Consider the following 45,533-nt stretch of genomic DNA (forward strand, 5'->3'; position numbering starts at 1 on the left):
GGGGAGGACCCTCCGGGTGCGGAAGGTCGGCGCGCTTGCCGGGAAGGGCGAGCAGGCGTTTCGGCTGCGGAAAAGGGGCGATGGGCTGCTGCTTGAGGCGGCCACGTCTGGGGGTGCGGCCAACGGGCTCTATGCGGTTGCTGATCGGATTCGGTCGGGGGCTGAGGTGCTGCCGGACGGCCAGGATGGGCGGGTTGTCGCGCCGGCCCTGCCGTTGCGGTTGACCGATCACGGGTCGGTGGGGTTGACGGCTGATAAGGCGGCGTTCGCGGCGGGGGACGATTACGGGCTCAACACTGATGTTGTCGGGCCTGCGTTGGTGCCACGTGCGCCGTGGGTTGATGCGGCGAAGGCCAAGGCCATTGGGGAGCAGCTCCGGCAGTTTGTCGATCGTGCCTTGGCGGACGGGTACAACGGTGTCGTTCTGCCTGGGTTTCTTGAGTACGTCACGTTCAGTGGGGTCGGGGACGGACATGCTGTTTATCGCGAAGGCGATCCGCATGTGGCGCGTGCTCTTGCTATGCGTCGAGCGTTCGGGCCCAGTTGGAAGTACGCCCACGAGATGGGGATGAAGGTCTACTTTCAGACCGACATGCTGGCGCTCTCGCCACCGCTGAAGAAGTATCTCGGCGATCTCGATACTTCTAGCTCCCGGCTCTGGTCGGTCTACCGGGCCGGTCTGCATGAGCTGTTCATGACGATGCCGTATGTGGACGGCCTGGTGGTGCGCATCGGGGAGGGCGGTGAGGACTACAAGCTCGCCGGGTGGGACTACCACTCCGAGATCAAGGTCACGACGGTTGAGCAGGTGCGGGCCATGCTCACCGCGTTCCTGCGGCAGGCCGATGCCGATGACCGGGACATCGTCTTCCGCACCTGGAGCGTCGGGGTCGGGGCGGTCGGCGACATGCACACGAATCCCGCGTCCTATCACAAGGTCCTGGACGGCATCGACAGCGAGCATCTGATCGTGTCGACCAAGTACACGCTCGGTGACTTCTACAGCCATTTGCCGCTCAACACGACGCTGCTGACCGGGCGGCAGAAACGCATTGTCGAGTTCCAGTCGCGAAGGGAATTCGAGGGGTTCGGGGCGCTGCCCAACGATCTCGGTGTGTTGCATCAGCAGGCGCTGCAAACATTCCTCGCCAAGAACCCGAACATCGTCGGCCTCTGGAACTGGACCCAGGACGGCGGGCCGCTGCGGGCCGGGCCGATGACCCTGTATCTGCGCACCGGCTTCTGGCAGATGTGGGACGTCAACGTCTACCTGACCGCGCGATTGGCCTGGGATCCGAGCCTGGACGTCGCCGCCGCCACCAACGACTGGATCCGGCAGGCGTTCTCCGACGACCCCGCGACCGTCTCCGCGATCGCGCAGGTCATGGCCTTGTCCCGGAGCGCTGTCGGTAAGGGGCTCTACATCGGCCCCTACGCAGACACCAGGGTGAAGGCGCTCGGGCTGGAACCGCCGCCGATGATGTGGATCTTCGAGTGGGACATCGTCACGGGCGACAGCGCCGCGCTGGACACCATCTACCGGGTGGCCAGGCCCAGACTCGACGAGGCGATCGCCGAGGGCGAGGACGCGGTGATGCTGGCTCGCAGGATGCAGACGCTCGTCAACGGCACGTCGCCCTCGTCCTGGCGCGACCCGGCGCTGCGGCAGCGGTTCGCGGACACGTTGGCCTACCAGGTCGACCTGTTCAGCACGCTCGCCGCCTACCGGACGATGGTCCTGCGGCACGCGCAGTGGCTCGACACCGGTTCGAGCACCGCCAGGGCGTCCTGGCGGGCGGCCGAAAAGCGCTTCCGGGCGGCCGCCGCCGCGCATGAGGCGAAGTACGGAAACAACACCGCCCTTCCGGCCTACAACTTCACCGCCGCCGAGATCGGCATGCAGCGCGCCGACCGGGACGAGGCGATGGCCTGGCTCGCGCGTGTCCTGCTCGCACTCCTCTTGATCGGCTTCGCGCTGGGCGGTTCGTTCGGGCAGCGGCTGCTGCGGGGCGCTCCCGGTTCGGCCGCGCTGCGAGGGCTCTGGCTCGGCATGACACGACCGTGGCGCGTCACAGCGGTCGAGCCGAACGGGCGCACGGACAGAATGCTCGTGTGGTTCCTGCCTGGGGCGATGCTCGTGGCCAGCCGGGCCGTCTTCACATGGTTCGCGGCGCCGGCGCATCTCGTGGTGGTGCTCGGTGCGTGGCTGATCTTCGCCGTCACCCTCCGGTGGCTCACGCGGGGACGCGACCGGTTCGCGCTGAGCGCGGCGATCGGCGGGGTCGCGCTGATGCGCACCGTGATCCTTCTCGTCGCGCTGGCGGGACGCGGTCCGGGCCGGTACTGGTACGACTTCTGGACGGAGCCCGGCCTCCGTTCCTTCTACATCACGGTCGCGTTCGCCGCCTTCTGCTGGACGTTCGTCGTCGCCGGCTTCGTCCTCCGAAACAGCTACGGGCTGACCCGGCGGGCGGCATCGGGCTCGACGCTGATCGGGGCGGGCGTCCCGCCGGCGATGATCGGCGGGCTGATCGCCGCCATCGGCCTGGAACGTGCCCTCACGGTCTGGAACGACCAGATGGCTCTGCTGCCCTGGGGGCTGTCCCGCATCCTGGGCATCACGACCTACCTCGGCATCCCGTCCGCCATCCCGGTGATCGCCGCCGGGACCGGGCTGGCCCTCGCGGTGGCCGGAGCACTCCTGGCCGGCCGGCCCGGCAAACGGGCGCTGTCTCCACATAGGGCGGCGTTCTCCGGGGAGGAGTAGCCGTGTGACATCCGTTAAGGGCGGATCCCGTGGTCGCGTAGCGGGCCCACGGCGAGGCCGGTGGCGCGACAGGTCTCCACCACGTCCGGGAGGGCGGCCAGCGACGATCTCCAGGCACCGGGTGCCGAGGTGACGTCGCTGTCGTGCAGGAGGACCGTCGCGCCGCCGTCAAGGTCGGGCATGAGGGTCGCCAGCACGGACGCGGGGGTGGCGGACGCCGTCCAATCCCTGCCCCACGCCGTCCACAGGACGGGGTGAAGGCCGCTCGACCGGGCCGCCAGCAGCCCCTCGGCGCTGAGGGCGCCGTAGGGAGGCCGGTACCAGGCGGGGGTCACACCGCAGACGTCCTCGATGAGGCGGACGGTACGCCGCATTTCAGCCATAACCCGTCCCGGACGTGTGGTCAGCGCGTTGTCGTGAGTCCAGCCGTGGACGGCGATCTCGTGGCCCTCGGCAGCGATCCGCCGCCCCACCGACGGATGGCGCCCAAGCATCGAGCCGAGCACGAAGAACGTCGCGTGGCAGCCGGCCCGGGCCAAGGCGTCCAGGAAAAGGGGCGTGGACGAGCCGTCCGGCCCGTCGTCCAGGGTGAGCGCGACATGCCCCGGCGAGCCTTTACCGGCGAGGCGGGGTGTCAGGCGGCGGACGGGGGACAGCCAGGTCGCGGCCGGCAGGGCATGCGCCAGGAGGGCGGCGGCGAGGCCCGTGGCTAGGCGCGGCATGGAACCAGTTTCACAGGGGGAACTCATCGCATGGGCAAACGACTCTTAATTCTCACAGCGGGCATGGGCGCCGGGCATGACGCGGTCGCGGGGGAGCTGGCCCGCCGCCTGACGCCGCGGGACGTCGAGGTGTCGGTCCTGGACGTCCTCGACCTCGTCCCGCTGCGGCTCGGCCACGGGCTCCGGCACACCTACGAACTCTCGATCCGGACGGCGCCCTGGCTGTACGAGGCGACCTACCGGGCGTTCTTCGTGTCGCCCCGCCCGCCGCCCGCGTCGCCGCTGACGGCGCTGATCGCCGACCGGCTGGAGAGGCGCGTCAGGGAGCTGCCTCCGGACGCCGTCGTGTCCACGTTCCACCTCGCCGCCCAGGCGGCCGGGCGGCTGCGGCAGCAGCACCGATTGGACGCGCCCTCGATCGTGCTCGTCACCGACTTCGCCGTCCACCGCATGTGGCTCCACCCGGGCAACGACCGCTACCTGTGCCCGGACGAGCGCGTCGCCCGCGCCGTGGCCGAGCGCATGGGGCGTCCGGCGACGGGCCACGCGCCCGTCGTCCGGCCCGAGTTCCTGAGGACGGACGACGGCGGACGGCTCCGGGCCGCGATCGGCGCGAGACCCGGCGAGCGGGTCGTGCTGATCTCGGCGGGCGCGTGGGGCGTCGGCCGGGTGATCGAGACGGCCGAGGGGCTCGCGGCGTCCGGCCGGTACCTGCCCGTCGTGATGTGCGGGCGGAACCAGCGGCTGCGCGCCCGCGTCCTGCGGGAGGGGATCGGGCACGCGCTCGGCTGGCGCGACGACATGGCCGACCTGATGGCGGGCGCCTACGCGCTGATCGACAACGCGGCCGGGATGACCTGCCGGGAGGCGTTCGCGTGCGGCCTCCCGGTGGTCTCCTACCGGCCGATCCCCGGGCACGGGCGCGACGGGGCGCAGGCCATGGCGCGGGACGGCCTGAGCTCTTTCGCCGGGTCGCCCGCCGAGCTGGTCGAGGCCCTTGACCGGCTGCAGGACGAGACGACGCGGCGGGCCCGGAAGATCCGGCGGCTGTTCGACGCCGTCCCCGCCGAGAAGGTCATCGGCGCGGCGCTGGGGTGACGGCGTGCTCCCCGTGCAGCAGCGGGGACCGGGCGATCCCGATGCTGCCGAGCAGGATCAGCGCGACGCCGGCGGCCTCGGCGGCCAGCCACGGGCCGGTCCGGACGTGCTCCCCGAACAGGCCGACGCCGAGGGCGATGCTGGCGACCGGATCGGCGACGGTCAGCGCGGGCTGGACGGCGACCAGGCTGCCGCTGTGCAGCGCGTTCTGCAGCAGGAAGAGGCTGGCCAGCCCCGCGAGCGCCATCGCGTAGAGCTGCCAGGACGCCAGGACGGCGGCGAACCCGCCGGAGAATCTCCGCGTGACCGCGTTCATGAACGCGGCGGTCAGCGCGAACCCGAGGGACGTCGTCACGCCGAGCAGCACGGCCCGCGCCGGGCCGCGCACGAACCACGCCGCCGCCACCAGCCCGCCGGCGCAGCCGGCCGTGGCGGCCGTCGCGACGATCCACGCGACCGGGCCCGGCGTGCGGTGGCCCTCGCCCGGTGACGCGGCGACGAGCAACCCCGCCAGCCCGGCGGTGAGCAGGACGACGCCGGTCCACGGCACCTGCCGCAGGCCGCGCGGCGGCAGCCAGGCGATGAGGATCATGGTGAACGGCAGCTCGGCGGCCAGCAGCGGCTGGACCAGCGACAGGCCCGCCAGCGACAGCGCCGCCGCCTGCAGCAGGAACGCGGCGATGAGCGCGCCGATGCCGCCGAGCCACATGGGGCTGCGCAGCACGTCCAGGATGAGGGACGGCTTGAACGCGTCCGCGTCCGGCGCCGTCTTGGCGACCCGCCGCTGCAGCACCGACGCGAGAGCGTTCGCGGCGGCGGCGAACAGGCCGAGGACGACGGCGATCACCGGGACTCCGCCCCGCCGGGCGCGGCGGCCCGCTCGCCCGGCTTGCCGAGGTAGGGCGACCGCCCGAGGACGACGATGCCGGAGACCATCGCCGCCAGGCCCAGCGACTCCAGGGCCAGGGCGCCGGCGGACAGCCGGACCCGCTCGCCGAAGATCACGATGCTGAGCGCGATCCCGGTGAGCGGCTCCGCCGCCGTGGTGGCGGGCAGCGAGATCCGCAGCGGCGCCGCGTCGAAGGCGCTCTGCGCGAACAGCAGCCCGAGCGCCCCGATGAACACCAGGCCGTAGGGCTGCCAGTGCAGCAGCGCCTGCGCGACCCCGTCGTCGAAGATCAGCAGGACGCCGCGGGTGAGGGTGTCCTGCAGCCCGTAGAGCAGGCCCGCGCCGGACGCCAGCAGCATCGCGCGGATCCGCAGGTCGCGGTGCAGGCTGCCCACCGCCAGCAGGACGGCGAGGCCGAGCACGACGGCGCCGCCCAGCCAGCGGGCCGACAGGGCGTCGGGCGGCTCGCCGCCGTGCGGCAGCCCGATGCCGAGGAACAGCGCGACGCCGCCGGTCAGCAGCAGCGACCCCCACCACTCGGTGGGCCCGAGCCGCTCCCGGTAGAGCACGTGCGCGGCGACCAGCGCGAAGATCAGATTGACGGTGAGCACCGGGGCGACCTGGGCGACGTCGGCGATGTTCAGCGCGAACGCGAAGATGAGCTGGCCGACGATCATCGAGCCGATGCCGGCCAGCCACAGCCGGCTGCGCAGCAGGTCCAGCAGCAGCCGCGGGTGCAGGATCTCCTCCAGCGGCTCGCGGAAGGCCGCGTGCTGCTGCGCCACGAAGCCGAGGCCGATGAGGCACGCCGCCGCCACGGCGACGGCCATGCCGAGAACGCTCATCCGAATCCCCGGTTCCCCCTGTGCCGGTTCCCCCTGTGCCGGTTCAGCCTGTGCCGGTTCAGCCCGTGCCCGCCCGTCCGGAGGCGCATCTACCCGGGGGTGCCGGGCCGAACCGGATGCCGTCCCCGGATGCGCGGCGCGCCCGACCACGGGTCCTCACCGCGGGCCTCACCACGGGCCCCGACCGCGAGGCCGGATCCGGTCTCGGCCATTCCACAAACCGACTGGCCGGTATGTAATGCGGAGGTCTGCCAGAGGAGCACCATGCGCATCCGAGCCCTCATCGCCCTCGCCGCCACCGTCCTCGCCTCCGTCCTCCCGATCGGGGCGGCCCAGGCCGACCGCGTCCCCGATGACCGGCCGCTCCCCGGATACACGATCGACAATCCGCCGCTCGCGCCCGTCCAGGTGCATGGGAAGCCGTCACGGGTGCTGCAAGGCGTCCACCATCACGCGGCCTACGACATCGAGGTGCCGCCGCATTGGAACGGCAAACTCGCGCTCTGGGCGCACGGATATGCGGGGCAGGGCTTCGTGCTGACGGTCGGGCCGCCGCCGTTCGGGCTGCGGCAACGGCTGCTCGACCAGGGATACGCGTGGGCGGCGTCGTCCTATTACGACAACGGCTATGACGTCCGGGCCGGGGTGCTGAGCACGCGCGACGTCTCCGAACTCTTCGCAGGCAAGGTGGGACGGCCCGAGCAGCGCATCATCGTCGGCGCGTCCATGGGCGGGCACATCATCGGACGCTCGCTCGAACAGTTCCCGCATTACTACGACGGCGCGCTGCCCATGTGCGGTGTCCTCGGCGACGACGAGCTGTTCGACTTCTTCCTCGACTACAACATCGTCGCGCAGGACCTTTCCGGCGTCCGCGAATACCCGGTCACGGACCAGTACGCGACGGTGACCGTCCCGAAGATCGAGGCAGGGCTCGGGCTGACCGAATTGCGGCCCGGCGGACCCGACACCACGAACGACCGCGGCAAGCAGTTCCGCTCGATCGTCCAGAACCGGACGGGCGGGACGCGTCCCGGCGGCGTCCAGTCGTTCGCGTATTGGAAGGACTTCCCGTTCACGCTGGCCACTCCGGAGCCCCCGAACGCGACCCTGGCCGAATATCCGGGACAGCTGGCGACCAACCTGTTCACCCGCTACGAGCCGAACAAGCCGGTCGACGTGAACAGGACGGTCCAGCGGGTTCCGGTCGCGAACCTTCGCGCGCGGCTGTCGAACCGGCTGTCGCAGGTGCCGCGCATCAACGGACGTCCGCAGGTCCCGGTGCTGAGCCTGCACGGGCTCGGCGACATGTTCGTCCCGTTCTCCATGGAGCAGATCTACGCGAAGGAGGTCGCGCGGCAGCACCGGTCGCGGCTGCTCGTCCAGCGCGCGATCCGCACGACGGAGCACTGCGAGTTCTCCGCCGTCGAGGCCGGGACGGCCTGGGACGACCTGGTCCGCTGGATCGACCACGGCAGGCGCCCCGCGGGTGATGTGACCACGAAGCCGTCGGTGGTGGCGCGTCCCGGCTACGGCTGCCGGTTCAGCGATCCCGCCGCCTACGCGGCCGGGACGGGCACGCGCCGGCTGTTCCCCGCCTGCCCCTGACGCCCGCCCGACGGGAGTGTCCGGCCACACGCGCCCGTGGCCGGATGCTCTCAGGGCGCCGTCACAGGTCGGTGGCGATGATCTTCTCGATGTTGCGTTCCGCGAGTGCGGTGATGGTGACGAACGGGTTCACGCTCGTGTTGCCCGGGATGAGCGAGCCGTCGATGGCGTAGAGGCCGGAGTAGCCGCGCAGCCGGCCGTAGTTGTCGGTGGCCTTGTTCAGGACGGCCCCGCCCAGCGGGTGGTAGGTGAGGTGGTCGCCCCAGATCTTGTAGGTGCCGAACAGGTCGGTCCGGTAGATCGTGCCCTCCTTCCGGTTGATCTTGTCGAAGATCGACTTGGCCATGTCGATGCTGGTCTGCTTCCAGGCGGTCTGCCAGTTCAGGTCGACCCGCCCGGCCGCCGCGTTCCAGGAGAACTGGGCGCGGTGCGGGGTGTTGGTGATCGACAGGTAGAACGACGCCCACGTCTCGATCCCGGTGGGTATCGGGGCGACCTCGGCGAACGCGCCGCCCGCTGCCCAGTTGTCGATGCCCGCCGTCGGGATGGACGACTGGAGGCTGCCGGTCGGGTCCCACAGGTGGTTGGCGCGTCCGCACATGACGTTGCCGTTGTCGCCCCAGCCCTTGCCGACCTCGCCGTTCAGGGCGGGCAGCGCGCCCGTCGACTTCAGCTTCACCAGCAGCTTGCTGGTGCCGACGCTGCCCGCCGCGAAGAACACGCGGGCGGCGGTCACCGTCTTCGTGGCCGTGACCGCCCCGGTCGTGTCGAGCTGCTCGATGACGACCGTGTACCCGCCGCCGGACGCGGGCGACACCGACGTCACCCGGTGCAGCGGTGAGATCGCGACCTTGCCCGTCGCCTTGGCCTGCGCCAGGTAGGTCTTCTGCAGCGACTTCTTGCCGTGGTTGTTGCCGTAGAGGATCTCCGCCGCCAGCGCCGACCGCGGCACCGTGCCCGCCGCCTCCTGCTCCATGTAGCCGAAGTCGTACACGTTCGGGACGTAGACGAACTCGAAGCCCGACCGCTCGGCGTGCTTACGTCCGACCCGCGCGTACTGGTAGCAGTCGGTCGAGTCGAACCAGGCCCGGTCGACCGCGTTGACGCCGAGCCCGGCGTTGGCGCGCGGATAGTAGACGCCGTACATCTCGTCGGCGTCCACCGTGGGGAGGACGCCGCCGAACCGCGACCGCTCCGGCGTGACCGCCATGCCGCCGTTGACGAGCGAGCCGCCGCCGACGCCGCGCCCCTGGTAGACGGTGATGCCCGCGAAGTCCTCGGCGTCGAGGATGCCGGTGTAGCGGGGGACGTCCTTGTCGAGGGGGAAGCCGAGGAAGTTGCTGATCGGCTGCTTGGTGCGGGTCCGCAGCCAGTAGGACCGGTAGTCGGGGGTGCGGGTGTTGGCGAAGATGTTGCCGTCCGAGCCGGGGGTGTCCCAGGCCTGGCCCATCTCGACCATGTGGACGTCGACGCCCGCCTGGGCGAGCCGCAGCGCCGCGACGGAGCCGCCGTAGCCGGTGCCGATGACCAGGGCGGGGACGCGGGCGCCGTTGCCGATCGGTCCCGGCGCCGGGGCGGCCGCCGCGCCGGTCCGGCCCAGCACCCCGAGCCCGAGGATAGAACCGGTTCCAACGAGGAACCCGCGTCTGGATACGCCATGAGGCGTGGTCGAGTCACTCATGTGACCTCCCTCACTATGAGACTGAAACGGGTTCTATATCGATTTGGGAGGCGCGTCACCGGGTTACTTTGAAGTAGGCCCTGGCCACAAGTGGCTACCAAGTGCTTGCTTGGCATCTGATAGCTTCCGGCGCATGATCTCCGCGATCGTCTGGGGCACCGGCAACGTGGGACGGCTGGCCCTGCGGGCCGTCGAGGCGGAGCCGTCGCTGCGGCTCACCGGCGTGATCGTCCACGATCCGGGCAAGGCCGGACGGGACGCGGGCGACCTCGCCGGCCTCGGCCGGGACCTCGGCGTCGCCGCGACCGCCGACATCGACGCCGTCCTCGCGACCCGCCCCGAGGCCGTCGTGTACGCGGCGTCGGGAGACATCCGGCCGGACGACGCGCTCGCCGACATCCTCAAGGCGGTCCGCGCCGGCGCCGTGGTCGTCACCCCGGCCCTGTACGCGCTCTACGACCAGCGCAACGCGCCGCCCGCGCTGCGGGACGAGGTGCTGGACGCGATCACCGAGGGCGGCGGGTCCCTGTTCGTCTCCGGGGTCGACCCCGGGTGGGGCAACGACGTCCTGCCGCTGCTGGTCAGCGGCCTCGGCGGCACCATCGACGTCGTCCGCTGCCAGGAGATCTTCGACTACTCCACCTACGACCAGCCGGACTCCGTCCGGTACCTCGTCGGGATGGGGCAGCCGATGGACTACGAGCCGCCGATGCTCGCCGCGACCGTCCCGACCATGGTGTGGGGCGGGCAGGTCAGGCTGATGGCCCGCGCCCTCGGCGTCGAGCTGGACGAGGTCCGCGAGACCCTCGACCGCCGCCCGCTCGACGCGACCGTGACGACCGCGTCCATGGGCGACTTCGAGAAGGGCACCCAGGGTGCGGTGCGGTTCGAGGTGCAGGGGATCGTCGGCGGCGAGCCGCGCATCGTCGTCGAGCACGTCACCCGCATCCACCCGTCCTGCGCGCCCGACTGGCCCGTGCCGCCGGACGGCGACGGCGCGCACCGCGTGGTCATCGAGGGGGACCCGCGCATCGAGGTCACGGTCGAGGCCACCGACGGGGCCGGGAACCGCGCCGCGGGCGGCAACGCGACCGCCGTCGGACGCCTGGTGAACGCGATCGGGTGGCTCGTGGACGCCGAACCCGGGCTCTACGATGCCCTTGACGTCCCGATACGTCCCGCCGTGGGCAAGCTCGGAAGGATCTCCCAGTGAACATCGACGTCCCCGACGGCAAGGACCCGATCCAGTACGTGTGGGGCGAGATGGTGCCCGGCATCGGCCCCGCCGCCTCGAAGATGTCCCTCGCCGTCTACGCGCACACCACCCTCGGGCTCCGCGAGTTCGAGGCCGCCCGGCTGCGCATCGCGCAGATCAACGGCTGCCTGTTCTGCCTCGACTGGCGGACCGACCGCGACGGCGAGAAGGTCGAGGACGGGTTCGCCGACGCGGTCGCCGGCTGGCGCACGACCGGCGCCTTCGACGACCGCACCCGACTGGCGGCCGAGTACGCCGAACGCTACGCACTCGACCACCACGGCCTCGACGAGGAGTTCTGGGAGCGGATGTCCGCGCACTACACCCAGGCCGAGGTCGTCGAGCTGAGCATGTGCATCGGCTCCTGGCTGGCCTTCGGCCGCCTCAACCACGTCCTCGGCCTCGACGCGATGTGCATGCTCCCCGAGAGGTAGGCGGGCCCGGCGCCACCCCGCACCGGGCCCGGGTCAGCGGGCGGGTCAGGCCGCTTCGGCGGCGGGGGTGTAGTGGGAGGCGTCGTCGCCCTCCACCCGGTAGCTGGCCTTGCCGTCCACACCGGCCGGGACGTCGCCGGCAACGGTGACGCGGTGCAGGAGGCGCGGGAGGTTGCCGTAGTCGTCCAGCGCGTAGTGCTGGGTGATCCGGTTGTCGAACACGACGAGGTCGCCCGGCTGCCACACCCAGCGCAGGATGTTCTCCGGCCGGGTGACGTAGGACTGGAGCAGGTCCAGGATCGTCCGTCCCTCGCGTCCGGGCAGCCCGACGATGCTCTGCGCGAACCCGCCGATGAACAGGTTGCGCTCGCCCGACTCCGGGTGCACCCGCACGACCGGGTGCGCGGTCTTCCACGTCTGGGAGACGAACGCCTTGCGGTGCTCGGCCGCCTTCTCGGGGTCGGAGCCGCTGCTCTCCGGCCGCACGTAGTCGTAGTCGTTGGTGTGGACGGCCCAGAGCCGGTCGGCGAACTCGCGCAGTTCGTCCGGCAGGTCCTGGTAGGCGGCGGCCGTGTGGGCGATCAGGGTGTTGCCGCCGTAGGGCGGGATGACGAGGCCGCGCAGCGTGCTGATCTTCGGCGGGGACTGGACGAAGGTGACGTCGGTGTGCCAGTGGTTGGCGCGCCCGGACTCGCTGTCCACCGGCAGGATCTCGCGCCGCCCCTCGACGGCGGGCACGGTCGGGTGCGCGCCGGTGAGCGCGCCGAACCGGGAGGCGAACGCGAGCTGGTCGTCGTCGGTCAGGTCCAGGCCCCGGAAGCCCAGGACCTTGTGCTCCAGCAGCGCGGCATGGATCTCGCCGAAGAGCTGGTCGGACAGGTCGCGGACGTCGGCGCCGACGACCTCGGCGCCGATGCGGCCGCCGATCTTGCGGATGTCGAACTCGGACATTGCCTACCTCTTCTCCGGGGACGTTCCCGTTGGACGGACGCGGGGGAGCTCCACAAGCCGTAGCGAATCACGGCCTGGCATCCTAGTCAACTATTCCGATTGACTTAGTAGGAAATAGGCGCGATAGTCGCGGCGTGGGCATCACGAGATCGACGACAAGACGACGGTTCCTCTCCACCCTCGCGGTGTCGGCGGCGGCGCTGCCGGCCGCGGCGTCCTGCGGCCGCGCGCTCGGCGGCGGCCCGAAACGCACCAGCACCCTGCGCTACCAGGGCTGGACGGGCCAGGTCCTGCTCCCCGAACTCGCCCAGGACCTCGGCTACCTCGGCGAGGTCGAGCTGAAATGGATCGGCAACACGATCAGCGGGCCGCAGGACGTCCAGACCACCGCCACCGGCCAGATCGAGTTCGGCGGCGCCTTCAACGGCGCGTCGGTCAAGCTGCAGGAGTCCGGCGCGCCGCTGACGTCCGTCATCGGCTACTACGGCACCGACCTCAAGAACTACAACGGCTTCTTCGTCCCGGCGGACAGCCCGATCAGGGGCCCCCGGGACCTCATCGGCAAGAAGATCGGGATGAACACGCTCGGCGGCCACGCCCAGGCCGTCCTCGACCTCTACCTGCGGCGCAACGGGCTGAGCCGGGACGACGTGCGCAAGGTCGAGGCGCTCGCGGTGCCGCCGGTCTCCCTGGAGCAGTCGCTGCGCCAGGGGCAGATCGACGTCGCCGCGCTCAGCGGGATCTTCCAGGACAAGGCGATCGCCGCGGGCGGGATCCGCCGGGTGTTCCGCGACTACGACTTCCTCGGCGCCTTCACAGCCGGCTCCTACGTCTTCCGCGACGACTTCATCGAGCGGAACCCGGGCACCGTTCGGGCCTTCACCGCCGGGGTCGCCAAAGCGATCGAGTGGTCGCGGGCAACGCCGCGCGAGGAGGTCATCGCCCGGCAGGCGAAGATCCTCACGGCGCGGGGCCGCAACGAGAACGCCGACGCGCTCCGGTACTGGAAGTCGTGGGGCGTCGCCGGCAAGGGCGGGCTGATGACCGACCGGGAGTTCACCACCTGGAGCCGCTGGCTGGAGGACGTCGGCCAGATCCACGAGGTCAAGGTCGAGCCCAAGGAGCTGTACAGCAACGAGTTCAACCCGTACGCGAACGGAGGGAGCCCGAGATGACCCCCAAGATCAGCCTCACCGGTGTCGGCAAGACCTTCCCGGTCCGGGGCGGCGGCGAGTTCACCGCGCTCAGCGGCATCGACCTGGACGTGGCCGAGGGCGAGTTTCTCGTCGTGGTCGGGCCGTCCGGCTGCGGCAAGTCCACCCTGCTCGACCTGATCGGCGGGCTGACCAGGCCCACCACCGGCCGCATCGCGATCGACGGCGCCGAGGTGACGGGCCCGGCCCTGGACCGGGCCGTCGTCTTCCAGCAGTACGCGCTGTTCCCGTGGCGGACGGCGCTGCGCAACGTCGAGTTCGGGCTGGAGGCCAAGGGGCTCCGGCGCCGCGAGCGCGCCGAGATCGCCCGCGACCACCTGGACCTCGTCGGCCTGTCCGGGTTCGAGGACCGCTACCCGCACGAGCTGTCAGGCGGCATGAAGCAGCGGGTCGCGATCGCCCGCAGCCTCGCCTACGACCCCGGCGTGCTGCTGATGGACGAGCCGTTCGCCGCGCTCGACGCCCAGACCCGCGACTCCCTCCAGGACGAGCTGCTCGGCATCTGGGCGAAGACCGGCAAGACCGTCGTGTTCATCACGCACGGCATCGACGAGGCCGTCTACCTGGGCGGACGCGTGGCCGTGCTGACCTCGCGGCCCGGCCGGGTGAAGGAGGTCGCCGACATCGACCTGGGCTCGCGCGACGCCCGCGAGGACGTCCGGTCGAGCCCGGAGTTCGCGGCGCACCGGCACCGGGTCTGGTCGCTGCTGAAGGACGAGGTACAGACGGCGCAGCGGCTGACCGTCCCCGCGCCGCGCAAGGAGGCGATCCACCTTGGCTAGCACCGTAGAGGCCCCCGCGCTGATCGAGCCCGAAGCCCCGGAGTCCCCGCCGCGCCGGGCGGGGCGCCGGGCCGCGGGCCTGGCGGCCGTCGCCTTCCGGCGGACGATCGCGGTCGTCGCGTTCCTCGCCGTCTGGGAACTGGCGCCCCGCGCGCAGCTCGTCGACCCGATCTTCCTGCCGCCGGTGTCGGAGGTCGTCCCGGCGCTGTGGGATCTGGCCAAGAGCGGCCAGCTCTGGTCCAACACCGAGGCCAGCCTGGTCCGGGCGCTGTCGGGCTTCGGGCTCTCGATCGTCCTGGCGGTGCCGCTGGGCCTGCTGATCGGCTGGTACCGGCCGGTCGCGGAGCTGCTCAACCCGCTGCTGGAGCTGTTCCGCAACACCGCCGCGATCGCGCTGCTGCCGGTCTTCATCCTGGTCCTCGGCATCGGCGAGACGTCCAAGATCGCGATCGTGCTGTACGCGTGCACGTGGCCGATCCTGCTCAACACGATCAGCGCGGTCCGCACCGTGGACGCCACGCTGGTCAAGTCGGCGCGCTCGCTCGGGCTGCCCGCCGTGCGCATCTTCCAGAAGGTGATCCTGCCCGCCGCGGTGCCGTCCATCTTCACCGGCATCCGGCTGGCCGGCGGGATCTCGGTGCTGGTGATGATCGTCGCGGAGATGGTCGGCGCCAAGGAGGGCCTCGGCTTCCTGATCGGCTCCGCCCAGCAGAACTTCGCGATCAAGGACATGTACGCGGGCATCCTGACGATCTCGGCGCTGGGCCTGGCGTTCAACCAGGTGCTGGTCCTGCTGGAACGCCGCTTCACCCGCTGGCGCACCGACCCCGGGCGCTGAGGGCGGTGTCACGTTCCGGACATGGCTTGACTAGTGCGCTGACCTGTAACATTCTAACTCGATCGAACATATAGGGAAAGTCTGGAGAGACGATGCGCGCACGTAGGACAGGGGTCGTGCTGGGGCTGGCCGCCGTCACCCTGGGGGCGGCCGCCTGCGGCTCGGGCGGCTCGGGCGGCAAGGTCCGGCTCTCGCTGGTCGCCTACTCCACGCCCCAGGCCGCCTACGAGGCGATCATCAAGGAGTACCAGAAGACGTCCGAGGGCAAGAAGGTCGTCTTCAGCAAGTCGTTCGGGGCGTCCGGCGAGCAGAGCCGAGCGGTGGCGTCCGGCAAGAAGGCCGACATCGTCGGGTTCTCCCTTGAGTCGGACATGACGCGGCTGGTGGACAAGGGCCTGGTCGACGCCAAGTGGAACTCCGGACCCCAGAAGGGGATGGTCACCGACTCGGTGGTCGTCCTGGCGACCCGCAAGGGCAACCCCAAGAACATCAAGACCTGGGACGACCTGACCAAGCCCGGCGTCCAGGTCATCACCCCGAACCCGTTCACCTCCGGCGGCGCGCAGTGGAACATCCTCGCCGGATACGGGGCCAAGGCGAACAAGGGCACCGACAAGGCGGCCGGGACCGCCTACCTGCACGCGCTGTTCAAGAACGTCCCCGTGCAGGACTCCAGCGCGCGCAAGTCGCTGCAGACCTTCGCGGGCGGGAAGGGCGACGTGATGCTCTCCTACGAGAACGAGGCCATCTTCGCCAAGCAGAACAACCAGCCGCTCGACTACACCGTGCCGGACTCCACCATCCTGATCGAGAACCCGGTCGCGGTGACCAAGAAGAGCGAGCACCCGGCGGAGGCCGAGGCGTTCCTGAAGTTCCTGCACGGCAAGAAGGCGCAGGAGGTCTTCGTCAAGAACGGGTACCGGCCCGTGGTGGACGGCGTCCCCGGCGCCGAGGACTTCCCGAAGCCGGCCGGGCTCTTCACGATCGCCGACCTCGGCGGCTGGCCGAAGGTGAAGAAGGAGTTCTTCGACCCGAAGGGCAGCGTCATGGCCGACGTCGAGAAGGGCATCGGCGTCTCGGTGGAGGGTTGAGTTCCTTGACGACGATCGAGAAACCGGCGGACGCGCCGGCCCTCGCGTCCGGCCGCCGTACCGGCCCGCCCGCGTGGGCCGGTACGGCGCTCGGGGTGGGCACGGCGACGATCTTCCTGAGCGCGGTGGTGCTGATCCCGCTCGGCGCGGTGCTGTGGAAGGGGACCGCGCAGGGCCCCGCCGCCTTCTGGGACGCGATCACCACCCCGGACGCGTGGGCCGCGCTGAAGCTGACGGTCATCGCCTCGCTGCTGGTGGCGCTGATCAACCTGGTCATGGGCACGCTGATCGCCTGGGTGCTCGTCCGCGACTCCTTCCCCGGTAAGGGCCTGATCGATCTGCTGATCGACCTGCCGTTCGCGCTGCCGACCATCGTGGCGGGCCTGGTCCTGCTGGCCCTGTACGGAGCCGACAGCCCGCTCGGCGTCTCGCTCGCCTACACCAGGGCCGGGGTCGTCGTGGCGCTGCTGTTCGTGACGCTGCCGTTCGTGGTCCGGACCGTCCAGCCGGTGCTGCTGGAGCTGGACCGGGAGATGGAGGCGGCCGCCGCCTCGCTCGGCGCCGGCCCCTGGACGATCTTCCGGCGGATCATCCTGCCGAACCTGGTCCCGGCGATGCTGGCCGGGACGGCGCTGGCCTTCACCCGCGCCATCGCCGAGTTCGGCTCGACCGTGCTGATCTCCGGGAACGTCCCGTTCAAGACGCAGGTCGCGGCCGTGCACATCTTCGGCCAGATCGAGAGCGACAACACCGAGGCCGCCGCGGCGACCTCGACCGCCCTGCTGGTGCTGTCGCTGGTGTTCCTGCTGGCGATCGACCTCGTCCGCCGCTGGGGGTCCCGCCATGGCTAAGTACGCGCTGCGCCTGATCGTGCTGGCCTATCTCGCGGTCCTGCTGATCGTGCCGGTCGGGCTGATCGGCTGGCGGACGTTCGAGGACGGCTTCGGCGCGTTCGCCGACGCGCTCACCACCCACTCGGCCCTGCACGCCTTCAAGGTCACCCTCATCGTCGCGGGCTGGGCGGTCGTCCTCAACACGCTGTTCGGCGTGCTTGCCGCGCTGCTGCTCGTCCGCCACCGGTTCCCGGGCAAGCGGCTGCTCAGCGCGCTGATCGACCTGCCGCTGGCGGTCTCCCCGGTCGTGGTCGGGCTCGCGCTGATCCTGGTGTACGGGACCTTCACCCCGGTGGGGGGCTGGCTGGAGGGCCGCGGCATCCAGATCATCTTCTCCACCCCGGGGATGGTCCTCGCCACGGTGTTCGTCTGCCTGCCGCTGGTGGTGCGGGCGATCGTCCCGGTCCTGGAGGAACTGGGGGACGAGCAGGAGCAGGCCGCGCGGACCCTCGGCGCGGGCGGCTGGCAGACGTTCCGGCGCATCACGCTGCCCGGCATCCGCGCCGCCCTCGGCTACGGCATCGTCCTCTCGCTGGCCCGCGCGCTGGGGGAGTACGGCGCGGTCGCCGTGGTCTCCGGCCGGACGGTCGACCAGACCCAGACCCTGACCCTCTTCGTCGAGGAGCGCTTCGAGAACTTCGACGTGCACGCCTCGTACGCCGCCGCGCTCGCGCTGGCGGCGATCGCGGTCGTCAGCCTGCTGGCGACCCGGCTCCTGCGACCCAAGGACGGCACCTGATGGCGATCGATATCCGCGGTGTGAACAAGTCGTTCGGCGAGGCGCCGGTGCTGCGCGACGTGTCGGTCGACATCGCGTCCGGTTCGCTGACGGCGCTGCTCGGGCCGAGCGGCGGCGGCAAGTCGACCCTGCTCCGGGTGATCGCGGGCCTGGAGCGGCCCGACTCGGGCCAGGTGCTGATCGCCGGCAAGGACGCGACGCTGACACCGCCGCAGCGCCGCGGCGTCGGGTTCGTCTTCCAGCACTACGCCGCGTTCAAGCACCTGACGGTCTTCGAGAACGTCGCCTTCGGCCTGAAGATCCGCAAACGGCCCAAGGAGGAGATCCGGCGGCGGGTCGCGGAACTGCTGGAACTCGTCCACCTCGACCAGTTCGCCAAGCGGTACCCGGCGCAGCTGTCGGGCGGGCAGCGCCAGCGGATGGCCCTGGCCAGGGCGCTCGCCGTCGACCCCGAGGTGCTGCTGCTGGACGAGCCGTTCGGCGCGCTCGACGCCCAGGTGCGCAAGGAGCTGCGGGCCTGGCTGCGCCGCCTGCACGACGAGGTGCACGTCACCACCGTCTTCGTCACCCACGACCAGGAGGAGGCGATCGAGGTCGCCGACTCGATCGTGGTGCTGGCCGACGGCGCCGTCCAGCAGGTCGGGGCGCCGGGCGACATCTACGACAACCCCGCGACCCCGTTCGTGATGCGCTTCCTCGGGCCGGTGACCGAGATCGGCGGGCGGCTGCTGCGGCCCCACGACGTGGAGGTGTCGGCCGAGTCCGGACCGGGGACGGCCCCTGCGGTGGTCACCCGCGTGGTGCGGCTGGGCTTCGAGGTGCGGGTCGAGTTCAGGGTGCGCGGGGACGAGGACGACGCCTGGGCGCAGCTGACCAGGGGAGCCGCCGAGCAGCTGGAGGTCGAGCCGGGCGCCGAGATCCACGTTCGGCCCGCCGTTCAGGCCGCCACGGTTCTCGCGACCTGAAGGCTCAGCCGTCCTCCTCGATGTGTGTGAGCTTGTCGGGGTTGGTGACGGCGTACACGCCGCGGACGCGGTCGCCGTCCGGGGCCAGGTCGAGGACCATGACGGCGAACGGGGCGTCCTCGTCGAACAGCACCGCGGACGGGTCGCCGTTGACCGTGCGGTAGCGGATGTCCAGCGCCTCCGGACGGTGGCGGGCGGTCGTGCCCGTGATGACGCGGGCCACCCTGTCCCGGCCGTGGATGGGGCGCAGGGCCGCCGTGCCCCGGGCCTTGCCGCCGCCGTCCGTCCACAGCGTCACGTCCGGCGCGAGGATGTCCAGCAGCGACTCCATGTCGCCGCCGAGGGCCGCCTGGAGGAAGCGTTCCGTCGCCTGCCGCTGCACCTTCGGGTCGGCCTGGTAGCGCGGGCGGCGGGCGTGCACGTGCTCGCGGGCGCGGTGCGCGAGCTGCCTGACCGCGGACGGGCTGCGGTCCAGGATCGGCGCGATCTCGGTGTGCGCGTAGCCGAACACCTCGTGCAGGACGAACACGGCCCGTTCCAGCGGCGTGAGCGTCTCCAGGACGACGAGGAGCGCCATCGACACGGCCTCCGTCCGCTCGGCGGCGTCGCCCGCGCCTTCCTCGGTCACCAACGGCTCGGGCAGCCACGGCCCCACGTACGTCTCGCGGCGGCGGCTGATCGCGGCCTGCCGTGACAGCGCCGTGTTGACGGCGATCCGGACGAGGTAGGCGCGCGGGTTCTCGATCCCGCCGGCGCCGCTGCGGGCCGCCCACGCGAGCCATGTGTCCTGGAGGACGTCCTCGGTGTCAGCGACGCTTCCCAGCATGTTGTAGACGACCGAGAACAGCAGTTCCCGGTGCCCGGCGAAAACCCGCGTCGCGGTGTCCTCGGTGGTGCCTTCGGACATGGCTCGACCCTCCTGTGCGCTCCCCTCTTCGAGTGCGTCCCGCCCCTCAAGTGTGACATCGGCGCGGCAAATGTGATGTGGGCCTCATCAGCGGCTCCGCACGTCACATTTCCGGCCCCCGATCCGCTCATTGGTCGCGGAAATGCTCCGGCAAGGGGGATGGAAATGAGTGACGGAAAGCCCGATCGCGTCGACGTGACGTTCATGTACGCCGTCCACGACGCGTTCCAGCGCGACCTCGACCGGCTCACCGCGATGGCGGCGGCCGGCGACGTGGCCGGCCCGGCCGTCCAGGCGGGCTGGGACCGGTTCAAGCGGTTCCTGCACATCCACCACACCGCCGAGGACACGCACCTGTGGCCCGTCCTGCGGGCCAAGGCCGCGGACCCGGCGGTCCTCGACCAGATGGAAGGCGAGCACGAGCGGCTGGACGGCCTGCTCGCCGCCGTCGACGCGGCCGTCCGGGCGGGCGAGGCCACCCGGCTCGCCGCCGGCGCGGGACGGCTCGCCGACGCGCTGACCGCGCACTGCGAGCACGAGGAGGAGCTGGCGCTGCCACTCGTCGGCGACCTGCTCACCCAGCAGGAATGGGACGCGTTCGGCAACGAGCAGCGCCGCAGGCTCGGCGTCAGCGGGGCCGCGTCGTTCTTCCCCTGGCTGCTGGACGGCGCCGGGGAGGACACCCGCCGCAAGGTCCTCGGCATCGTCCCGCCGCCCGTCCGGCTGCTCTACCGCGCGGTGTGGCGGCCCCGCTACCTGCGCGCACCCCGCTGGCAGTCGCCGGCGCGGGCCCACTGAACGGAGATCCGCCATGACGAAATCGTCCTTTCTCGGGACCGGGCGCGGCAAGGTCACCCTGACGCTGCTGTGCGCCATCGCGTTCCTGGACTTCATCGACGCGTCGATCGTCAACGTGGCGCTGCCCGCGATCCGCGCGGACCTGGACTTCTCCGTCCAGGACCTCACGTGGGTGCCGTCCGGCTACCTGCTCACCTACGGCGGGTTCATGCTGCTCGGCGGCCGGCTCGCCGACCTGCTCGGCCGCCGCCGCGTGGTGGTGGCCGGGACCGTCCTGTTCTCGCTGTCGTCGGTCGCGGGCGGGCTCGCCACCACGTCCGGGCTGCTCATCGGCGCGCGGCTCGCGCAGGGCGCGGGGGCCGCGCTGATGCTGCCCGGCACGCTGTCGATCCTGACGACGATGTTCAAGGAGGGCGGCGACCGGGGCAAGGCGCTCGGCGTGTGGGGCGGCGTCGCGGGCGGCGCGTCCGCGGCCGGGGTGCTGCTCGGCGGGCTGCTGACCGACGGGCCCGGCTGGCGCTGGGTGATGCTGGTGAACGTCCCGGTCTGCGTGCTGGTGATCGCCGGCCTGTTCCTGCTCGTCGAGGGCGACCGGCGCAGCGCCCGGCTCGCGAACTTCGACATCCTCGGCACCGTCCTAGTCACCGGCGGGATGATGCTCCTCGTGTTCACCCTGGTCAAGGCGCCGGAGGCCGGCTGGGACGCGGGACGGACGATCGGCGGCCTCGTCGGCTCGCTGGTCCTGCTGATCGCGTTCCTGGTCAACGAGCAGCGCGGCCGCAACCCGCTGCTGCCGCTGTCGATCTTCCGGATCCGGGGGCTGGCGGCGGCGGACGTCACCCAGCTCGTCGCCGTGGCGGGCATCGGCTCGATGTTCTTCTTCCTCAGCCTCTACATGGAGAACGTCCTGCACTACTCGCCGATGAAGACCGGCTCGGCCTACCTGCCGCTCTGCTTCGGCGTCGCCATCGCCGCCGGGGTCTCGTCCCAGCTGATCACCCGGGTCGGGACGCGCCCCGTCATGGTCGTGGGGCTGCTGATGTCGGGCGGCGGCGTGTACTGGCTGTCGCGCATCCCGGTGGACGGCTCGTACCTGACCGACCTGCTGCCCGGCCTGATGATCGCCTCGCTGGGGCTCGGGGCGGCCTTCGTGTCCGTCACCACCGCCGCCAACGCCAACGTCCCGCCGGAGCAGGCGGGCCTGGCCGCGGCGCTGCTCAACGCGTCGCAGCAGCTCGGCGGCGCGCTCGGGCTCGCGATCTTCTCCGCGGTCGCCACGTCCCGCACGAACCACCTGGTCACGGGCCGGACGCCGGTACCGGAGGCGCTCACCTCCGGCTTCTCCCGGGCGCTGCTGGCGTGCAGCATCTTCCTGGCCGGCGCCGCGGTCGTCGCCCTGCGGGCCGCCAACAGCCGCGGCGAGTCGGGCCCGGCCGAGATCGAGGAGAGGACCGAACCGGTGCCGGTCACGTAGGGGACATCTTCGCGGCGCCCGGGGCACGGATCAGGAACGTCCCCAGCAGGACGACCAGACCGGACGCCGCCAGCACGAACTGGCCCGGGGCCATGCCGAGCGGGGACGCGCCGGCCTCCTTCAGGAGGTCGGCCGCGCCGCCCGACAGCAGCGCCGCCAGCGCCAGCCCGAACCGCAGGACGGCGTGGAACGCGGTGAGCGCCAGGTTCCGCTCCACGCCGTTCAGCGCCTCCTGAAGGAAGGTGATCGCGCCCACCAGCGCACTGGTCGCGGACGCCCCGAACACCACCGCCCCGACGAACGACCACGTCGGCGAGCCCAGCCCGCCCATCAGGGCGATCACGATGCCCTGCGCGGCCGTCCCGACCCGGATCTGCGTCATCAGGCTCCCGGCCTTGCGGTGGATGAGCAGCAGGCCCGCGAGCGCGCCGACCCCGAACAGCACCACCAGCGCCCCGAACCCGACCGCGCCCGCGTCCAGGACGTTCTTCACGAACACCACGCCCAGCGAGAACAGCGCGCCCAGCCCCAGCGCCACCACCGCGACTCCCGGCAGCACGCCCCGCACCACCGGCAGCCGAAGCGCCGAGACGAACCCGCCCTGGTCCTCCTCCTCGGTGCGTTCCATCTCCCGTTTCTCGACGGGACCGGGACCGAGGTCGGGGATCGACCGGATGGCGAAGTAGGAGACGACATACGTCAGGGCGTTCAGCCAGAACACGACGACGTACCGCCAGTACCCCTCCCAGCCCGCCTGCTGCGACCCCCAGAGGATCAGCCCGAACGCCCCCGCGCCCACCGGGATCATCCCGTAGGACGTCGCCATGGTGATGCCGTTGGCGACCTCCAGCGTGCCGGTGTCGTGCTCGTTCTCGTCTTCCTCGATGAGGAAGGGAATGGCCGCGTCCCGCGCCGGCAGGAACATCAGCCCCACGACCTCGATCAGGAACGCCCAGAAGTACACCCACCACAGCCACGGCACGATCGGCAGCGCCAAGGCCATGCCCACCCGGATCATGTCGGACCACAGCATCACGCTGCGCCGCCGCCACCGCGTCACCACCCGCGCCGCGACCGGCGCACCCAGCGCGGACGGCAGCAGCCGCAGCACCAGCACCCCGCCGACCGCCGTCGTGGAGCCGCTCAGCTCCAGGACGAAGTACATCAGCGCCAGCGTGCCCATCCAGTCCCCGAACGAGGACACGGTCTGGCCGACGATGAGCCGCCGGAAGTCGGGCCGGCTCAGCTGCTCCTTGAGTCCCATGCGGGCTCCATCCCCGGGGAGTCGTGCTGCGGCGCGTCGAGGGCGGAGTCGTTCAGGAGAGCGGCGAGCCGGGCCGCGGCGGCGTCCCAGCTCCAGTGCGCGCAGGTCCAGCGCCGCCCGGCGGCGCCCAGCGCGGCGGCGCGGACGGGGGCGGCCAGCAGTCCGTGGAGGGTGAGCGCGAGTTCGTCCGGGCCGGTGGCGTCCACCAGGACGCCCGTCCGCCCGTCGAGGAGGGATGCGGGGCTGCCGCCGGACCGTCCCACCACCACTGGCAGCCCGGTCGCGGACGCCTCCAGCACGGACAGGCCCAGCCCCTCCGTCTGGAGCCCGTGCCGGTCGTCGCGGCACGGCAGCGCGAACACGGCGGCGGCGGCGTAGTAGCGCGGCAGGTCGGCGGCGGACACGTGCCCGGTCAGCGTCACCGTCCCGGGCGCGACCCGGTCCGCCAGCTCCGTCAGCCGGTGCCGCATCGGGCCGTCCCCGACGATGACCAGCCGGGCATCGGGCCGCCGCCGCACCACGTCCCCCCAAGCCCGGATCAGCATGTCGTGGCCCTTGCGCCGCACAAGCCGCGCGACGCTCAGCACCACCGGCCCTTCACCGAGCCCATGCCGCCGCCGCACCGCGTATCCGTCCAGACCGGGCCGGAACCGGACCGTGTCCACCGCCCCGGCCAGCCGGACCAGCCGCGTCCGGTCACCAACGGCATCCGCCAACTCCGGCCGCGTCGCCTCGCACAGGTGCGTGAGAACGTCCAGCGACCGGGCCGCCGCCCGCAGCGCGGCCCGCGTCGGCGGCGCCCGGAACCACCCAAGCTCCTGCCCGTGCGTCGACCCGACCAGCCGCCGCACCCCCGCGGCCCGCACCAGCGGCGCATACATCCCGAACGGCGCCACCGCCGTGATCCACCCCGCCTCCAGCCGATGCCGGACGACGAGCCGCCGCAACCCCCGGAACAGCAGATACCCGCGCCGCCGCACAACGGGGAACCCGACCCCCGCGTCGAACTCCGCGGCCCCGTCCCGCGCCGGCGCCACGACCACCACCCGCTCAGCGGGCAACCGCCGCACCAGCTCCCAAGTGAACGTCTGCACACCGCCGGGCTCAGGCGGGAAATGCCCCGTCATCACCAGAGTCCGCGGTATCTCCATGCGACCACGACTTCCCGCCCAGCCGCACACCAACCCTCCTCCAAGCCCCTCCAGGGTCCATGCGGCGGGAAGTGCCGGGTGGGAGCCAACGGCGAGCGAAACGAGAGTCAAGCGCCGACGCGACGCGGCACGGAGCGGACCTCGACGCAGCAGCGAAACGGGAGTTGCGGCTTGCTAGTCAACGAAACGTGCAGATCCCGAGCATTCCCGCTTTCATAGACGGGCGGTGGTCGGACGCCGGCCCGTGCGTCGCCGGGAACGCGGCCCGCGAGAACGGGAGAGGGGGAGGCATGGGCGTGGAGCGACCCACCAGGACCGACGCCAAGGTGGAGAACGCGGATCGGCGCAGCCCGTCTGACAAGCCGTCCTCGCCCCCGCCCGACAACCCCGGTGCTCCCGGGCAGCCGTCCCGAATAGAGAGCCGCGCGCGCTCCCGCGAACTCGCTCAGCAGGAAAAGCAGGTCGAGGCCAAGGACCCCGGCGCCCCACCGGCCGAAGACCGTGACCACGAGCCCGCCTCAACGGAGCCCAAGAGCGAAGGGCAGGACGCGGGCAAGTCCGAGACCGGCCAGGCGGCACCGCAAGACGAGCGTGAAGAGGAAGCGCCTACGGGAACGGACACCCCGGTCACTCCGGGCGAGGAGCCGGACCATCCACAGGCCGTCGAAACCCCGAACGACTTCGACAGGAGGATCCGGGGCGACGGACCGCCCGATGACGACGGGCGCATGGCCGAGGTCGACGAGGATGAACGCGAACGCGGCATCTCGGATCGGTTGAAGCAGATGGCCGCCAAGCTGGACTTCAGCGATAGACGCAAAGAGTTGGCAGGCGCGGTCGACCGCCCGGACTTTCAGGATCCCGAGGGGGACCCGTCTCTGGTTCCCGACCGCTACGGCACGCCGCTGGATCGTGCCGATGGTAGCCGTGTGCCACTCTTCAATGGAGAGCCCGCGCGTGAACAGACGCAGCAAGGGACACTCGGTGACTGTGGCGTCATGTCCACCTTGGGGGCCGTCGCCGGACACAACCCCCAAGCTATTCACGACTGCGTCCGAGAAACCGATGCCGGCAACTACGAGGTGCGCCTGCACGAGGCGAAGTACTCGCCTCCGAATCAGCGCTACGAGCCGACTGGACGCCCGATCGCGTTGACGGTCACCCCCGAACTCCCGATCAAAGATCAGAAGCCGGATTCGCCTGTATTCGCTGAGACGACTTCGGCGAACGTGGCTTGGTCGCCCGTGCTGGAGAAGGCGATCGCGGGGGTGGACCAGACCTGGAACGGTCGGCGCAGGGATAGGGCGACCGAACTCTGGAACCTCTGGGGAAAAGCTGGGGGCGCGCCGACCGGCTATGTGCGATTGAACCAGGGCACCAACCCTGGCGAGCGTGCCGAACTGCTAACGCAACTCACAGGACAACCTGCCAAGACGGTACAATTTCCGACCGGAAATGATAAGCAAGGCCGCAGTGCGGACCGCCAACTGAAGGAGGAGATCGCCGGACAACTCTCCCAGAGCAAGCCGATACTCGTCGGAACTAGAAAGCTGCTCGACGGTGAATCGGATCTGCCGAGGAATCTCGTCGCCAGTCATGCTTACGAGGTCACTAAGGTCGATGAGCAGGGAAAGTTCCATCTGCGTAATCCGTGGAATTATGAACATCCTGAACCGCTGACATTCCAAGAATTTAAAGCCCATATTCGACCTCGATATACTACCTTGGACTAACGATGGCAATCGAAGAAATCGGCCTCCAGCAGGGCACCCAGACCGGGGTCGGCGCAGATGCCAATATGGGGCTGGTCCGTGTCCGTGAGGGGCGGAACGGAAATCTGTCAGAAGTTGTCGTTGCCGTCCGGGACAGTGGAGCGGAGGGAAGATTCACTCTGCATCCCGGCGAAACGTTCCCGATCGGCGATCAGACTTGGCGATTCGACCGCGTTGTGGAGGCAGGGGCGGGCAGGCTGGGGGCCGTGTTCGCGCGAGTCGAGTAGGGAACCCCGTACCGAGCCTTCCGGCTACGGGCCAGCGGCTCGGTCACCTTGGTGGCGCGCGGGCCGTGGGCCCCGCAGACCTCGCAGGGGTGGCTACAGGACGCCTGGGGTTGAAGCCGGCGGTGAAGTTCTGCGCGTCGTCCCGCTCGTGGAGGGCGCCACCGACCGCAGTTTGATCCCGGTCCGGGACGTCCTAAGCGCGGTCCTCTCGGTCGGCGGAGCCGCGTTCGGCATCGAGCACAACCACCCCAGCGGACGCCTCGAGCCCAGCCCGGCCACGCGTGGCGTAATCGTGCGCCGACCTCACACGCGAGTTTGAACTGCGTTTCCAGTACGCAATCCGTGGGCTACGACCACCCGGACCCGATGGACGCGAAGACGAGCAGCTACGTCGATGATCAAGGGCGCTTGGCGGTCCGCCTTGCCATCAAGGACGGGTAAGCAGCGGTGCTATCGAGGCCGTCTTGTCCCGTGTGCCATGGCTGTCTCCGCGAACGGAGTGAGGTGCACGACAAGAAGCTCGGGGGAAGCGGCCTCGATCAGGCGGTCTGGACGGCCCGGCATGTAGGCCCACCAGGACTTGGTGTAGATGCCGTACCAGACCTGTAGGCCGGGGATCCACTGCTTCAGGCCGATGGGCGGAGTCACTGGCTCAACTGTCCGCTGCATGGCTGGGCGGCCAGGGCCGCGCGCAGATCGGCCTCGGAGTCGGCGATGACGGTCGGGGCGAGTTTCGACTTCGGGTCGCGGCGGACCGCGCCCCAGTAGGTGCCCTGGCCGGACATCCACACCATCCAGGCGGGGAAGTCTCGTTCGATCCCGGCCGTTCTCGCGTTCTTCATCGGTTGACCTGCCCCTTCGTCGTTGGTTCACGGGACAGACTGCTGTTATTTGATTACTGTCGGCTACGAAGCTGCCTTAACTGGACGTCCACCCCCTGACGCCCCCCGTCAACCGAGTGCCGGAGGCCCCCGCCATGGCCAGTGACCAGCACGACCCCGACGCCCTCCGCGTCCACTTCGGTGAAGAGCTGCGCCGGACGCGCATGCGGAAGAAGCTGTCCCAGAACCAGCTCGCGAGCGCCCTCGGCTGCACCCCGCAGTGGATCTGCCAGCTGGAGAAGGCGGACAAGACCGTCTCCGAGCAGACCGCCCTCGACCTGGACACCTACTTCAAGACGGATGGCTGGGACCAGGAGGACGGCCACTTCCACCGCATCTACACGACCATTCGGCGCGTCGGCCGCAGCCGTGTTCTGCGTCCGGGCTTCGACACCTACCGTTTGCAGGAGGCGCAGGCCATCGGTGTCCGAGCCGTCGCTGCTCAGCTAGTGCCTGGACTGCTGCAGACCGAGGGCTACGCACGCGGGATCATGGATCAGAGTGAGCCGGAGGCCACCCTCGATGCTCGGGTCGCCGTGCGGATGGAGCGGCAGGAGATCCTCGACCGTCCGAACCCGCCCGAAGCGATGTTCGTCTTGGACGAGTCCGCACTGCGCCGCCCGGTTGGTGGCTCCAAGACCATGGCCGATCAAATCGACCACCTCGTAGAGATGGCTCGCCGTCCCAACGTGCGAATACTCGTCATGCCCTTCGAGAGGGTCACGCCCCTCGCGCTGGGAGGCGGGTTCATCCTTCTCAGCTTCGCGCGAGAGCCGGACCTCATGTACGTCGAGACGGGGCATGTCAGCCAGCTCATCGAGAACAAGGACGTGCTCTTCAGGGCCGGGGTACATTTTACCCTGGTGATGGGTGAGGCTCTCGGTCAAGCGGAGTCCATCGCGTTCATGCTTCGAGCGCGTGAGGAGTATTTGTGACCCCCTTCCTCGTCTGGAGAAAGAGCAGCCACAGCGATGGCACGGGCGGTGAATGCGTTGAGATTGCCGCAGGTCCGGGGATGCTGCTGATCCGAGACTCCAAGGACCCGGATGGTCCTCGACTTGGGCTCACCGTGAATGCAATGCAGGACTTGATCAATCGGCTGCAAAAGGATTAGCGGACGATTATTGCGTCCTTGGGGGCGTCTTTGTCTTCGATCCAGCCGTCGTGGCCGGCTTCGGCGGTCCAGTGTTTGCCGGCGTAGCGGATTTCGGTTAGGCCGTAGGGCTGGGCGTGGGTCATGGCCCAGGTGGCGACGGCCCAGCCGGCGCGGGGGTTGGTGGCCTTCACCGCGTTCCAGGAGTCCGGGTCGGACGGCGAGCCCGCCTTGAGGGGGCCCGGGCCGCCGACCTTCAGGCGGCTGCCGAAGGCGCGGCGCATCTCGCGGAGCGCCTCCGGGCGGCGGGACGTGGTCTTCTCGTCCGGCGGGTACCAGCAGCGGGCCGTGGCCGGCTCGCGGCCCGTGAACGCCGTCGCGAGGAGCTTGCCGTCCGGCTCGTGCTGGGCGTAGGCGTCGCCGTCCGCGCTGCGCTGCACCTCCTGCGCCGCGTCGTGCAGGTCGCGGTCGACGTAGCCCTTCACGTGGACCAGGGCGTCGAAGAACTTGCTGGTGGCCTGGACGGGGTCGCGCAGCTTGTCGGGGGTGCCCCAGCCCTGCGACGGGCGCTGCTGGAACATGCCCACCGAGTCGCGGTCGCCGCCCGGCAGGTTGTGAATGTGTGACTCCTGCATGGCGGTCGCATAGGCGATAACAGCGGCGCGCTCGGGCAGCTTCTTGCGGAACGCGACCGCGGCGATGGTCGCGGCGTTCGCGCCCTGTTCCAGGTCGAGCGGCATCGTGCCCTGGGTCGTCCGGACCTCGCAGCCGGAGCCGTGCAGATACGGGCGGGCACGATCGTAGGCCACGTAGGCGCCGCCGCCCGCCAGGAGCGCGACGACGCAGACGCCGATCGCCCAGCGGCGGCCGCGACGACGCTTGCCGCCGCTGGTCCCCGCCTCGGGACGCGCCTTCAACCTCGACCAAACAGCCACGCGAAGAAGGTACCGGGAGATGGGCCCTACTAAGCTCAGGAGGCATGACCGAAACGTTCACCAGCCCGATCTCCGGCGGCATCGACGAGCTGTGGGAGCGGCGCGCCGACCTGACCCCGGAGGACGCCGGCGCGCGCGCCGCCATCGTGGCCGCCGTCGACCAGATCGACACGGGTGAGGCCCGCGTCGCCCGCATCGACCCGGAGACCGACGACGTCGTCGTCGACGAGCGGGCCAAGCGGGCGATCCTGCTGAGCTTCAAGGTCCTCGGGATGGCGCGCTCCCAGGTGGGCGACTTCCGGTACCACGACCGCATCCCGCTGAAGACGCGGCTGGACGGTGTCCGCGTCGTCCCCGGCGCCATCGCCCGCTGGGGTTCCTACCTCGCGCCCGGAGTGGTCCTGATGCCGTCGTTCACCAACATCGGCGCCTACGTCGACTCCGGCACGATGGTCGACACGTGGGCGACGGTGGGGTCGTGCGCGCAGGTCGGCAAGAACGTCCACCTGTCCGGCGGTGTCGGCATCGGCGGCGTGCTGGAGCCCCCGAACGCCAAGCCGGTGGTCATCGAGGACGAGGCGATGATCGGCAGCCGCTCGATGATCGTCGAGGGCGCCCGGGTCGGGCGCGGCGCCGTCGTCGGCTCCGGGACGAACCTGTCCGCGTCCATGCCGGTCATCGACGTGGAGACGGGCGAGGAGATCAGCCGCGGCCGCATCCCCGACTGGTGCGTCGCCGTCGGCGGCACCCGCTACAAGGAGTTCAAGGGCGGCACGTTCGGCCTCCCGGCGGTGCTCATCCTGAAGCGGCTGGAGGAGGGGCAGCGGCACGACAAGGCGTCCCTCAACGACATCCTCCGCGACCACGGCATCAATACCTGACCCCGCTCTCGGTGATCTTCAGGGGGCGGTCGGTGAGGACGGCGGCGGACGCCGCGTAGCCGGGGCCCGGGGTCAGGTCGGCGAGGCGGACGGGGGCGACGGCCGCCTTGCCGTTCCAGGCGATCACCTCGGCGGGGGAGTCGGGGGCGGAGACGTGGATGTCGGTCATCGGGGCGGCCAGGCCGTGGCCCGTGGCCTTCAGGAGGGCCTCCTTGCGGCTCCAGTAGGCGTGGAAGCCGCGTTTCCGGTCGGCCATGGCGGCGAGGTCCTCGCGTTCGGCGGCGGTCAGCACCATCTCGGCGAGCCGGTCGATGTCGCGGTCGCTCTCCTGCTCCACGTCCACGCCGACCTCGGCGCCCTCGACGAGGACGAGGACGACGCGGTCCGCCGAGTGGGAGAGCGAGAAGTCCAGGTCGCCGCCGGGGAGGCGGGGCTTGCCGTGCGTGCCGCCGCAGTGCGGGCAGTCCGTGGTGAAGCGGAGTTCGCGCGGGGGGCGGCCGGTGGCCTCGGACAGGACGGTTCGGGTCAGGAAGCGGCCGGTCACGAAGCGGGCCCTGTCCTCGGGTCGCAGGAAGCGGTCGTAGCGGGCGCGTTCCGCTTCGTCCAGGTATCCGCGCATTTCGGGGTCGTCGGCGGGACGCGCCCAATGGACGGCGCACTCCAGTACGGGCATCTCCACGATCGCGATGATAGATAACCTTCCGCCATGGGGCTTGATCTCTTTTCGGACGTGGCGGACCTGACGGCGGCGATCGTCGACATCGAGTCGGTGAGCGGGGCGGAGGAGCCGCTCGCGGACGCCGTCGAGGAGGCGTTGCGCGGGCTTCCGCACCTGACGGTGGAGCGGTACGCCAACAATGTCGTCGCCCGGACGGAGCTGGGCCGGGACGAGCGGGTCGTGCTGGCCGGGCATCTCGACACCGTCCCGCTGAACGGCAACCTCCCGTCCCGGGTGGAGGGCGACCGGCTCTACGGGTGCGGCACCACGGACATGAAGAGCGGCGTCGCGGTCGCGCTGCGGCTCGCCGCCACCGTCACCGAGCCGACCCGGGACGTCACCTACGTCTTCTACGAGTGCGAGGAGATCGAGGCCGGGCGCAACGGGCTGCGCAAGCTCGCGGTGGCGCGTCCCGAGCTGCTCGCGGGCGACTTCGCGGTGCTGATGGAGCCGACGGACGCGCAGATCGAGGGCGGCTGCCAGGGCACGCTGCGCGCCGAGGTGACGGCGGCGGGGGAGCGGGCGCACAGTGCGCGCGCCTGGATGGGATCCAATGCCATCCACACCGCCGGACGGATCCTGGACGTGCTGCGCGCCTACGAGCCGACCCGTCCGGTCGTGGACGGCCTGGAGTACCACGAGGGCCTGAACGCCGTGTTCATCTCGGGCGGCGTCGCCGGGAACGTCATCCCGGACGAGTGCGTCGTGACGGTGAACTACCGGTTCGCGCCCGACAAGTCGCTGGACGACGCGGAGGCGCACGTCCGGGAAATCTTCGCGGGCTTCCAGGTGACGATCACCGACGGCGCGTCCGCCGCGCGGCCTGGGCTGACGCACCCGGCCGCCGCCGCGTTCACCGCCGAGAGCGGGGCCGAGATCCGCGCGAAGCTGGGCTGGACGGACGTCGCCCGCTTCGCCGAGCTCGGCGTCCCGGCCGTCAACTACGGGCCCGGCGACCCCACGCTCGCGCACACCAAGGGCGAGTACGTCGAGCTCCCGCTGATCGCCGAGTGCGAAGAACGTATGCGCACGTGGCTGGCCGGTCCTACTACCGTGTCCCCATGACTTTGGATGCGAATGCCCCCTCGCGGCGCCAGGGACCGGCCATGCTGCGCGGACGGGCCGTCCCGCAGACCACCACCGACCAGCGGCTCCTGGACGGCCGCGGTCCGGTCGACTGGGTGCACGCCGACCCGTGGCGGGTGCTGCGGATCCAGGCGGAGTTCGTGGAGGGGTTCGGCCTGCTCGCCGAGCTGCCGAAGGCGGTCAGCGTGTTCGGCAGCGCCCGGACCAAGCCGGACTCCCCGGAGTACAAGCTCGCCGTCGACATCGGCGGCCGGCTGCACGAGGCCGGCTACGCCGTGATCACCGGCGGCGGTCCGGGGATCATGGAGGCGGCCAACAAGGGCTGCGACGAGAGCGGCGGCCTGTCGGTCGGCCTCGGCATCGAGCTGCCGTTCGAGCAGCGGCTCAACGATTACCTCGACATCGGCCTGGAGTTCCGGTACTTCTTCGTCCGCAAGACGATGTTCGTGAAGTACTCGCAGGCGTTCGTCGTCCTGCCCGGCGGGTTCGGGACGCTGGACGAGCTGTTCGAGGCGATCACCCTCGTCCAGACCAAGAAGATCACCCGCTTCCCGATCGTGCTGGTGGGGACGGAGTTCTGGGGCGGGCTGCTCGACTGGGTCCGCAAGACGATGCTGCCGTCCGGCAAGATCTCCCCCCAGGACCTGGACCTGATCCACCTCACCGACGACCCGGAGGAGGTCGTCAAGGTCGTGGTGGAGGCCCACATCGCGGCCGAGAGGCGCCTCCAGGAGGAGCAGGCCGCCGTCGACGCCGTCGCGGACGCCGCCGGGGAGTGACCCCGCGGGCTACGCGGGCCGGACGGACGGCGGGTTCGGCCGGCGGGCGCTGATCGCGAGGTAGAGCAGGACCATCCCGACGATCTGCGCGAGGTGGTAAACCGAGGTCGGGTCCAGCGCGACGCGGCGGGTGACACTGGGGTCGATGGCCTTGGCCGCCGCCGCGGCGCCGCTGGCGGCCAGCGCGATGATCACCGGGCCGGCCATCGGATGGCGCCGCCAGGCCGCCCACCCCCACAGCGCCAGGATGCTGACCATCGTGAGGCTCTCGCAGGTCAGCAGCGCGCCGACCCCCGCGTGCCCGGTGACGGCGAGGACGACGTAGGCGGCGATCCCGACCGAGCGCAGCACCCAGAACGTCCGGGCGTGGCGGGGGCCGAGCACCTCGGCGACGGTGGCCGCCAGCAGGTAGGACACCGTGACGACCACCATGCCGCTGATGACGGCCCAGCTGGGCCCGGACCACTGGTCCGAGTACTTGATCACGCCGTGGTGGACGAAGCCGGCCAATGCCGCGATCCCCGCCCACCAGAACGACGTGCGCCAGTACCGGTGCACCGCCGGCGCGCGTCCGAGCCGGACGGCGAGGGCCACCACGACCAGCCCGAGCGCGAGGTCGCTCAGTGCGGCGGCGGGTTCGGCGAGCACACCTGCACGTTACCCGGCCCGCCGCCGCCGGATCGCGCGCGGGAGATCACGCGGCGAAGGCGTCGACGCCGGTGAGGTCGGCCGAGAGGCGCCACAGCCGGGCGGCCTCCTGCGGGTCGGTCGCCCATGCGTTGACCCCGGGGCCGAGGACGGTGCCGGGGGCGGCGGGCTCGGCGATGTCGCAGTCCTCGCAGTACAGGCCGCCCATGCCGTCCAGCTGCGGGGAGGTCGCGGCCCAGACCTGGGTCGCCGCGCCCTGCTCGGGGGTCTTCCAGTTGCTCCCGGACGCGCCCTCGTCGATCCTCGTGCTCAGCCCGGCGAGTTCGTCGTCCGACATGTGGCGGCCGAGCGCGGTCCTGATGGTCCCCGGGTGGAGCGAGAAGGCCCGTACCCCGGTGCCCTGGGCGAGAGCGTCCAGGTGGAGGGCGAACAGGACGTTGGCCGTTTTCGCCTGGCCGTACGCCTGCCATTTGTCGTAGCCGCGCTCGAAGTGGACGTCGTCCCAGCGGATGCCGGACAGCTGGTGTCCCCGGGAGGAGACCGACACGACCCGTCCGCGTCCTTCCTTGATCGCCGGCCAGAGCCGGTTCACCAGCGCGTAGTGCCCGAGGTGGTTGACGGCGAACTGGCCTTCCCAGCCGGGACCGACGCGCATCTCCGGCGCCGCCATGATCCCGGCGTTGTCGATCATCAGATGGACGGGCCGTCCGGCCGCGAGGAAACGGTCGGCGAACGCCGCCACGGACCGCTGGTCGGCGAGGTCGAGCTCGTCCACCTCGACGCCGCCGATCCCGGCCACCGCCTCGTCGGCGACCTCGCGCCGCCGCGCGGGCACGACGACCTGAGCCCCGGCCGCGGCGAGCGCCCGGGTGGTCTCCAGGCCCAGCCCGGAGTAGCCGCCGGTGACGACCGCGAGCCGCCCCGACAGGTCGATGCCCGCGAGCACCTCCGCGGCCGTGCTCTGCGCGCCGAACCCTGAGCCGATTTTGTGTTGTTGATTGGCCATGGCACCGAACGTATGACCTGGAGCGCACTCCAGGTCAACGACCGAGGTCGCGGCGGACGAAACGCCAGGTGCCGGCGGCGATGAGGACGGCCGAGGCGGCGGCCAGGACGGCGGCGTCCGCGACCTGGACGCCGTTCTTGAGGGGCTCGCCGCCGATGTAGTAGTGGAACGGCGTCAGGTACCGGAGCCCGCCGGCGCCGATCTGCGGGGCGAAGCCGTTGAGCGCGAACACGGCGACGCCGAGGCCGGCGGTGACGCCGAAGACGGTCGCGCGAGTGAGGCCGGTGGCGGCGCCGAGGCCGGTGGCCAGCGCGCCGAACAGCAGGGCGAGCAGCGTCAGGTTGAGCGTCTGCGCCGCGAACCCGCCGGCGCCCACGCTGCCGAGGTCGGCGCCGTCGCGGACGGCGAGCATGGCGGCGAGGACGGCGCCGCCGATCAGCAGCGCCCCGGCGGCGAGGGCGGCGAACCGCTGCAGCAGCAGGCGGGCGCGGCCGATGGGGTGGGCGAGCAGGAGGTCGAGGTAGCCGCTCTCCTCGTCGGCGGAGATCGTCCGGGCGCCGGTCGCCGCGCCGTAGAAGGTCGCGAGGAGCGGGACGAGCAGCCCGAAGACCGGCCCTTGCAGGTAGCCCGCGGCGGTGGAGGTGTCGTCGAGGCCGAACCCGCTCATCGACTCGGGGACGCTCGCCATGGCGTCCGCGGAGACCTGCGGGTAGAAGGCGGCGTACATCAGCGCCAGCAGGCCGGTGGCCAGCGCCCAGACGGTGAAGATCCGCCGGTTGTCGTACAGGGTCTTGGTGAACATGGCTCCGCCGTTCGTGGTCATGCTGCGCGTGGGCCCGTGTAGTACGCCTGGAACAGCTCTTCGAGATCTTGCGTGTCGGCGTGCAGTCCGGTGACGGTGTACTGCGCGGCGGCCTTGACCAGGGCGTCCGGGCTGCCGTCCACGGTGCAGGTGAGGGTGTCGCCGTCCGCCGACACGTGCTGGACGCCCGGCAGCGCGGCGAACTCGCCCGCCGGGACGGGCGCCGCGAACGTGACGCGGACCCGCAGGCTGGAGCGGGCGCGCAGCGCGTCCACGGTGTCGAGCGCGACGAGGGCGCCTTCGCGGATGATGGCGACGCGGTCGGTGACGGCCTCGACCTCACTCAGGATGTGGCTCGACATGAAGACCGTCTGCCCGTTGTCGCGGGCCTCGCCGACCATGTCGAGGAACGTCTGCTGGACGAGGGGGTCGAGGCCGGACGTGGGCTCGTCCAGGATCAGCAGTTCGGGCTCGTGCATGAACGCCTGGATCAGCCCGACCTTCTGCCGGTTGCCCTTGGACAGGCTCTTGATCCGGGCGTCCAGGTCGACGTCCAGCCGGGCGGCGAGGCCGGTGATCCGGTGCGCCGGGACGCCGCCGCGCAGCCGGGCCAGGAAGGCCAGGCACTCGCCGGCGCGCCGGCGCCCGTCCACGACGAAGTCGCCGGCCAGGTAGCCCGTGCGGCGGTGCAGCCGGGCGGCGTCGGCGCGCGGGTCCAGCCCGAGGACGCGGGCGCTGCCGGAGGTGGGGCGGATCAGGTCCAGCAGCAGCCGGATCGTGGTGCTCTTCCCGGCTCCGTTGGGCCCGAGGTAGCCGAACACCTCCCCGGCCCGCACCTGGAGGGACAGCCCGTCCAGCCCGCGCCGGGAGCCGTAGGACTTGGTGAGCTCGGTCAGCTCGATGGCCGTGTGCATGCCTCGGACAGTATCAGAATCTTCAAAGATTTCTGAAAGTTCAGAGCTGTTAGAGTCGGTGCCGACGAGAGGGGACGGTCTTGGGGGACACCACCGAGGCGGCCGAGCGGCTGGCGCTGGTCCTGGCCCAGAACGGGCTGCAGAAGGCGACCGCGCGGGTGATGGCGGCGTTCCTGTTCGCCGACGCCGACAGCGTGACGGCGCCGGAACTGGCCGAGCAGCTCGGCATCAGCTCCGGCTCGGTGTCCGGCGCGATCAAGATGCTGTCCACCGTCGGGCTGATCGAGCGGGCCCCGGCGCCCGGCAGCCGCCGCGAGCACTACCGGCTGCGCGAAGGCGCGTGGGCGACGCTGATGTCGGCGCAGAACGGCGTGGTCCAGTCGATGTTCGAGGCCGCGGACGAGGGCATCGCGGCGGCGGGCCCGGACACCCCGGCCGCCCGCCGCCTGGCGGAGATGCGCGACTTCTACGGCTTCATGTTCAGCGAGCTCCCGGCCCTGGTCGACCGCTGGCGCGCCGAACGCTCGCCGTGACCGCGCGGCCGTCCGGCCGCGCGGTCACGGTGCGAGCGGGGAGGCACGGTGGACGGCCGGTCATCCCTCCGCCCCGAGGGGCCTGGCCGTCCACCGGCCGTTCGCGGGGTTACTTGGGCGGCATCAGGACGGAGTCGATGAGGTAGACGGTGGCGTTCGCGGTCTGGACGTTGCCGCAGACCACGTTGGCCTTGTCCGTGCCGACCGTGAACGACTCACCCGAGCCGCTGGTGGTCACCGTGCCGCCCTGGAGGGTCTTGAAGCTGCCGGACGCCAGCGCGCTCGGCGCGACCTTCTGGCCGACGACGTGGTAGGTCAGGATGCTCTTCAGCATCTTCTTGTCGGCCATGACCTTGTCGAGCGTGCCCTTCGGGATCTTCTTGAACGCGTCGTTGGTCGGCGCGAACACGGTGATGTCCTGGGCCGAGTTGAGCGTGTCGACGAGGCCGGCCTCCTTGACCGCGCTGACCAGCGTGGACAGCGCCGGGTTGTTGGACGCGGCCGTCGCGACCGGGTCGGTGGCCATGCCGCTGAAGCTGCCCTTGCCGGACGCGGGGACGGTCGAGCAGGCGGCGCCGAACGGCTGGTCCGACGCGGGCGCCGCGGCGGCGCTGCTGGACGGGGCCGCCGAGCTGGGCGAGGCGGCGCCGCCGCCGGAGTCGCCGTCGTCTCCGCCGGAGCAGGCGGTGAGCCCGACGGTCAGGGCGGCCGCGGACAGGACGCCGGCGGCGATGCGGGTGCGCTTCATGGTGAACTCCTCAGGGTTGGTGAACTGTCGGTCTTTCACTGGCTGCTGCGGTCACGTCACGGTGACCACCACCGAGTGCCAGCCGGTCGCTCCGTCCGGAAGCGGGGGAGCCCTGCGCTCGGGCTGGGTCGCCCCGGTCCCGTCGGTGGCGCGGACGCGGAGCGTGTGCGAGCCGGGGACGGCGTCCCACTCGGCCACCCACTGCTGCCAGGTGTCGATGCCGGGCACGGGGGCGAGCTGCGCCGGACGCCAGGGCCCGTCGTCCACCTGCCACTCGACGGCGTCGATGCCGCGGTGCTGCGCCCAGGCGGTTCCGGCGACGGCGACGCGCCCGGCCTTGATGCGCGCGAGCGGCTTCGGGACGTCGATGCGGGAGAAGGTCTTCACGGGGGCGCGTTCGGCGTAGTCGCGTTTCGTCCAGTACGCCTGGTCGGTGGCGAACCGGGTGACCTTGAGGTCGACGACCCATTTGGTCGCCGACACGTACCCGTAGAGGCCGGGCACCACCATGCGGGCGGGGAAGCCGTGCGCGATCGGCAGCGGTTCGCCGTTCATCCCCACGGCGAGGAGGGCGTCGCGGCCGTCCAGCACGGTCTGCAGCGGGGTGCTGATCGTCATGCCGTCGGACGAGCGGGACAGGATCTGGTCGGCGCCCGAGCGGACCCCGGCCCTGCGCAGCAGCGGCGCCAGCGGGGCGCCGAGCCACCGGGCGTTCCCGGCCAGGTTGCCGCCGACCTGGTTCGACACGCACGAGAGCGTGATGTCGCGCTCGACGAGGTCGAGCTTCAGCAGGTCGTCGAAGGTCAGCTCGACGGGGCGGGCGACCATGCCGTGGATCCGCAGCGTCCAGTCGCGGGGATCGACCTGGGGCAGGACGAGCGCCGTGTCGACCCGGTAGAAGCCGGAGTTGGCCGTCCGGAACGGCGTCATGCCCGGGACGCGCACCTGCGCGCCGGAGGGAACCGGCTTGGCGCGGCTCACCGGAGCCGGGAGCCGCAGCCGGCGCCGGACGGCCGAAACGTTGTCGCGCCGCAGCAGGGCCCGTCCGCCGACCCCGGTCGCCGCCGCGGCGACCGCGACCCCCGCGCTCGTCAGCAGCACGCGCCGCCGGTCGTACACGCGGATTGGCCCGGCTTCTTCGCGGGTAGCTTCGCCCGACGTGGGACGGATACTTCTCGTCAGCAGCGCCAGCGCGGCCATGCCGCATGCCGCGCCGAAGACGGCCGGGATCACGTCGACCGCCTCCGCCGTGGGACGGGTCAGGGCGGCGACCACGCCGACGACCCCGAACAGGGCCAGCCCCAGCAGGCCCCACAGCAGCCGCCTCCGGCTCAGCAGCCCGATCACGGCGGCGGCCGCCGCGATCCCGCAGCCGAGCCCGATCAGCAGGACGGTCTTGTCGTTGGAGCCGAAGGTGCGGATCGCGAAGTCCTTCAGCCAGGAGGGGGTGAGGTCGATGAAGCCCGCCCCGACGGCGAGGACGGGGGACGCGGTGGCCCGCCCGATCGCGCCGGCCGCCAGCTCGGCGGTGCCCAGCGCGGCGGCCGCCGCCAGGAGGCCGCGGCCCGCGGCGGTGACCCACCGCAGTGGCCTGGTTGCTCTATCGCCTGTCACATCGGGTGTTCGGCGCCGCACGCCGAGCGGATGGGTCGAACTTTTCCGGACGGCTTCTCACCCATCCGATGCCGATCCGGCACCGAACTCCTGGTGTGGAGATGACTGACCCGTCGAGCGGACGCGCCGCGGCGCCCGGCGTCCCGGACCTGGGCGACCTGCTCGTCCTGGTGGCCAGGGGCGACCGGGACGCCTTCGAGCAGGTGTACGAGCGGCTGTCCGGGCCGGTGTACGGGCTGGCGCTGCGCGTCGTCCGCGACCCGGCCCAGGCCGAGGAGATCGCCCAGGAGGTGCTGGTCGAGCTGTGGCGCAAGGCCTCGCACTACCGGCCGGACAAGGGCGGCGCCACCGCGTGGGCGCTGACCATGGCGCACCGCCGCGCGATCGACCGGGTCCGCTCCGCCCAGGCGGGCCGCGACCGCGAGGCGCGCGCGGGCGTGCCGGACCCGGAGTACGACCAGGTCGCCGAGGAGGTCGGCACCCGGCTGGAGCACCAGCAGGTGCGCCGCTGCCTGCGCGGCCTCACCGAGACCCAGCGCGAGTCGATCACGCTGGCCTACTACGGCGGCTACACCTACCGGGAGGTCGCCGAGCTGCTCGGTGTCGGCCTCGCCGCCGTCAAGACGCGGATGCGCGACGGGCTGATCCGGCTGCGCGACTGCCTGGGGGTGCAGACATGACTCACGATCAGCACGACCTCGCCGGTGCCTACGCCCTGGACGCGCTGTCCGACACCGAGCGGCGCCGGTTCGAGCGCCACCTGTCCGGCTGCGCGGCCTGCACGGAGGAGGTCGCCGGGCTCCGCGAGACCACCGCGCGGCTGGCCCTCGCCGCGTCCCGGCAGCCGCCGCCCGGCCTGCGCGACCGGGTGCTCGCCGAGATCGGCCGGACGCGGCAGTCGCCGCCCCGGCTGGCTCGCCGGCTGCCGTCCCCCCGCGCCGGCGGGCTGAGCTGGCTCGCCGCGGCCGCGTGCCTGGTGCTCGCCCTCGCAGGCGGTGTCACGGCCGCGCACTTCCACGGCGACGCCGAACGCGCGCAGGACTTCAACCGGCGGATCGCCGCCGTGATGACGGCCCCCGACGCGCAGGCGTCCACCACCCGGGCGCAGGACGACGCCACGGTCACGGTCGTGTCGTCCCGGAAGCTGGACAAGGCGGTGATCACCACGTCCCGGCTGAGGCGGCTGCCGTCCGCGAAGTCCTACCAGCTGTGGTTCCTGGCCTCCTCCGCCGCGCCTCGCTCGGCGGGCGTCATGCGGCCGCCCGCCGGCGAGCCGTCCAAGCCCGTCATCGCGTCCGGGGTCGGGAACGCCCAGCAGCTCGGGATGACCGTCGAGCCCGCGGGCGGCTCCGCGCAGCCGACCGGCGCCCCCTTCCTCACGCTCAAGCTCAGCTGAGGGCCTGGCGTGCGGCACGGCGTCGCAAAATCGTGACCTACACCTGCGCCTGTTCCACGGAGGCCGGGAAGTGTCCCCTCTGGAGGTGGAGCGTGGACAGGAAGTCGAAGGCGAAGGTCGGCGCGGCGGCGGTGGCGGGGGCACTGGTCCTCGCGGGGTGCAGCGGGAGCGACGAGGACGCCGCGCCCGCGTCGGCGCGGACGTCGGCGCCGGTCTCGGGCGCGGCGTCGGACCTGCAGGCGCAGTACGAGAAGGTCGTGGACGCCGTCCTGCCGTCGGTCGTGAAGATCCAGACCGGCCAGGCGGAGGGGTCGGGGGTCGTCTTCGACGGCCAGGGCGACATCGTCACCAACGCGCACGTGGTCGCCGGGGCGAAGAAGATCCAGGTGACGTCCGCCAGCGGCGGCTCCCCCCTGGACGCGACCCTCGTCGGCTCGTTCGCGGCCGACGACCTGGCCGTCGTCAAGGTGAGCGGGGGGTCGCTGAAGGCGGCGGCGTGGGGCGAGTCGGGCAAGGCCGAGGTGGGGCAGATCGTCCTCGCGATGGGCAACCCGCTGGGGCTGGCCGGGAGCGTGACCGACGGGATCGTCTCCGCGCTGCACCGGACGGTCTCGACCAAGGGCGAGGGCTCCTTCCAGGGGTCGACGATCGCCGACGCCATCCAGACGAGCGCGGCGATCAACCCGGGCAACAGCGGCGGCGCGCTCGTCACCCTCGAAGGGAAGGTCATCGGCGTCCCGACCGCCGCCGCGTCCGACCCGCAGATCGGCGGCGCGGCCATCGGGATCGGGTTCGCGACGCCGAGCGACACGGTGAAGCGGATCGTCCCGCAGCTGATCCAGAGCGGGAAGGTGTCGAACTCCGGGCGGGCGGCGCTCGGCGTGGTGGTGCGCACGATCGTCGACCCGCAGAGCGGGCAGCGGTCGGCGGTCGCCGTGGTCGAGGTCCAGAAGGGCGGCGGTGCGGAGAAGGCGGGCATCCAGGCGGGTGACCTGATCCTCTCGGTGAACGGCACCGCGACGCCCGACCAGACCGCGCTGACGTCCGTGCTGGCGAACCTCAAGCCGGGCGACACCGTGAAGGTCGAGGTCCAGAAGCCGGACGGCTCGAAGAAGCAGGTCCAGGTGACGCTGACCGACCTCCCCGGCGGCGGCTGAGACCGGCCCGCCCGCACCGGTTGACGGCGGCCTGTACGCGAGTACAGTGTACTAACGTACAGGCTACTGAACATCGGTACAGGGGGTGAGGGTCGTGCCGAGCGAGCGCTCCGACGATCTGACCGGGCGCGCCCGGATCAGGGACGCTGCGCTGCTGGAGTTCGCCGAACACGGGCTGAAGGGCGCGACGATCCGCGGCATCGCCAAGGCCGCCGGGGTGTCGCCCGCCCTCGTCCAGCACCACTTCGGGACGAAGGAGGCGCTGCGCGAGGCCTGCGACGACCACGTGATCGAAGTGATCAGCGAGACCAAGCAGGAGGCGCTCTCCGGGGGGATGGGCAGCCCCGGCTTCCTGTCGGTCGCCATGCGGACGGCACTGCCCGTCCAGCGCTACCTGGCCCGCGTGCTGAGCGACGACTCGGCCGCCGCGCGCACCCTGTTCGACGACGCCGTGGCGTTCAGCGAGGACCTCCTGAAACGCGGAGCACCCGGGGTCTCCGCGCCGAAGACGGACGACCTGCACGGCTACGCGTCCGTCATGACCGCCATGAGCTTCGGCGTCATCGTCCTGCACGAACACCTGTCCCGCGCCCTGGGCGGCAACGTCCTGATGGGCGAGGGCTACCCCCGGCTGGCCCTGTCGATGCTGGACGTCCTTGAGGACAACCTCATCTCGCCCGAGCTGTCCGCGCAGGCCCGCGCCGCCCTGAAGACCCTGCCCGCCACCGGCGGGCAGCCTCCCCACGAGGAGAACCGGTGACCACCAATACGCTCCCCATATCCGTGTCCGGCCTGGTCAAAAGCTTCGGCCGGACGCGCGCGCTGGACGGACTCGACCTGACCGTCCAGCCCGGCGAGGTGCACGGCTTCCTCGGCCCGAACGGCGCCGGGAAGTCGACCACCATCCGGGTCCTGCTCGGCCTGCTGCGCGCCGACGCGGGCACCGCCCGGCTGCTCGGCGGCGACCCGTGGCGGGACGCGACCGACCTGCACCGCCGGCTCGCCTACGTCCCCGGCGACGTCACGCTGTGGCCGAACCTGTCCGGCGGCGAGGTCATCGACCTGCTCGGCCGGATGCGCGGCGGCACGAACGCGCGCCGCAAGGCCGAGCTGCTCGACCGGTTCGAGCTGGACCCGCGCAAGAAGGGCCGCGCCTACTCCAAGGGCAACCGGCAGAAGGTCGGGCTTGTCGCCGCGCTGGCGTCCGACGCCGAGCTGCTGCTCCTGGACGAGCCCACCTCCGGGCTGGACCCCCTCATGGAGGAGGTGTTCCAGGAGTGCGTCCGCGAGGAGCGCGACCAGGGCCGGACCATCCTGCTGTCCAGCCACATCCTGTCCGAGGTCGAGGCGCTCTGCGACCGCGTGACGATCATCCGGAAGGGCGCCGCGGCCGAGTCCGGGACGCTCGCCGAGCTGCGGCACCTGACCCGCACGTCCATCGACGCGGAGCTGGCGTCCTCGCCGGACGGCCTGCCGCTGCCCGGCGCGCACGACGTCCGCATCGACGGCAACAAGATCCGGTTCGAGGTCGACACGGCCTCGCTGGACGCGGCGCTGCGGCAGCTCACCGAGGCCGGCGTGCGCAGCCTGACCAGCCGTCCGCCGACCCTGGAAGAGCTGTTCCTGCGCCACTACAAGGACGACTTGCAGGAGGCCGTGAAATGAGGAGCCTCACTGGAACGTGGGGGCTGGTCCGGCTGATCCTGCGGCGCGACCGGTTCCTGCTGCCCGTCTGGGTGATCTGGCTCGGCGTGATCCCGGTCGGCTTCGTCGGGGCCACCGACGGCCTCTACCCGACCGCCGCCGACCGCCTCCAGTACGCCGGGACGAGCGGGACGAACCCGACGTTCCTCGCGCTGTACGGGCCGCTGTACGACCCCGGCCTCGGCGGCATCGTCGCGCAGCGGTCCGGGTTCATCCCCGTGGTGCTCGCGCTGATCAGCGCGCTCATGGTCGTCCGGCACACCCGGACCGAGGAGGAGGCGGGCCGCCGCGAGCTGCTCGGCGCCACCGTCACCGGACGCGGCGCGGGCCTCGCCGCCGCGCTCATCGTGACGATGGCGGCGAACCTCGTCCTCGCCGCCGTGCTCGCCGCCGGCATGATCGGGCAGGACCTGCCCGTCGCCGGGTCCGTGGCCTTCGGGCTGCAACTGGCCGCCGCCGGCTGCGTGTTCGCGGCCGTCGCGGGAGTGACCGCCCAGCTCAGCGAGGGCGCGGGCGCCGCGCGCGGGACGGCCATCGCGGTACTCGGCGCCGCGTTCGTGATCCGGATGGCCGCCGACGTCGGCGGCGCCGGGAACGGGCTGTCGTGGCTCGGCTGGCTGTCCCCGCTCGGCTGGATCAACCGGCTCCGCGCGTACGGCGGGGAACGCTGGTGGACGCTCGGGCTCGCCGTCGCGCTCATCGCCGCCCTCGTGGCCGCCGCCGGGGCGCTGTCGGCCCGCCGGGACGTCGGCGCGGGCGTGCTGCCGCCCAAGCTCGGCCCCGCCGAGGCGCCGGCCCGGCTGTCCGGGCCGTTCGGGCTCGGCTGGCGGCTGCAGAGCCGGTCCCTCTACGGCTGGCTCGCCGGATTCGTCGCGCTCGGCGTCGTGTACGGCGCCGTCGCGGGCGGGGTGCAGGACATGGTGAAGGACAACCCCGACCTGGAGGAGATCTTCACCCGCCTCGGGGGGAGCAGCGCGATCACCGACGCCTACTTCGCCTCGATCATGAGCACGCTCGGCCTGATCGCCGCCGCCTACGCGGTGTCGGCGACGCTGCGGCTGCGCACGGAGGAGACCGGGCAGCGCGCGGAGCCGCTGCTCGCCACCCCGGCCGGACGGCTCCGGTGGGCGGCCAGCCACCTGGCGTTCGCCCTCGCCGGGCCGGTGGCCGCCCTCGGCGCCGCCGGGCTGGCCGCCGGGATCGCGCACGGCCTGGACACCGGCGATCCCGGCCGCGAGGTGCCGCGCGTACTCGGCGCCGCCCTCGCGCAGCTGCCCGCCGTCTGGCTGGTCGCGGCGATCGCGCTCGCGCTGTTCGGCCTGGCGCCCCGCTTCACCGGTGGCGCCTGGGCGGCGGTCGGGGTCTTCGCGGCCGTCACGCTCTTCGGCGCCGGGCTCGACCTGGACCAGTGGGCCCTGGACGTGTCGCCGTTCACCCACATCCCGAAGGTGCCGGGGCACCCGTTCGCGGCCACGCCGGTGATCTGGCTGGTCGCGCTGGCGGCCGCCCTGTCCGCGCTGGGCATGGCGGGCTTCCGCCGCCGCGATATTGCGTCGAGCTGACCGTCCTCCAGCCCCCACCCACCACCATTCAAAGGACGAGCTTCGCTCGGGATCCCGGGAGCCGGTTAGATTGACCGGGTGACCTCTCCGACATCCCTCGCCGTCTGTGTGTTCTGCTCGTCCAGCGGCAAGATCGACCGCCGGTACGTCGATCTTGCCGCCGAGGCCGGCGCCGAGCTGGCCCGGCGCGGGCACAGCCTCGTCAGCGGCGGCGCCCAGGTGTCGTGCATGGGCGCCGTCGCCCGCGCCGCGCGGGCCGGCGGCGCCCGGACGATCGGCGTGATCCCCGAGGGCCTGGTCAGCGTCGAGATCTCCGACGAGGACAACGACGAGCTGATCGTCACCGGCGACATGCGGGCCCGCAAGGGCGAGATGGACCGGCGCAGCGACGCGTTCCTCGTCCTGCCCGGCGGCATCGGCACGCTGGAGGAGCTGTTCGAGGTGTGGACGGCCCGCGTCCTCGCCATGCACGACAAGCCCGTCGTCATCCTCGACCCGACCGGCGTCTACGAGCCGCTCCGCGAGCTGATGGTCGGGCTCACCGAGCAGGGCTTCGCCCGCCCGAAGATCTGGGACGCCATCGGCTGGACGGACTCCGTCCCCGAGGCGTTCGACCTCCTGGAGCGGACACAGCCCCGCATCGAGTTCTCCCCCGAGGACTACGCCGAAGCCGAGCTGTAGCTCCCGCCGCTACGATTGTGGGGGGACGAC

46 protein-coding genes and 1 pseudogene are annotated in these 45,533 nt (G+C 71.5%); 30 read left to right on the forward strand and 17 right to left on the reverse strand.

Annotated elements, in window-relative coordinates; translation table 11 throughout:
- Positions 1–16: 16 nt before the first annotated feature.
- Complete coding sequence (locus E1293_RS11655) at positions 17–2,767, forward strand: hypothetical protein (RefSeq protein WP_207938792.1); 2,751 nt, start codon at positions 17–19, stop codon at positions 2,765–2,767.
- A gap of 14 nt (positions 2,768–2,781) precedes the next feature.
- Here E1293_RS11655 and E1293_RS11660 read toward each other — a convergent pair whose 3' ends face one another.
- On the reverse strand, positions 2,782–3,489 hold the full coding sequence (locus E1293_RS11660) for a polysaccharide deacetylase family protein (protein WP_132196853.1): 708 nt from the start codon (positions 3,487–3,489) through the stop codon (positions 2,782–2,784).
- A 63-nt stretch (positions 3,490–3,552) separates the two neighbouring features.
- On the opposite strand from E1293_RS11660, the gene E1293_RS11665 reads away from it, so the two are divergent.
- Positions 3,553–4,587, forward strand: coding sequence for an MGDG synthase family glycosyltransferase (locus E1293_RS11665; RefSeq protein ID WP_243716172.1), 1,035 nt, complete (start codon positions 3,553–3,555; stop codon positions 4,585–4,587).
- Here the strand turns inward: E1293_RS11665 and E1293_RS11670 are convergent.
- A complete protein-coding gene (locus E1293_RS11670; RefSeq protein WP_132196857.1) occupies positions 4,565–5,434 on the reverse strand; it encodes a DMT family transporter in 870 nt (289 codons plus the stop codon). The genes E1293_RS11665 and E1293_RS11670 overlap by 23 nt on opposite strands.
- Positions 5,431–6,321, reverse strand: a complete 891-nt coding sequence (locus tag E1293_RS11675; protein WP_207938793.1) for a DMT family transporter — start codon at positions 6,319–6,321, stop codon at positions 5,431–5,433. The genes E1293_RS11670 and E1293_RS11675 overlap by 4 nt, the downstream gene beginning before the upstream one ends.
- 264 nt (positions 6,322–6,585) lie before the next feature.
- Between E1293_RS11675 and E1293_RS11680 the strand changes: the two genes are divergently transcribed.
- Positions 6,586–7,929, forward strand: coding sequence for a hypothetical protein (locus tag E1293_RS11680; protein WP_132196859.1), 1,344 nt, complete (start codon positions 6,586–6,588; stop codon positions 7,927–7,929).
- Positions 7,930–7,990: 61 nt separating this feature from the next.
- Here E1293_RS11680 and E1293_RS11685 read toward each other — a convergent pair whose 3' ends face one another.
- Positions 7,991–9,610, reverse strand: coding sequence for a GMC oxidoreductase (locus tag E1293_RS11685; RefSeq protein ID WP_132196861.1), 1,620 nt, complete (start codon positions 9,608–9,610; stop codon positions 7,991–7,993).
- A 133-nt stretch (positions 9,611–9,743) separates the two neighbouring features.
- Here E1293_RS11685 and E1293_RS11690 point away from each other — a divergent pair, with 133 nt between their 5' ends.
- Positions 9,744–10,823 (forward strand): NAD(P)H-dependent amine dehydrogenase family protein, encoded by a 1,080-nt coding sequence (locus E1293_RS11690; protein WP_132196863.1) that lies wholly within the window; start codon positions 9,744–9,746, stop codon positions 10,821–10,823.
- Positions 10,820–11,299 carry a carboxymuconolactone decarboxylase family protein gene (locus E1293_RS11695; RefSeq protein WP_132196865.1) on the forward strand — a complete coding sequence of 160 codons (480 nt, stop codon included), beginning with the start codon at positions 10,820–10,822 and terminating at the stop codon, positions 11,297–11,299. Before E1293_RS11690 ends, E1293_RS11695 begins: the two co-directional genes overlap by 4 nt.
- A gap of 45 nt (positions 11,300–11,344) precedes the next feature.
- Here the strand turns inward: E1293_RS11695 and E1293_RS11700 are convergent, their stop codons facing one another.
- Complete coding sequence (locus tag E1293_RS11700) at positions 11,345–12,250, reverse strand: TauD/TfdA dioxygenase family protein (RefSeq protein ID WP_132196867.1); 906 nt, start codon at positions 12,248–12,250, stop codon at positions 11,345–11,347.
- 134 nt (positions 12,251–12,384) lie between these two features.
- On the opposite strand from E1293_RS11700, the gene E1293_RS11705 reads away from it, so the two are divergent.
- The 7 genes from E1293_RS11705 to E1293_RS11735 all read left to right on the forward strand — a co-directional run bounded on the left by E1293_RS11705 (position 12,385) and on the right by E1293_RS11735 (position 18,772).
- Positions 12,385–13,425: an ABC transporter substrate-binding protein gene (locus E1293_RS11705; protein ID WP_132196869.1), complete on the forward strand. Its 1,041-nt coding sequence runs from the start codon at positions 12,385–12,387 to the stop codon at positions 13,423–13,425.
- Positions 13,422–14,246, forward strand: coding sequence for an ABC transporter ATP-binding protein (locus tag E1293_RS11710; RefSeq protein ID WP_132196871.1), 825 nt, complete (start codon positions 13,422–13,424; stop codon positions 14,244–14,246). Before E1293_RS11705 ends, E1293_RS11710 begins: the two co-directional genes overlap by 4 nt.
- Positions 14,239–15,084: an ABC transporter permease gene (locus E1293_RS11715; protein WP_132196873.1), complete on the forward strand. Its 846-nt coding sequence runs from the start codon at positions 14,239–14,241 to the stop codon at positions 15,082–15,084. The genes E1293_RS11710 and E1293_RS11715 overlap by 8 nt, the downstream gene beginning before the upstream one ends.
- Positions 15,085–15,176: 92 nt before the next feature.
- Positions 15,177–16,175 (forward strand): sulfate ABC transporter substrate-binding protein, encoded by a 999-nt coding sequence (locus tag E1293_RS11720; protein WP_132196875.1) that lies wholly within the window; start codon positions 15,177–15,179, stop codon positions 16,173–16,175.
- 5 nt (positions 16,176–16,180) lie between these two features.
- Positions 16,181–17,026, forward strand: a complete 846-nt coding sequence (gene cysT / locus E1293_RS11725) for a sulfate ABC transporter permease subunit CysT (RefSeq protein WP_207938794.1) — start codon at positions 16,181–16,183, stop codon at positions 17,024–17,026.
- A complete protein-coding gene (locus E1293_RS11730; protein WP_132196879.1) occupies positions 17,019–17,807 on the forward strand; it encodes a sulfate ABC transporter permease subunit in 789 nt (262 codons plus the stop codon). The genes cysT and E1293_RS11730 overlap by 8 nt, the downstream gene beginning before the upstream one ends.
- A complete protein-coding gene (locus E1293_RS11735) occupies positions 17,807–18,772 on the forward strand; it encodes a sulfate/molybdate ABC transporter ATP-binding protein (protein WP_132196881.1) in 966 nt (321 codons plus the stop codon). Before E1293_RS11730 ends, E1293_RS11735 begins: the two co-directional genes overlap by 1 nt.
- A gap of 4 nt (positions 18,773–18,776) precedes the next feature.
- Here the strand turns inward: E1293_RS11735 and sigJ are convergent, their stop codons facing one another.
- Entirely contained in the window at positions 18,777–19,679 is a 903-nt protein-coding gene (sigJ, locus tag E1293_RS11740) for an RNA polymerase sigma factor SigJ (protein ID WP_132196883.1), read from the reverse strand.
- A 165-nt stretch (positions 19,680–19,844) separates the two neighbouring features.
- On the opposite strand from sigJ, the gene E1293_RS11745 reads away from it, so the two are divergent.
- Positions 19,845–20,477: a hemerythrin domain-containing protein gene (locus E1293_RS11745; protein ID WP_132196885.1), complete on the forward strand. Its 633-nt coding sequence runs from the start codon at positions 19,845–19,847 to the stop codon at positions 20,475–20,477.
- A 13-nt stretch (positions 20,478–20,490) separates the two neighbouring features.
- The gene (locus tag E1293_RS11750; protein ID WP_132196887.1) at positions 20,491–21,951 is read left to right on the forward strand and encodes an MFS transporter; all 1,461 of its coding nucleotides are present in this window, start codon (positions 20,491–20,493) and stop codon (positions 21,949–21,951) included.
- Here the strand turns inward: E1293_RS11750 and E1293_RS11755 are convergent.
- Positions 21,944–23,215 carry an MFS transporter gene (locus E1293_RS11755; protein ID WP_132196889.1) on the reverse strand — a complete coding sequence of 424 codons (1,272 nt, stop codon included), beginning with the start codon at positions 23,213–23,215 and terminating at the stop codon, positions 21,944–21,946. The genes E1293_RS11750 and E1293_RS11755 overlap by 8 nt on opposite strands.
- Positions 23,194–24,309, reverse strand: a complete 1,116-nt coding sequence (locus E1293_RS11760) for a glycosyltransferase family 4 protein (protein WP_207938795.1) — start codon at positions 24,307–24,309, stop codon at positions 23,194–23,196. The genes E1293_RS11755 and E1293_RS11760 overlap by 22 nt, the downstream gene beginning before the upstream one ends.
- 347 nt (positions 24,310–24,656) lie before the next feature.
- Here E1293_RS11760 and E1293_RS11765 point away from each other — a divergent pair, with 347 nt between their 5' ends.
- The 3 genes and pseudogenes from E1293_RS11765 to E1293_RS50685 all read left to right on the forward strand — a co-directional run.
- Complete coding sequence (locus tag E1293_RS11765) at positions 24,657–26,099, forward strand: C2 family cysteine protease (RefSeq protein WP_132196891.1); 1,443 nt, start codon at positions 24,657–24,659, stop codon at positions 26,097–26,099.
- Between the two features lie 2 nt (positions 26,100–26,101).
- On the forward strand, positions 26,102–26,365 hold the full coding sequence (locus E1293_RS50680; RefSeq protein ID WP_424923621.1) for a DUF6406 domain-containing protein: 264 nt from the start codon (positions 26,102–26,104) through the stop codon (positions 26,363–26,365).
- Positions 26,313–26,630 (forward strand): annotated as a pseudogene (locus tag E1293_RS50685) (JAB domain-containing protein); the annotation flags it as partial. The gene E1293_RS50680 and the pseudogene E1293_RS50685, both read left to right, overlap by 53 nt.
- 379 nt (positions 26,631–27,009) lie before the next feature.
- Here the strand turns inward: E1293_RS50685 and E1293_RS11775 are convergent.
- Positions 27,010–27,207, reverse strand: coding sequence for a hypothetical protein (locus tag E1293_RS11775; RefSeq protein ID WP_132196895.1), 198 nt, complete (start codon positions 27,205–27,207; stop codon positions 27,010–27,012).
- Positions 27,208–27,341: 134 nt separating this feature from the next.
- Between E1293_RS11775 and E1293_RS11780 the strand changes: the two genes are divergently transcribed.
- Complete coding sequence (locus tag E1293_RS11780; protein WP_132196897.1) at positions 27,342–28,181, forward strand: helix-turn-helix domain-containing protein; 840 nt, start codon at positions 27,342–27,344, stop codon at positions 28,179–28,181.
- Positions 28,178–28,360 (forward strand): DUF397 domain-containing protein, encoded by a 183-nt coding sequence (locus E1293_RS11785; RefSeq protein ID WP_132196899.1) that lies wholly within the window; start codon positions 28,178–28,180, stop codon positions 28,358–28,360. The genes E1293_RS11780 and E1293_RS11785 overlap by 4 nt, the downstream gene beginning before the upstream one ends.
- On the opposite strand, the gene E1293_RS11790 is transcribed toward E1293_RS11785, so the two are convergent.
- A complete protein-coding gene (locus E1293_RS11790) occupies positions 28,357–29,274 on the reverse strand; it encodes a hypothetical protein (protein ID WP_243716173.1) in 918 nt (305 codons plus the stop codon). The two genes, E1293_RS11785 and E1293_RS11790, sit on opposite strands and share 4 nt — an antisense overlap.
- Positions 29,275–29,318: 44 nt before the next feature.
- Here E1293_RS11790 and E1293_RS11795 point away from each other — a divergent pair, with 44 nt between their 5' ends.
- Positions 29,319–30,155, forward strand: coding sequence for a 2,3,4,5-tetrahydropyridine-2,6-dicarboxylate N-succinyltransferase (locus tag E1293_RS11795; RefSeq protein ID WP_132196901.1), 837 nt, complete (start codon positions 29,319–29,321; stop codon positions 30,153–30,155).
- On the opposite strand, the gene E1293_RS11800 is transcribed toward E1293_RS11795, so the two are convergent.
- Positions 30,145–30,828 (reverse strand): 4'-phosphopantetheinyl transferase family protein, encoded by a 684-nt coding sequence (locus E1293_RS11800; protein ID WP_243716176.1) that lies wholly within the window; start codon positions 30,826–30,828, stop codon positions 30,145–30,147. The two genes, E1293_RS11795 and E1293_RS11800, sit on opposite strands and share 11 nt — an antisense overlap.
- 33 nt (positions 30,829–30,861) lie before the next feature.
- On the opposite strand from E1293_RS11800, the gene dapE reads away from it, so the two are divergent.
- Together dapE and E1293_RS11810 are read left to right on the forward strand one after the other, a co-directional pair.
- Positions 30,862–31,938 (forward strand): succinyl-diaminopimelate desuccinylase, encoded by a 1,077-nt coding sequence (gene dapE / locus E1293_RS11805; RefSeq protein WP_132196905.1) that lies wholly within the window; start codon positions 30,862–30,864, stop codon positions 31,936–31,938.
- Positions 31,935–32,738: an LOG family protein gene (locus tag E1293_RS11810; protein ID WP_132196907.1), complete on the forward strand. Its 804-nt coding sequence runs from the start codon at positions 31,935–31,937 to the stop codon at positions 32,736–32,738. The genes dapE and E1293_RS11810 overlap by 4 nt, the downstream gene beginning before the upstream one ends.
- 9 nt (positions 32,739–32,747) lie before the next feature.
- Here the strand turns inward: E1293_RS11810 and E1293_RS11815 are convergent, their stop codons facing one another.
- The 4 genes from E1293_RS11815 to E1293_RS11830 are packed head-to-tail and all read right to left on the reverse strand — an operon-like array spanning position 32,748 to position 36,108.
- Positions 32,748–33,386, reverse strand: coding sequence for a DUF6962 family protein (locus E1293_RS11815; protein WP_132196909.1), 639 nt, complete (start codon positions 33,384–33,386; stop codon positions 32,748–32,750).
- 46 nt (positions 33,387–33,432) lie between these two features.
- Positions 33,433–34,392 (reverse strand): SDR family NAD(P)-dependent oxidoreductase, encoded by a 960-nt coding sequence (locus E1293_RS11820; RefSeq protein ID WP_132196911.1) that lies wholly within the window; start codon positions 34,390–34,392, stop codon positions 33,433–33,435.
- A gap of 34 nt (positions 34,393–34,426) precedes the next feature.
- Positions 34,427–35,215 carry an ABC transporter permease subunit gene (locus tag E1293_RS11825; RefSeq protein WP_132196913.1) on the reverse strand — a complete coding sequence of 263 codons (789 nt, stop codon included), beginning with the start codon at positions 35,213–35,215 and terminating at the stop codon, positions 34,427–34,429.
- Positions 35,212–36,108 carry an ABC transporter ATP-binding protein gene (locus E1293_RS11830; protein WP_132196915.1) on the reverse strand — a complete coding sequence of 299 codons (897 nt, stop codon included), beginning with the start codon at positions 36,106–36,108 and terminating at the stop codon, positions 35,212–35,214. The genes E1293_RS11825 and E1293_RS11830 overlap by 4 nt, the downstream gene beginning before the upstream one ends.
- A gap of 80 nt (positions 36,109–36,188) precedes the next feature.
- On the opposite strand from E1293_RS11830, the gene E1293_RS11835 reads away from it, so the two are divergent.
- On the forward strand, positions 36,189–36,641 hold the full coding sequence (locus E1293_RS11835) for a GbsR/MarR family transcriptional regulator (protein WP_132196917.1): 453 nt from the start codon (positions 36,189–36,191) through the stop codon (positions 36,639–36,641).
- Between the two features lie 109 nt (positions 36,642–36,750).
- Here the strand turns inward: E1293_RS11835 and E1293_RS11840 are convergent, their stop codons facing one another.
- A complete protein-coding gene (locus E1293_RS11840) occupies positions 36,751–37,389 on the reverse strand; it encodes a fasciclin domain-containing protein (RefSeq protein ID WP_132196919.1) in 639 nt (212 codons plus the stop codon).
- A 51-nt stretch (positions 37,390–37,440) separates the two neighbouring features.
- Positions 37,441–39,003 carry a molybdopterin-dependent oxidoreductase gene (locus E1293_RS11845; protein WP_243716174.1) on the reverse strand — a complete coding sequence of 521 codons (1,563 nt, stop codon included), beginning with the start codon at positions 39,001–39,003 and terminating at the stop codon, positions 37,441–37,443.
- Positions 39,004–39,104: 101 nt separating this feature from the next.
- Between E1293_RS11845 and sigK the strand changes: the two genes are divergently transcribed.
- From sigK to E1293_RS11880, 7 genes are all read left to right on the forward strand, one after another.
- Positions 39,105–39,683: an ECF RNA polymerase sigma factor SigK gene (sigK, locus tag E1293_RS11850; RefSeq protein ID WP_132196921.1), complete on the forward strand. Its 579-nt coding sequence runs from the start codon at positions 39,105–39,107 to the stop codon at positions 39,681–39,683.
- Positions 39,680–40,399: an anti-sigma factor gene (locus E1293_RS11855; RefSeq protein ID WP_132196923.1), complete on the forward strand. Its 720-nt coding sequence runs from the start codon at positions 39,680–39,682 to the stop codon at positions 40,397–40,399. The genes sigK and E1293_RS11855 overlap by 4 nt, the downstream gene beginning before the upstream one ends.
- A 92-nt stretch (positions 40,400–40,491) precedes the next feature.
- Positions 40,492–41,556 (forward strand): S1C family serine protease, encoded by a 1,065-nt coding sequence (locus E1293_RS11860; RefSeq protein ID WP_132196925.1) that lies wholly within the window; start codon positions 40,492–40,494, stop codon positions 41,554–41,556.
- A 94-nt stretch (positions 41,557–41,650) separates the two neighbouring features.
- Positions 41,651–42,316: a TetR/AcrR family transcriptional regulator gene (locus E1293_RS11865; RefSeq protein WP_132196927.1), complete on the forward strand. Its 666-nt coding sequence runs from the start codon at positions 41,651–41,653 to the stop codon at positions 42,314–42,316.
- Complete coding sequence (locus tag E1293_RS11870) at positions 42,313–43,221, forward strand: ABC transporter ATP-binding protein (RefSeq protein ID WP_132196929.1); 909 nt, start codon at positions 42,313–42,315, stop codon at positions 43,219–43,221. The genes E1293_RS11865 and E1293_RS11870 overlap by 4 nt, the downstream gene beginning before the upstream one ends.
- Positions 43,218–44,822, forward strand: a complete 1,605-nt coding sequence (locus E1293_RS11875) for an ABC transporter permease (protein ID WP_132196931.1) — start codon at positions 43,218–43,220, stop codon at positions 44,820–44,822. The genes E1293_RS11870 and E1293_RS11875 overlap by 4 nt, the downstream gene beginning before the upstream one ends.
- 78 nt (positions 44,823–44,900) lie before the next feature.
- Positions 44,901–45,503: an LOG family protein gene (locus tag E1293_RS11880; protein WP_243716175.1), complete on the forward strand. Its 603-nt coding sequence runs from the start codon at positions 44,901–44,903 to the stop codon at positions 45,501–45,503.
- Positions 45,504–45,533: the final 30 nt, after the last annotated feature.

The sequence above is a fragment of the Actinomadura darangshiensis genome (genome assembly GCF_004349235.1).
Classification (GTDB): Bacteria; Actinomycetota; Actinomycetes; order Streptosporangiales; family Streptosporangiaceae; genus Spirillospora; species Spirillospora darangshiensis.

Bases quoted from the DNA above. Each gene is read 5' to 3' on its own strand.
- E1293_RS11660 (WP_132196853.1), bottom strand. From the start codon at position 3,489: ATGCCGCGCCTAGCCACGGGCCTCGCCGCCGCCCTCCTGGCGCATGCC.
- E1293_RS11665 (WP_243716172.1), top strand. From the start codon at position 3,553: ATGGGCGCCGGGCATGACGCGGTCGCGGGGGAGCTGGCCCGCCGCCTG.
- E1293_RS11675 (WP_207938793.1), bottom strand. From the start codon at position 6,321: ATGAGCGTTCTCGGCATGGCCGTCGCCGTGGCGGCGGCGTGCCTCATC.
- E1293_RS11680 (WP_132196859.1), top strand. From the start codon at position 6,586: ATGCGCATCCGAGCCCTCATCGCCCTCGCCGCCACCGTCCTCGCCTCC.
- E1293_RS11685 (WP_132196861.1), bottom strand. From the start codon at position 9,610: ATGAGTGACTCGACCACGCCTCATGGCGTATCCAGACGCGGGTTCCTC.
- E1293_RS11690 (WP_132196863.1), top strand. From the start codon at position 9,744: ATGATCTCCGCGATCGTCTGGGGCACCGGCAACGTGGGACGGCTGGCC.
- E1293_RS11700 (WP_132196867.1), bottom strand. From the start codon at position 12,250: ATGTCCGAGTTCGACATCCGCAAGATCGGCGGCCGCATCGGCGCCGAG.
- E1293_RS11710 (WP_132196871.1), top strand. From the start codon at position 13,422: ATGACCCCCAAGATCAGCCTCACCGGTGTCGGCAAGACCTTCCCGGTC.
- E1293_RS11720 (WP_132196875.1), top strand. From the start codon at position 15,177: ATGCGCGCACGTAGGACAGGGGTCGTGCTGGGGCTGGCCGCCGTCACC.
- E1293_RS11730 (WP_132196879.1), top strand. From the start codon at position 17,019: ATGGCTAAGTACGCGCTGCGCCTGATCGTGCTGGCCTATCTCGCGGTC.
- E1293_RS11735 (WP_132196881.1), top strand. From the start codon at position 17,807: ATGGCGATCGATATCCGCGGTGTGAACAAGTCGTTCGGCGAGGCGCCG.
- sigJ (WP_132196883.1), bottom strand. From the start codon at position 19,679: ATGTCCGAAGGCACCACCGAGGACACCGCGACGCGGGTTTTCGCCGGG.
- E1293_RS11745 (WP_132196885.1), top strand. From the start codon at position 19,845: ATGAGTGACGGAAAGCCCGATCGCGTCGACGTGACGTTCATGTACGCC.
- E1293_RS11750 (WP_132196887.1), top strand. From the start codon at position 20,491: ATGACGAAATCGTCCTTTCTCGGGACCGGGCGCGGCAAGGTCACCCTG.
- E1293_RS11755 (WP_132196889.1), bottom strand. From the start codon at position 23,215: ATGGGACTCAAGGAGCAGCTGAGCCGGCCCGACTTCCGGCGGCTCATC.
- E1293_RS11765 (WP_132196891.1), top strand. From the start codon at position 24,657: ATGGGCGTGGAGCGACCCACCAGGACCGACGCCAAGGTGGAGAACGCG.
- E1293_RS50680 (WP_424923621.1), top strand. From the start codon at position 26,102: ATGGCAATCGAAGAAATCGGCCTCCAGCAGGGCACCCAGACCGGGGTC.
- E1293_RS11775 (WP_132196895.1), bottom strand. From the start codon at position 27,207: ATGAAGAACGCGAGAACGGCCGGGATCGAACGAGACTTCCCCGCCTGG.
- E1293_RS11780 (WP_132196897.1), top strand. From the start codon at position 27,342: ATGGCCAGTGACCAGCACGACCCCGACGCCCTCCGCGTCCACTTCGGT.
- E1293_RS11795 (WP_132196901.1), top strand. From the start codon at position 29,319: ATGACCGAAACGTTCACCAGCCCGATCTCCGGCGGCATCGACGAGCTG.
- E1293_RS11800 (WP_243716176.1), bottom strand. From the start codon at position 30,828: ATGCCCGTACTGGAGTGCGCCGTCCATTGGGCGCGTCCCGCCGACGAC.
- dapE (WP_132196905.1), top strand. From the start codon at position 30,862: ATGGGGCTTGATCTCTTTTCGGACGTGGCGGACCTGACGGCGGCGATC.
- E1293_RS11810 (WP_132196907.1), top strand. From the start codon at position 31,935: ATGACTTTGGATGCGAATGCCCCCTCGCGGCGCCAGGGACCGGCCATG.
- E1293_RS11820 (WP_132196911.1), bottom strand. From the start codon at position 34,392: ATGGCCAATCAACAACACAAAATCGGCTCAGGGTTCGGCGCGCAGAGC.
- E1293_RS11825 (WP_132196913.1), bottom strand. From the start codon at position 35,215: ATGACCACGAACGGCGGAGCCATGTTCACCAAGACCCTGTACGACAAC.
- E1293_RS11830 (WP_132196915.1), bottom strand. From the start codon at position 36,108: ATGCACACGGCCATCGAGCTGACCGAGCTCACCAAGTCCTACGGCTCC.
- E1293_RS11840 (WP_132196919.1), bottom strand. From the start codon at position 37,389: ATGAAGCGCACCCGCATCGCCGCCGGCGTCCTGTCCGCGGCCGCCCTG.
- sigK (WP_132196921.1), top strand. From the start codon at position 39,105: ATGACTGACCCGTCGAGCGGACGCGCCGCGGCGCCCGGCGTCCCGGAC.
- E1293_RS11855 (WP_132196923.1), top strand. From the start codon at position 39,680: ATGACTCACGATCAGCACGACCTCGCCGGTGCCTACGCCCTGGACGCG.
- E1293_RS11875 (WP_132196931.1), top strand. From the start codon at position 43,218: ATGAGGAGCCTCACTGGAACGTGGGGGCTGGTCCGGCTGATCCTGCGG.